The following is a 47,647-nucleotide window of genomic DNA, read 5'->3' as shown; positions in this document are numbered from 1 at the left end:
GATGATGAGACATGCAGGCTCGAACCACTCCAAAACCCCTTCGGGCCAAAAGTGTTACCCATGTCTCCGATATAAACCGTAACCTATGTGTCCGGAATGGACCCATCGGTAAGTGGCGCACCCGACAGGATTCGAACCTGTGACCTCTGCCTTCGGAGGGCAGCGCTCTATCCAGCTGAGCTACGGGTGCCTTCAGGGAACCTGAAAACGAACCAGCCGATAGGCCGGCCAGCCACGGCTTCTTAGCGGAAGCCGGCGCGGGCTTCAACGGGCAATTGGCGTGGCGATATTTTCGAAGCCGCCTTGCGCGGCCTGGCAAGTTCGCGTCCGCCCTGCAGCCTCAGCCCGGGACTCACCCCGCCACCTCCACCTTCGCCACCCGCCTGCGCACCCTGCGCGGCGCCCGCTTCGCCTTCTTCGCGCCGGTCAGTTCATGCATCGCGTCCAGCTGCATCTGCTGCATTTCGGCCAGCCGCGTCCATTGGCGCGAGATCAGATAGTCGAGCTTTTCGTGCAAATGGCGCACTTCCAGCTCGGCTTTCAGGTTCACCCGGTAGTCGTTGAACGAGCGCAGGCGGTCCTTGGCCTCCGTCCGTCTCTGGCTCATCATGATGATCGGCGCCTGGATGGCGGCGATACAGGAGAGCAGCAGGTTGAGCAGGATGAAGGGGTAGGGGTCGAAGGCGCTGCTCACGCCCGCGATCAAATTGATGCCGATCCACACCGCAAGCACGCTGCCGAACGAGATCAGGAACCACCAGCTGCCGCCGAAAGCCGCCATGTTGTCGGAGACGCGGTCGGCGAACGAGCGGTGCTCCTCGAACTCCTCTTCCGAGTTTTCCGAAATCGTGTCCTGCCTGGCGATCGATTCGACCACCTGGCGGTCGAGCTCGGAGAATTCGCCATGCTCCTGCTGCAGCAGCTCCTCCATGTAGCGCATGCGGTAGCGGCCGAGCTCCTCGCGGCTGATGCGGGCGCCGCGCGGCAGGTCCGGATGATCGGAGCGGATGCGGTCGGCCAGGCTTGGCCGCAGGTCGTCGATGCGCACCAGGTCGCGCTTGCGGAATTTGCGGCCCGATATCGCCGACGGCTTTCGCTTCGGCTTCAGGCGGCCATGGGGTTCGGAGTCCGGCACATCGGGCGCTTCCAGCGCCTCGTCGGCAACCAGCTCGGCGTCGTGGTCGGTCGGCGCCTCGAAATACTCGCCGCCGCTGTCGTTTTCATTGGCGGCCTGTTCGGATGGTTTTGGGCTCATGATGCCGGCTCCTGCTGTCGCGCCCACGATACGCCAAGCCGGCACGCCATAGCCACTGTGGCGGTGAAGATTGGGGGCTTGTGCAAGCGCTTGTGATGAATGCCTGCTGCAATTGCCTGTGGCGGCGCAGCCCCCCGGGGCCTCGCTCGCCTGCTGCTCGGCAACCAGACCGCCGAAGTGCTGTTGCGCCTGCTGCAGAGTTAAGATGAGGCAGCGATCCTTCACGACCCCCCCTCTGTCCTGCCGGACATCTCCCCCTCAAGGGGGGAGATCAGATGTCGCCATGGCTTCGCCAAACACGAAAAAGAGGCGAGACGCCGAAGCTGCTAATCTCCCCACTTGAGGGGGAGATGGCCGGCAGGCCAGAGGGGGGTGCTGTCCCGCCGGCGTTTCAGAGTTCCTCCACCCAAAGACGGGTTCTATTGCGGCGGTAAACCAGGCAACTGCGACCCCTGCGCCGGCAAACCAGGCGGCGGCAGGCCGGGCGACGCGGCCGGCTGATCTCCCGCAAACATCAGCCGCGTCTTCGTATCGGCCAGCGTCGGCGAAAGACTGCGCTGGATCAGCGCTTCGACATGGTCGTTGCGCTGGCGTGCGCTGTCGGCGCCCATCACCACGACGATCAGATGCCGGCCGTCGGCATTGTAGGACGTGACGATATTGTAGCCGGATGCCCTGATATAGCCGGTCTTAATGCCGTCGACGCCGCGCACCCGGCCGAGCATGTCGTTGTGGCCGCGCACCAGCCGACCGCGGAACATGAAGTCGCTTTCGGAGAAATAGTGGAACTGCTGCGGGAAGCGGGCGCGCAGCGCCATCCCCAGCGTCGCCATGTCGCGCGCCGATGTGTGCTGGCCATCGTCGGGCAGGCCGGAGGCATTGCGGAAGACGGTGCTGCTCATGCCGATCTGGCGCGCCTTCGAGGTCATCATGGCGGCGAACTGGTCCTCCGAGCCGCCGAGATATTCGCCCACCGCCACCGCCACGTCATTGGCCGACTTGACCACGATCGCTCGGATCGCCGAATCGACATCGATGCTCTCGCCGCGCTTGAAGCGCAATTTGGTCGGCGGCTGCCGGGCGGCATTGTCGGAGACCGGGATCTGCGTTTCCTTCGAGACGCGGCCGGACTCCAGCGCCTCGAACAGCAGGTACAGCGTCATCATCTTGGTCAGCGACGCCGGATAGCGTTGCGCCCTCGAACTGACTTCGAACAGCGTCTTGCCACTGCCGGCATCGATTACGATGGCGGCATATTTCTCCTGCGGCGCCGGCACCGCCAGCACGCTGTCGGGCGGTGCGGTGGTGCTGCAGCCGGCCACGAAGACGAGCAGCAGGAGGGCTGCGAGAAATTTTTGGACGAGGGAGGGGAAATGGAAGTTTGGCAAGGCAAGTCCGGCGTTGCTGAGAGGGCCGGAACCTAGCCTAACCCATTGTGTTCGTCCATTTGGTTAACGGCGGAGCTGCCGATGACGCTGCCAATCTCCCCCGCAAGGGGGGAGATCAGATGTCGCTTCGGCTTCGCCAATCATCGGCGCTGAAACGGCAACCTCGACATCCGCCCACCCGCCCGAAATCGCCTGCTTCCTGTCCTGTTTTGCCTGCGGGGTCGCGGTGCTGCTATAGAGGCGGCAATTGCTTGGGGGACTTGACAATGACCGGTGACATCGGCGCGGCTGCGCCATCTCTTATCAGGGCTTCGCTCAGCCGCACCGGCAAATGGGCCGGCAGCGTCGCTTTCATCGGCGGCGCTGCTTCCGACATCCTCAATCCGCTGGCGCCATTCGCCGCCTATATCGCGCTGGTCGCTTCGGTTGCCGCCGCCATCATCGCCATTGCCATCGTTCTGCGGCTGGTGCTGGCCGCCAAGGCGCTGCCGGCGCTGATCTTTGCCACCAGCGCTGCCGCCGTCGCCGGCGGCGTCTATGGCCTGCAGCAGCAGACCAATTCGCAGAACGGTGTGATCGCCGGCCTGGTACCGGCCATCGCCCAGTTGCAGCAGCAGATGGGCATCGTCTCGGCCAGGGTGGCCAGGATCGAGCAAACGGTAACCGAGACGAAGCTGACGGTCGACCAGGTCAAGCAATCGACCGACGCGGTGGCGAAGAAGACCGAGGAAATTGCGTCGACCCAGCAGCAGCAGGCTGAGCAGGGCGCGCAGACGCAAAAGTCGGTAGAGGCGGTCAAGCAGACGACCGAAACGCTTGCTGCCGGCCAGCAGAAACAGGCCGAGCAGGCGGATAAGCTTCAGGCGACCACCGAGCAGATCGCCGCCTCGATCGACACCATCGCCAAGGGCTTTGCCGCATTGGCCGCGCAGGGCGGGGCGATCGCCGAGCCGAAGCGGCCGGATGAATTCTACCACAATGCCCGCGTCTACGAGCTTTCCGGCGACATGCTGAATGCGCGGCGCTCCTATCTCGCTTTCGCCGGTTTCGACGTCGACGCCGTCGATCCCTACACACGCTTCGCCACCCTGCTGCGCGTGCAGGACGGCAAGGCCGGCGCCCGCGAAGTGTTCGGCGCCCTGGCCGACAAGGCCAAGGCGCTGTCGATCAAGCTGGTCCATATCCTGCAGTTCGACGATGCCCAGCGTCTCGACAAGCTCAACGCCTTCATCGCCGCCAATCCGGATTTCGCACCGGCCTATTACCTGCTCGCGCAGGAGTTTTCCGAGGATCGCCTCGGCGTCCAGTCGCTGTCCGACAAGCGCAGCGAGGCCGAGGCGCTGACCAGGTTCGTCTCCTATGAAAAGGAAGGCGGGCTGCTCAAATATTTCGTCGACCAGACGCAGCTCGCCGACTGGCTCGACCGCAGCCGTACCCGCCTGACGGCGCTTGGCGACGTGCTCGACCCGCAGCGCTTTGCCCCGACGCTGACGCCGATGCGCTCCAATGCCGGCTGGACGATCTCCATCTCGCTGCCCGAGGCCGCGACCGGCATTTCCTGGCGCATGGGTGTGTCAGGTCCGTTCACCGACACCGGGCTGATGGCGATGAACGACCAGCGCACCGGCAAGCCGATGCCCAATCCGAGCTTCGAATTGCCCGACAGCACCACGGCCACCACCATCGGGGTCAAGTATCTCGATCTCAGGGGCCGCGAGACCGGGCCGTTCAACATAAGTTTCGATCCGGACGCAGCGCTGCAACAGGGCAACAAACAGATCCTCGACCAGTTCTGGACGTCGTGGATCGCCTTCGACGCCAGCGGCAATCATGGCCTGGTCTATTTCTCCCAGATGCTGTCGTTCCGCTGCGGCATCAAGGAGGTGCGCTACAGCCTGAACGGCACGGCGCTCGACAGGGAGATCAAGCTGCCGCCTTGCGACAAGAAGGACCCGTACGCCATTCCTTATGACTACCAGCCTTACTTCAAGGTCGCCGACAACGTGACGTCGATGGCGGTGCAGGTCACCTACACCGACGGCACCAAGTCGCCGGTGCGCGAGTATAAGCGGCAGTAGGCGCCCACCCTCCCCCATGTGGGGAGGGTCGATCCGCGTAGCGGATCGGGGTGGGGGTCCTCGTAGGGCGCTACCCCCACCCCGTCGATCGATCTCCGCTTCGCTCCGATCGCTCGCCGACCCTCCCCACAAGGGGGAGGGTAAAAATCGCCCTGATGCAAAATGCCGGTCGCTGTGCTTGCGCATCCCTCGCGGAGCGGGTTTGTTCGCTGCCATCAGAATCAGCAGGTGCGCGGATGGATACGGTCACGATCAAGGCAAAGGGCATTTCGGTCATGCTCGATCTCACTGTCGGCCATATCGCCGACATAACGGTCGACAGCGATGGCCGCCAGCTGAAGCCGCTGCACCGCGCGCCCTGGATCGATGCCGGCGAGACGCTGCCGCCGGACCTGCCTGAAGGCACGGTGCGGCTGTCGGGCGATTTCCTATGCGCACCGTTTTCGGCCAGCGACATCGAGGCCGCACCGCTGCATGGCTGGCCGGCCAACAGCCCCTGGGATGTCACCGTCAGCGAAGCGACATCCGACGGCTGGCGGGCCGTCTTCCGGTTGCGCCGCACGGTGATGGGCGCGACGGTCGACAAGATCTTCACGCTCCGCAACAGTCATCCCTTTCTCTATCAGGAGCATGTCTTTTCCGGCGGTTCCGGAGCGGTCTCCGCCGCCCACCATCCGATGGCGGCGATGCGCGATGGCGGCCGGCTGGCCTTTTCGCCGAAGCGCTTTGCCGGGACACTGGACGCACCGCTGGAGCCCGATCCGGCCCGCGGCCGCTTCAAGCTTTCCTATCCCGCCCGCTCGACCGATCTGACGCGCTTTCCAGCCACTGGCGGCGGCACGCTCGATCTCACCGACTACCGCATGGAGGATGAGCGCGAGGATTTCATCACCCTGGTCGAAGCCGATCATGACGGTCCGGGCTGGACGGCGCTGGCGCGCCGGGCCGAACAGGATCTGGTGCTGGTGCTGAAGAACCCGGCGGAGCTTCCGGTCACCATGCTGTGGTTCAGCAATGGCGGCCGCGACTACGCGCCGTGGAGCAGCCGCCATCGCGGCGTGCTCGGCATCGAGGACGGCCGCGCCGCCATCGGCCATGCCGCATCGATCGACGACAATTGGCTGAAGCGCGAAGGGGTCGCGACCGCTTTTACCCTCGGCGGCGAAGTCTCCTTCCGCCATGTCATCGGCACGCTGCCGCTGGCGAGCGGCGAGCCGCCGCGCGCTATCGGGACAGCCTCAGGTCACATGCATCTCACCGGAGCCGATGGTTCGACCCGCGATGTCGCATTCGACAGCGATTTCCTGCGGATCGGCCAGCCCGGCTGATTTTCGAACGCTGGCCCTGCCCCTCACCTGCCTGCCGGCATCCTCGACACACGGCACATGGAGCTTGTCCGCCGCACCGCCGCGCCAACCAATCTGCTTGGCGCTGCGGCGGACGCATAGGGGGAGAAGTGTTACCCATCTATCGGCTGCACACCGGCAGGGCGACGAGGGGCAGCGCTGACGTGGCGGATGTCGTGAGATTGCCCAAATCGCGGTTTGAAATTTCCTCAAACTGCCGACAAGATGCAAAGCATAACTGGAAGCGCCCAATGTCCGAAATCGCCCATCTCGCCGCCACCATCTTCAAGCGCGCCGGCAAGGCGAAACGCTTCATCGTCGCCATTGCCGGCCCGCCCGGCGCCGGCAAGTCGACGCTCTCGGCCGGCCTGCATGATCTGTTGCCGGAGGGCGCGGCTGAAGTCGTGCCGATGGACGGCTTCCACTATGATGACATCGTGCTCGACCAGCGCGGCCTGCGGTCAAGAAAGGGCGCGCCGGAGACTTTCGACTTCGCCGGCTTCGAGACGCTGTTGAAGCGCATCCGTTCGGGCGAGCCAGACATCGCCATTCCGGTGTTCGACCGCAGCATGGAATTGTCGCGCGCCGCCGCCTCCATCGTTGCCGCCGAGACCAAGTTCATCCTGGTCGAAGGCAATTACCTCCTGCTGGACGAGGAGCCGTGGTCGCGGCTGGCGCCGCTGTTCGACTTCACCATCTTTGTCGATGTGCCGCGTGCCGAACTCGAGCGCCGCCTTCTGGTGCGCTGGCACGAGCATGGCCGCTCCGACGAAGACGCCCGCGCTTGGATCGCTTCCAACGACATGCCCAACATCGATCGCGTGCTCGGCCGTCGCAGGTCCGCCGACCTGGTTGTTGGCGATCCCGCATAGTTCGCTGGACTTCGGAACGGGAACCTTAAGACTTTCAGGTCGTTATCTCTCATCGGCAATCGTGCCGCCGTGAGGGAACCGTCAGATGGCAACCAAGGCAAAAACACCCGCCAAGAGCAAGACCGCTCAACCCAAAGCCAGGCAGGCAAAGGCCACGCAGGCGAAGGCAGGCGCCGGCCCGGCGATCGCCGAGCGGTCCAAGGACGCAAAGCCGGCTTTCGGCAAAGCGGCGCCAAAGAAGGTAGAACCGGTGGCGACGGCAAAGGTGACGGCGAAAACCGCCAAACCCAAGAAGCCGGCAAGCAGCGGCTCGGTGGCCGGCGGCGCGATGCGCACCGTCAAGGCGACCGCCAATGTCGCCGCTGGTGCGGTGGCGGCGACAGCCAGGGGCGCTGCGTCGCTCGCTGCGTCCGTCATCGGCAAGGGCGGCTCGAAAAGCAAGGCCAAGGCGAAATAGACCCGGCTGCTTCGGCTGGCCGAGGTCAATTCCTGGCGGGAATGGTCAGGCCGCGCTGCACCGCGGGCCGCGCCAGCCCGCGCTCCAGCCATGCCGCGACGGTGGGGAAGTCGTCGAAGCCGACGAGTTCGCGCGCCTCGTAGAAGCCGATCAGATTGCGCACCCAGCCCAGCATCGAAATGTCGGCGATGGTATAGTCGTCGTCCATGATCCAGGTTCGACCCTTCAGCCGCGTCTCCAGCACCCCGATCAGCCGCCGCGATTCATTGCGGTAGCGATCCAGCGGCCGCTTGTCGGCGATCTCGCGTCCGGCGAATTTGTTGAAAAACCCGACCTGTCCGAAAATCGGCCCGATCGCCGCCATCTGGAAGAACACCCATTGGATGGTCTCGTAGCGCCGCGCCGGATCGGCAGGGATCAGCTTGCCGGTCTTGTCGGTGAGGTAGAGCAGGATGGCGCCGGATTCGAACAGGCCGAATGGCCTGCCGCCCGGCCCGTCGGGGTCGATGATCGCAGGTATCTTGCCGTTCGGGTTCAGCGACAGGAATTCCGGCGTCCAGCTCTGGTCCTTGCCGATATCCACCAGATGCGCCTCGTAGGGGAGGCCGAGTTCTTCCAGCGCGATCGAGACTTTCACCCCATTCGGCGTCGTCGCGGAATAGAGCTGCAGGCGGTCGGGGTGGCTGGCCGGCCAGCGCTTGGTGATCGGAAAGGCGGACAGGTCGGTCATCGAAAGCTCCGGTCGGGAATTTGGCGCGGTATCGCGCCGTCTGGCGAGTTGCGAAGGATTATCCTCGGCTTCTTTGCCGATCAACCGGTCGAAGGTGCACACACCGTCTTCGCAGTCATTCAGGGCCAGTCGCTCAGGCCAGTCGCTTGCCGTCAGACCGCCTTGAACGCCACCACGGCATTGGTGCCGCCGAAGGCAAAACCGTTGCTGATCGCCGCGCGCACCTTGCGCTCGCGCGCCACATTCGGCGTGATGTCGAGATCGCAGTCGGGGTCGGCCTGCCGGAAATTGGCCGTCGGCGGCACGATGCCTTCGCGGATCGCCATCACGCAGGCGATCATTTCCAGGCCGCCCGAGGCGCCGAGGCAATGGGCATGCATCGACTTGGTCGACGACACCGACAGCTTATAGGCATGGTCGCCGAAGACGCGCTTGATTGCCGCCGTCTCGATCTGGTCGTTGGCCTTGGTGCCGGTGCCGTGGGCGTTGAGATAGTCGACGTCCTCGGGATTGAGCCCGGCGTCCGCCAGGCAGGCGCGCATCGCCGCCGTCGGTCCCTCGACAGTCGGCGCGACGATATCGGAAGCGTCGGCGGAAAGGCCGGCTCCGGCAAATTCGGCCAGAATGGTCGCGCCGCGCGCCATGGCGTGTTCATACGTTTCCAGCACCGCCATTCCAGCACCTTCGCCGAGCGACAGGCCTTGGCGATCGGCCGAGAACGGCCGGCAGGTATCGGGCGCCAGCACCCGCAGGGCCTCCCAGCCCTTCAGGATGCCCCAAAGCAGCGGCGCGTCGGTGCCGCCGGCGACCATGACATCGGCGCGGCCGAGCCGGATCTGGTCGACCGCCGAGGCAAAGGCGTGATTGGACGAGGAGCAGGCCGAAGTGACGCCGAACACCGGCCCGCGCAGGCCGAGATTCATGCTGACATGGCCGGATGCCGCACTCGGCATCACTTTCGGCACGGTGAAGATGCCGGCCCGGTTCTTGCCGTCGACCAGGATGGCGCGATAGTTCTCCTCGATCGCCTCCCAGCCGCAGACGCCGACGCCGACAACCGCGCCCATCCGGTAGGTGGTTGCTTCAGTCGATGTCAGGCCGGCATGCTGCATGGCTTCGCGCGCGGCAATCGTCGCCAAAAGGCTGAAGCGGTCCATCGACACGGTCTGCTTGTGGCTGATGCCATGGTCGGGCAGCGTCTTGATTTCGCAGCCGACCTTGACCTTCAAATCATGCAAACCGGGATTGCTGATTTGACCGATGGCCGATCGGCCGGCCCGCATTTCGTTCCAGATTGCAGGCGCATTGGCGCCGAGCCCGCATATGCCGCCGATGCCGGTAATGACGACGCGCTTTTGCATTCAGCTCAGGCTTTTTTCGCAATCAGCGCGCGAACAGCCTCAACCATATCGCCGACATTCTTGAGATTGCTCCAGGCATCGACCGTGTTCATCTCGATCTCGATGCCGTACTGCTCCTCGAGATCGAAGATGATCTCGGTCAGTTCCAGGGAATGGATGCCAAGCGCGGTCAATTCCGTATTGGTGGTGATCTCTTCGCCACCGGGCTCCGCATGTGCCCTGATCTTGGCGATGATTTCCGTTGCCAGCTCGTCAGCCATTCGATTCCTTCCCCAATTTTATAACGTCGCGGTGCCGATTGGTTGGCGCCCCTGTTGCCTGGACTGAAATCGCCGTCGCCTTCAAAAACCCGCCAGGCGCAGCATGACCGTTCCAAAGAGGCTCCCTCTATAGAAACGGAAACGCTGTCAAGCAACAAGCTATATCAACAAGCACCATATCGACAAAGCGCCGGGAGTGCTTAACGTTAGCGCCGTGGATACGTTGCAGCATGTCTTGATCCCAGCTCTTCCGGCCCAGCGCGCGGCCGGGGCGGCCCGGCTTGCGTGCGGCGTCAGGGATGGACGCACCCGGCTTTTGCGCCTCTATCAGGACGGCTCGGCCAAAATCCGCATGCCGGCCGTTGCGGCCGATCCGCTCGAAGCCGTGCTCATCAACACCGCCGGCGGTCTGACCGGCGGCGATCGGCTCGGCTGGGAAATCGATGTCGGGCCAGGTGCCTCCGCCTCGATAACCACCCAGGCCTGCGAAAAGATCTATCGTGCCGCTAGCGACCGCGCCGAAGTTCGGGTGAAGCTCAGCGTCGGCGCGGGCGGGCGTATCGCCTGGCTGCCCCAGGAAACCATCGTCTTCGACCGCTCGGCCTTTGCCCGCACGCTCGAGGTCGAGCTTGCCGCAGGCGCCGAGGCATTGCTGCTTGAAGCCACCATATTCGGCCGCCTCGCCATGGGCGAAGAGGCCGCGCACGGCCATTTCCACGACCGTTGGCGTGTCCGCCAGGATGGTGCGCTCGTTCATGCCGAGGATTTCCGCATCGGGCCGGCTATCGCGGCGGCACTTGGCCGCCCGGCGGTCGCCGGCGGCGCCATTGCCGCTGCGACGCTGCTGATGGTCTCGCCGCAGGCCGAAGCCTTGCTCGATCCCGCCCGCGACATCGTCGGCGCCGACGGCGATGCCAGCGCCTGGAGCGTCAAAAAATCTGGCAAGCTTCTTGCGAGGCTGTTTGCCGAGGACGGCTATCAGCTGCGCAAGCGGCTGGTTCCGCTAGTCGAACTGCTCAACGGGCGGGCGGGTCTGCCCAAATTATGGTCACTCTGAGCCAAATACAGGCCAAATCCAGGAAAGCGCATGAACCTGACGCCGCGTGAAAAGGACAAGCTGCTCATCGCCATGGCGGCGATCGTGGCGCGCAAGCGGCTGGAACGCGGCGTCAAGCTCAATCACCCCGAAGCGATCGCGCTGATCACCGATTTCGTCGTCGAGGGCGCCCGCGACGGCCGCCCGGTCGCCGAACTGATGGAGGCCGGCGCCCATGTCATCACCCGCGGGCAGGTGATGGAAGGCATCGCCGAGATGATCCACGACGTGCAGGTCGAGGCGACCTTTCCCGACGGCACCAAGCTGGTGACCGTTCACGAACCGATCAGGTGAGGAGAAAACGATGCTGGAGCTGCGACCGAATTGCGAATGCTGCGACAAGGACCTGCCGCCGGAAGCGGCGGACGCGCTGATCTGCACCTTTGAATGCACCTTCTGCGCTGACTGCGCTGAACATGTGCTGGGCGGCGTCTGCCCGAACTGCGGCGGCAATTTTTCCGCACGCCCGATCCGCCCAGTGGAGAAACTGGTGAAATATCCGGCCTCGACCCAACGCGTGCTCAAGGCCGAGGGCTGCGGCCCGCGCAAGGCTGCGTGATTGTTTTCGTGACTTCGAAGGGAAGACCGATGATCTCTGCTTCAACCAAACGCACCACGCTTGCAGCGATCCTGCTGCTGGCGGCGGCGATGCCCGCCTATGCCCATGTCGGCATCGGCACGACCTCGTCCTTCGCGGCGGGCTTCGCGCATCCGCTGTCCGGCCTCGACCATATGACCGTCATGGTAGCCGTCGGCCTGTGGGCGGCGCTCAAGGGCGGCAAGGCAATCTGGGCCTGGCCGCTGGCCTTTGTCGGCGTCATGCTGGTCGGCGGCGCGCTCGGCATGCTCCACGTGCCGGTGCCTTTCGTCGAACCGGGCATCCTTGCCTCCGTCGTCGCGCTTGGCTTGCTGGTGGCGTTGGCGGTCGATCTGCCGGTCTCGGCCGGAGTCGCCATCATCGGCCTGTTCGCGCTGTTCCATGGCCATGCCCACGGCACCGAAGTGCCGGAAAATGCCGGTGGACTTGACTATATGGCCGGCTTTGCCGTTGCCACCGCACTTCTCCATGCCATGGGCATCGCTGCCGGCCTTGGCCTCGGCATGCGCTTTCGCGGGCTTGCCCGCGCCGCTGGCGCCGCTTGTGCTGCAGTCGCCGTCGGCCTGGTCTTCGGCGTTTTGTGAGGCTAACGATGATTCCCGGCGAAATCATCACGGCAAGCGGCGACATCGAGCTCAACAAGGGGCTGCCGACGGTGACGCTGAAGGTGGCCAACAGCGGCGACCGGCCGATCCAGGTCGGCAGCCACTACCATTTCTTCGAGACCAATGAGGGGTTGAAATTCGATCGCGACAAAGCGCGCGGCATGCGTCTGGACATTGCCGCCGGCACCGCGATGCGCTTCGAACCGGGACAAGAGCGGGACGTCACGCTGGTGCCGTTCGGAGGAAAACGCGAGGTCTACGGTTTTCAGCAGAAGATCATGGGCAGGCTGTGAGATCGACGGGGTCGGGCGCCCTGAGGTCAGTTCGACGGCCTGGCCGCCGCGTAGATGACGATTCTTGCCGAGCCGTCGAATTCCACCGCAAGGACGTCTTCCGTAAGCACGCGCCGCGAATCGATGGCGTTGAACAGCAAGGCGTTGGCGTCGATCTCCTTGCGCAGTTCCGCAATGTCATCCTGATGCTGTTCGACCTTGCTCTCGACCGCCGGCGGCGGGCCGCCTTCGCTGCGCGCCGCGTCGGTGAGGAAGACGATATCCACAGTATCGAGCTTGGACGTCTTGCGCACGGCGCCGATGTTCTCACGCGTCCGCTCGATCGCGGTGATGATCTTGTTGGTCTGTGGTTCCGTCCGCGCCTCCTCCTGCCGGACATCGGAGCCGACGATCCTGTTGACGGTGTCGGCCCGGTTGACGGCGTCAGCGCTTTCAAGACCTTGCGCGGCTTGCGGGCCGAAAGCTGCGAGAAATGTGCAGGCAGCAAGGCTCTGGAGCCATCTGGTGTCGGCAAAGACAGGCATTGCTCGCTCCTGGTGGACTTTTCTGTGCAACGCCGTTCGGCGCCAAAGGAACGAAACGCCTCCTGTCGGGCGAAGGTTCCCTGTGGGCTGGCGGGCCGGGTGCCGGCCCGCCAAGCGCTTCTTTCAGCTTGCCTTCTTGGTGACAAGGGTCAGCGCGCCATCGGTGGTCATGCTGGCGGCGACCACCTGTGCCGAGGTGAGCCCCTTGGCTTCGAGCGCCGACTTGATCTGCGGCGTCGCGTCGATCGAAGAGCGCAGTTTCTGCAGCCCGGCATCGCCACGCTGGGCGATCACCTGATTGACCTGCGTCTGGGTGGCCTTGGGCAATTCGCTGATATCGACGATGTTGACCTTCTGGATCGCCGGCGCCGCCGGCTGAGCGCTGGGCGCCGCCGGCTTCGGTTGCGGCGTGGGCTGCTGCTGGGCGCCGGCTACGGTTGCGGAGGCCAGCGTGGCGGCGGCTGCAAGAACGATGATTTTGCGCATGTATTTTCCTTTCATCGATTTGGCCAAGGGTTTGGCAAACGGGCGGTTTGGGGTGGCACGGCCACCTCAACGGCCAAATGGGATCAGAAGGTGTCGCCGAGCGGGTCATTGCATGACCATTGGATGGCGACGATGTGGAGTTCGGCTGCGGCCGGACTCTCGTTTGGGGAGCATTGACTGATGGCTAGAATTACCCGCGCCGCCTACGCGCAGATGTATGGCCCGACGGTCGGCGACAGAGTGCGCCTGGCCGATACCGAGCTGTTTATCGAGGTCGAAAAGGACCTCACCGTCCATGGCGAGGAGGTGAAATTCGGCGGCGGCAAGGTCATCCGCGACGGCATGGGCCAGAGCCAGGTGTCGCGCGCCGGCGGCGCGGTCGACACGGTCATCACCAACGCGCTGGTGGTCGATGCCACGGCCGGCATCTTCAAGGCCGATATAGGTCTCAGGGACGGCCGCATCGCGGCGATCGGCAAGGCCGGCAATCCCGACACGCAGGACGGCGTCACCATCATCATCGGCCCCGGTACAGAGATCATCGCCGGCGAGGGCAAGATCCTCACCGCCGGCGGCTTCGACGCGCACATCCACTTCATCTGTCCGCAGCAGATCGACGAAGCGCTGATGTCGGGCATCACCACCATGCTCGGCGGCGGCACCGGCCCGGCGCATGGCACGCTGGCCACCACCTGCACGCCCGGACCCTGGCACATGGCGCGCATGATCCAGTCCTTCGACGCTTTCCCGATGAACATCGGCCTGTCCGGAAAGGGCAACGCCTCGCTGCCGGCAGCGCTGGAGGAAATGGTGCTGGGCGGGGCCTGCTCGCTGAAGCTGCACGAGGACTGGGGGACGACGCCGGCGGCCATCGATTGCTGCCTGTCGGTTGCCGACGATTACGACGTGCAGGTGATGATCCACACCGACACGCTGAACGAATCCGGCTTTGTGGAGAACACCGTCGCCGCCATCAAGGGCCGCACCATCCACGCCTTCCACACCGAAGGCGCCGGCGGCGGCCATGCGCCCGATATCATCAAGGTCTGCGGCCTGCCCAACGTCATTCCGTCTTCGACCAACCCGACGCGGCCCTACACCGTCAACACGCTGGCCGAGCATCTCGACATGCTGATGGTCTGCCACCATTTGTCGCCGTCGATCCCTGAAGACATCGCCTTTGCCGAAAGCCGTATCCGCAAGGAGACCATCGCGGCGGAAGACATTCTGCACGATATCGGCGCCTTCTCGATCATCTCGTCGGACTCGCAGGCCATGGGCCGTGTCGGCGAGGTGGCGATCCGCACCTGGCAGACCGCCGACAAGATGAAGCGCCAGCGCGGGTCATTGCCGCAGGAGACCGGCAACAACGACAATTTCCGCGTCCGCCGCTACATCGCCAAATACACCATCAACCCGGCCATCGCGCATGGGCTGTCCAGGGACATCGGGTCGATCGCGGTCGGCAAGCGCGCCGATCTGGTGCTGTGGAACCCAGCCTTCTTCGGCGTCAAACCGGACATGGTGCTGATCGGCGGCATGATAGCCGCAGCCCCGATGGGCGACCCCAACGCCTCTATCCCGACCCCCCAGCCCATGCACTACCGCCCGATGTTCGGCGCCTATGGCAAGGCCAGGACCAACTCGTCGGTGACCTTCGTTTCGAAGGCGGCGCTGGAGTCCGGCCTGCATGGCAGGCTCGGCGTCGACAAGCAGTTCGTCGCGGTCGAAAATACCCGTGGCGGCATCGGCAAGCACTCGATGATCCTCAACGACGCCACGCCGCATATCGAGGTCGATCCCGAAACCTATGAGGTTCGCGCCGATGGCGAACTCTTGACTTGCGAGCCGGCAACCGTGCTGCCGATGGCGCAGCGGTATTTCCTGTTTTGAGGCGAGTGGCGATTTGATCGACCCGGCAAATTCCATTGCGAGCCGGTCGGTGCCGCCGCAATATGCGGCTCAAAGAAACCGCGTAGCAGGTCATGGCCACCGAAATAGCCTCCGCCCACGACATCTTCCCGCATATCCGCATCGTCATGGGCATGGTGATCGGACTTGGCGTCGCTCGCCTGCTGTCGGGGGTGGCGCGCATCGTCCAGCATCCCGGCCAGTACAGGCTCTATCCCGTGCACCTCGGCTGGGTCGCCTCCATGCTGTTGCTGCTGGTGCATTTCTGGTGGTGGGAGTTCGGCCTCTACACCATAGAGGTCTGGACTTTCGGCAAGTACCTGTTCCTGATCTTCTACGCCATCACGCTGTTCCTGCTGTGCGCGCTGCTGTTTCCGGATTCGATGCTCGACTACACCAGCTACGAGGATTTCTTCTATTCGCGCCGCGGCTGGTTCTTCGGCCTGCTGGCGACCACCTATCTGCTCGATGTCGTCGACACGCTGCTGAAAGGTCCCGAGCATTTCGCCCGCTACGGCAATGAATATCTGTTCCGAACGCCGGTTTTCGTGGTGTTGTGCATAGCCGCCATACTGGTGCGCGACCGCCGTTTTCACATTGCCTTCGTCGTCGGCACGCTGATCTATCAGATATCGTTCATCCTGCGGCTCTTCGACACCATCGTCTGAACAGTGGCTATGGTTTAGGGTCGCAGGAAAGAGGGTTCGACCATGTACAAGGTTATCGGATCGCGTGGCTCCCGCGTCAGCCGCGTTCTGTGGATGCTTGAGGAACTCGGGCAGCCCTATGAATTCGTCGAGGTCAAATTGCGCTCGCCGGAAGCCTATGCGCTCAACCCGTCGGGCAAGGTGCCGATCCTGATCGATGGCGAACTGACGGTGACGGATTCGGCGGCGATCTGCGTCTATCTCGCTGACAAACACGCCGACAAGGGTTTGGGCGCCAATCACGGCCTCGCTGGCCGCGCCGAGATGGATTCCTGGATGCATTTTGCCCAGTCCGAGTTCGAAGCGCCGCTGTGGAACAAGCTGCGCCACCGCTTCCTGTTGCCGAAGGACGTGCGGGTCGATGTCGGCCCCGCCGCCGCCTACGATTTCGCCTCGGAGGCCAAGGCGCTCGACGGCCGGCTGGGGGATCGGGAGTTTGCGCTGGGCGACCGGTTTTCCGCCGTCGACGTGCTGTTGGGCGACATGGGCGGCTGGGCCCGCGCCGGAAAATTTCCGATCGAATCCGAGCGCGTCAACGCGTATTTCGACCGCGTCCTGGCGGGGCCTGCCCGTGCGAGAGCCCAGGCTAACGGTGGAGCCATGCGATGAAACTCAACCTGAACACCGACTTCACCAAGTTCCCGCGCGCCGTCTCGGTGGTGCCTGCCGGCACTGCCGGAACCACGGCCCCATCCGGCCGTGCCGTCCTGCCCCATGACGAGCGTCATTTGCGCCGCCGCGCCATCGAGCTTGCCGACGGCAGCAAGGTGCTGGTCGACCTGCCGAAACCCGTGACCTTGAACGATGGCGACCGGCTGGTGTTGGAGGATGGCGCACATATCGAGATCACTGCCGCACCCGAAGAGGTCTACGACATCCGCGCCCGCCACGCCGTGCATCTGACCGAACTCGCCTGGCATATCGGCAACCGGCATCTGGCGGCTGCGATCGAGCCCAGCCGCATCCTGATTTTGCGCGACCATGTCATCAAGGCTATGCTGGAAGGGCTGGGCGCCACGGTGCGCGAAGTCTCCGAACCGTTCAAGCCGGTGCGCGGCGCCTATTCCGCCCAAGGTGCGCATGGTCACGAGCACGGCCATGCGCATGCGCACGCCGAAGCGCATTCCCATGATGGACGTTCCCACGCACACAGCGAGTCGCATTCGCACAGCCATTCCCATGACGGGCATCATCACGATCATGACTGACCAGCCATCCGGCATCGCTTTGCTGCGGCTCATGGCGTGGCTGTCGCCGGCCTTTCCCGTTGGCGGCTTTGCCTACAGCCATGGACTCGAGCCTGCCGTGCAAGACGGGCTGGTTGCCGATACCGCCAGCCTCGCCTTCTGGCTGGAGACGCTGGTCGAGATGGGCTCGGGCTGGAACGACGCCGTGCTCTTCGCGGAAAGCTGGCGCCGCGCCCGCGACGGCGGCGACCTCCATGAAGGCGACCTCCATGAAATTGCCGATCTCGCCGAAGCGCTGGCCGGCTCGCGTGAGCGCCACACCGAAACCATGCTGCAAGGCGCCGCCTTCCTGAAAGCGGCAGCGGCGTGGGCGAATCCGGTATTGGGCCGCCTGCCGGCCGAATGCGCCTACTGTGTCGCCGTCGGCGCCGTTGCCGGCGGCAACGGCATCGCGCTTCAGGACGCGATGTCGGCCTTCCTGCAGGCCTTCTTCTCCAACCTCGTTCAGGCGGCGATCCGACTCGGAATCGTCGGCCAGACGGACGCCATGGCCTTGCTCGCCGGCTTCGAGCCGTTGGCGCTGTCGACGGCCGCGCGCGCCGCCGGCTCGACATTGGACGATCTCGGCGGCTGCGCCTTCATCTCCGACATCATGGCGATGAAGCACGAGACGCAGTATTCCAGGCTGTTCCGCTCATGATCGTCCTCGCCTTCGCCCTCTCGGCCGTCCTGCTGCTGATCACCGCGCTGCATGTCTATTGGGGCCTTGGCGGCATCTGGCCGGGCAGGGACGGCGTCTCCTGCGCCCACGCCGTCGTCGGCTTTCGCGGCGTCGACGAGATGCCGACGCCGTTTGCCTGTTTCGCCGTTGCCGCGTGCCTGTGCCTGGCGACACTGTGGCCGCTGGCGCTGACAGGGGTCTTCGCCACCCCCTTTCCAAGGGAAGGCCTTTCCGCCACAGCGCTGCTCATAGGGCTGGTCTTCCTCGGCCGCGGCATTGCCGGCTTCACGCCGTGGTGGCGCCGTGTGGCGCCGGAACAGCCTTTTGCGCGGCTCGATATCAGCTTCTATTCGCCGCTCTGCCTGTTGATCGGGCTCAGCTTCGCCATCCTCGCCATCACGGAGTTTTCGGCATGACGGAGTTTTCGGTATGACTCAGGCAAACGGTCCCCTGCGTATCGGCATCGGCGGTCCCGTCGGCTCCGGCAAGACGACGCTCACCGAAAAGCTCTGCAAGGCGCTGCGCGACGATTTCTCCATCGCCGTCGTCACCAACGACATCTACACCAAGGAAGACGCCATGATGCTGGCCCGCCTGCAGGCGCTGCCTGAGGACCGCATCGTCGGCGTGGAGACCGGCGGCTGCCCGCACACCGCCATCCGTGAGGACGCCTCGATCAATTTGCAGGCGATCGCCGGGCTGAACAGGAAATTCCCCGATCTCGACATCGTCTTCATCGAATCCGGCGGCGACAATCTTGCCGCCACCTTCTCGCCGGACCTTGCCGACCTGACCCTCTATGTCATCTCGGTTTGCCAGGGCGAGGAAATCCCCAGGAAGGGCGGGCCGGCGATCACCCGTTCCGATTTCCTGGTCATCAACAAGAGCGATCTGGCGCCCTATGTGAACGTCAACCTCGATGTCATGGAGAGCGACGCCGCCCGAATGCGGGGCAAGCGCCCGTTCGGCTTCACCGACCTGTCGCGCGGCAAGGGACTGCAGGAAGTCATCGAATTCATCGTCGAACATGGCGGGCTGCAGTCGGCTCGCTCGGCGGCCTGACCCAGTACTTACCGGTTGCTGGTCGGCATTGGGCGCGGCATTCTCGGGGAAATGGAGGATTTTTTGATGAGCATCGCCCGTTTGCAGAAAGAGCCGCTGACCAACCTGCCCTATTATGAGGAGCGCGTCGACCTTGCCGCCGCCTTCCGCTGGACGGCGCGGCTCAACATGCATGAAGCCGTGGCCAACCACTTCTCGCTGTCGGTCAACGAGGCCGGCAGCAAATTCCTGATGAACCCCAACCAGGTGCATTTCTCGCGCATCAAGGCGAGCGACCTTTTGCTGATCGACGCCAACGATCCCGAGACATTGTCCGGCCCGAATGCGCCCGACCCGACCGCCTGGGGTCTGCACGGCGCCATTCACCGCAACGTGCCGCATGCGCGCTGCGCCATGCATGTGCATTCCATTCATGCCACTGTGCTTGCGTCGCTGGCCGACTCGACTCTGCCGCCGATCGACCAGAACTCGGCCATGTTCTTCAACCGCCACGTCGTCGATGCCCACTATGGCGGGCTGGCCTTCGAGGAGGAAGGCGAGCGCTGCTCGCAACTGCTCACCGACCCTAAGGTCAAGGTGATGGTGATGGGCAATCACGGCGTCATGGTCATCGGCGACACCGTTGCCGACGCCTTCAACCGCATGTTCTATTTCGAGCGCGCCGCAGAGACCTACATCAAGGCGCTGTGGACCGGCCGGCCTCTGCGCACGCTCTCCGACGCCATTGCCGAAAAGGCCGCCAGCGAGATGGACGACTATCCCGGCCAGGCGGAGCGTCATCTCGCCGAGCTGAAGGCGATCCTCGACGAGGAGGAGCCGGTGTACCGGAGCTAAGCGACCATCCGTGCTTCTCCCGTTTACGCTACGCACTCACCTTCTGTGATTTGTTATGACTGATCGGCGTAAGGCTTGGTTGCCAGGTGGTTCCCCCAATCCGTCGCTGCTTCGCAGCGCCACCTTTCCCTCCTCCGGAGGGAAAGGAAGGGAGCTTTCTGGACGAGCGTTTGACGGCAAAAAGCTTGGCTCGGCGAAGCCGAGACGGAGTGGGGGTCGACCAGCGCAACATTAGACAATGCATGGCCAAGCTGAAGGGAGGATGAGGGGCAGCGCCGACGTTCATAGGCTCACTCAGAGTCCCAACTGAGCCCGCAACTCTTCCGCACTGTTGATCACGACAGCGCCCTTCGGTCCTGCCATCGGCGCTTCCGGCCAGAAGATCGTCCGCATCCCCGCGGCCAGGCCTGATGTGGCGCCGGTAACGCTGTCGTCGACGGCCACCGCGTCTGAAGGATCGACGCCGGCCAGCCATGCGGCGCGCAGGAACGGTTCGGGATGCGGCTTGCCTTCGCGCACGTCGTTTCGGCTGATCGTGCGCATGCCGGGATAGATCAGGCCGACGGCGCTCAGATTTGCATCGACGATCACCCGGTCGGAATTGGACACCACCGCCTGCTGCACGCCGAGCGCGCGCAACTCGTTGAACACTTCGATCGCGCCGGGGCGCGGCTTCAGCGTCTCGGCCATCGGCATGTAGTGATCGTATTTGCGCACGATCCAGTCGTCGAAGGGCAGGTCGAGGCCGAACTCGCTGCGCAGCATCTCGTAGACCGGTGCGGCGGCGACGCCCAGCACCCGCTCATGCAGGTCGGCCGGCGGCGTGATACCGACGCTGCGCAGCGCCGCCACCAAGGCCGCCTCGTGCAGCGGCTCGCTGTCGACCAGCGTGCCGTCCATATCCCAGAAAACCGCTTTCGGCGTCATGCGAGGCTCCTTTGCCGATCCCCTTAAAGCGTTTGTATCAGGAGATAAACCGCCGAGCCCGTCCGCTGGCGATTTTCGCTGGGTTGGTTGCCGCGCGGCGGCCGGATCGAAGCAGCAAGCAATTGTCCTCCCGATTGAACAATTGCGCGCCGACACATTCCCTGCAAGACTATGACGCTTCGCCCAAGGGCGCGCAAAGGGGCAGGGCTGGAGGCACATTTTGAATTCGCGGCAAGATGGCGGCAGCAGCAGGCTGGACGAGGCAGCGCGCGCCGGCTGGCTTTATTATGTTGCCGGCAACACCCAGGACCAGATCGCCGCCACGCTCGGCATTTCCCGGCAGACGGCGCAGCGGCTGGTGTCGCTGGCGGTGTCGGAGGGGCTGATCAAGGTTCGCGTCGATCACCCGATCGCCAATTGCCTTGATCTCGCAGCTAGACTGAAGTCACGCTTCGCGCTCGACCTCGTCGAAGTGGTGCCGAGCGATCCAACCTCATCCTCGACCACGATCGGCATTGCCGAGGCGGCTGCGGCCGAGATCGAGCGGCGGCTGCGGTCACCGACGCCCATCGTCTTGGCCATCGGCACCGGCCGCACGCTGAAGGCGGCGATCGAGCAATTGCCGCCGATGGAATGCTCGCAGCACAAGGTTGTGTCCTTGACCGGCAACATCTCGCCCGACGGTTCGGCCGCCTTCTACAACGTCATCTTCACCATGGCCGACCGGGTCAAGGCGCGCTCGTTCCCGATGCCGCTGCCGGTCATCGCCTCGTCGCCGGAAGAGCGCGAGATGCTGCTTGCCCAGCCGATGATCCAACCGACGCTGGCGCTGGCCGCGGAAGCCGACGTGACCTTTGTCGGCATCGGCGATCTCGGCCCGAAGGCGCCGCTCTACGAGGACGGTTTTATCTCGGAAAGCGAGTTGAAGGCGTTGCAAAAGGCTGGCGGCGTCGCCGAGATCGTCGGCTGGGTGTTCGATCGGGAAGGCCGCATGATCGAGGGCATCACCAACGACCGGGTATCGTCGGCAGCCTTGCCGTCACGCGAAAAGTCGCTGGTCATTGCGCTCGCCATGGGCGAGCGCAAATTGCCGGGCATCCTGGCCGCGGTGAACCGCCGGCTGGTCAATGGCCTCATCACCGACGAGCGGACCGCTGCCGCCCTGCTCGACGGTGCCTGATCTGGTGATAAAATCGGCACTGCTATTTGTGCCGTCCGCAAACATCATTTCCATCGAGGAAACCCATGTCGCGCTGCAGATGCGGCGACAATTCCCTGACGTCGACATAGCTGCGGCGGCGGCGTACCAGCAGGGAAAATTCATGCACCAGCAGGGAAAACCAGCTCTGCGCCGGGGTCGAATGGAGCTTTTGCTGTACCGTGGTCATGATCTTCAGCCTCCGCTATGCTTGAACTTGATTGATCGTTGACACCAGATATCGGCCTGATTGGCTCTTCCCGCCAATCAAACGTCGATCACGACCCATAAGGAGGGCTTATGCCCGATCTCAAGACACCACAGCTCGCCCAGTTGCCGCCGCTGCAGGCCATCAGGGTGTTCGAAGCCGTCGCGCGGCATCTCTCCTTCACCAAGGCCGCGCAGGAACTCGGCATGACGCAGGCCGCCGCCAGCTATCAGATCAAGCTTCTGGAAGAGCGCATCGGTTCGCCGCTGTTCCTGCGCCAGCCGCGCCAGATCGTGCTGACCGAACCCGGCCAGCGCCTGGCGCCCGCCGTCAGCGAGGCGTTCAGCCTGCTCTCAAGCGCCTATTCCGCCGCGCGTGGGGGCGCCGATGGTGTGCTGTGCGTCTCGACGCTGCTGACCTTTGCCTCGAACTGGCTGGCGCAGCACCTCGGCTCCTTCCAGGTCGCGCATCCGTCGCTGGCGGTGCGCGTCGATACCTCGAACAGGGTGATCGATTTTGCCCGCGAGGACATGGACATCGCTATCCGCTCCGGCAGCGGCAAGTGGCCTGGAGTGGAGACCCATCTTTTGTTCAAGGCCGATTTCACCCCGGTGCTGAGCCCGGCACTCGCTGCCACCATAGGTGGCGTCCACGAACCCGCCGACCTGTTCAAGCTGCCCATTCTCGATCCCGGCGACATCTGGTGGCGGGAATGGTTCGCCCTTGCCGGCGTCCCGGCGGACGAACTTGCCAGGCGCACCGGCACCAGCATGGGCGCGCAGGCCTATGAGGCGAACGCGGCCATCGCCGGCCATGGTGTGGCAATCCTGACCACCGCATTGTTCAAGACCGAGCTCGCCGCCGGCCGCCTGATCCAGCCCTTCGACCTGGTCGGCGACGACGGCCACGCCTATTGGCTGGTCTACCCGACGGCGCGTCGCAACGTGCCGAAGATAAAAGCCTTCCGGGACTGGATCCTGGCCGAGATCGCCTGCGCCTGAGGGCGAGCGATTCGCGGATTGATTTCCGAGATGCAAAGCGAGCCATGGATCCGCGACGAATGCTCGCTTTCGCGGACAAACAGCTGCGATCGGGCCACCCGGTTAACCAAGCTTGACAAAAACGCTGTCGATATCACTCGCCCGGCATAGGCTTGTGCTTGTGACGACCCAATTGAGCAGGATCAATCGTCTGCAGATTGAAACAGGGTCGATCAGCCGGCTGATGAAAGTCTATCGCGTCGAAGAAATCGAAAACAACACCGTGCGCACGACGCAGGTGATCGAAGCATTTACGCCGTTTCAAGCTGCCGTGAAGGCAATCGGCCGGGAAGTTAGGCTGCGCAAGGACGAGCCCAGCTGGATCCAGGTGACGGAAGTGCTGACCAGAGCCAAGCAAACACGCGACGGCAGGGTTTTCGAATATTCCGTCGGAAGCTACCCGTCCCACGGCTGACGGGCTGGGCCCTATCGCTCCCTTGGCGCCATGATTGGGTTGCGATGGGTCGGCATCAACCCGCTCTCACATCCCCGTGCAAACAGCTTCCCAAATCCATTCAATATCCTCTACGCGCGCAACGTCGCGCACCTGCCCCGTGTGCTGCGCTGCAGCATCGAATCCGGCTTGACATAATTAACGCCAAGTGAGTAATTGCCCATTACCAAGGCAAATGCTCATCTTGGTTCATGGGAGGAATTTGATGAAACTGCGCACGCTCACTTTGGGCCTGTTGTCGGCCAGCGCCTTCGCTTTCGCCGCGCATGCCGAATCCATCACCATCGCCACCGTCAACAATGGCGACATGGTCCGCATGCAGAAGCTGACCGACGACTTCACCAAGGCTAACCCCGACGTCACGCTCAACTGGGTCACGCTCGAAGAGAACGTGCTGCGCGAGCGCGTCACCACCGACATTGCCACCAAGGGCGGCCAGTATGACGTTATGACCATCGGCACCTACGAGGTTCCGATCTGGGCCAAGCAGAACTGGCTGTTGCCGCTCGACAAGCTCGGCGACGACTATGACGCCAAGGACATCATCCCGGCCATCGCCGGCGGCCTGTCGGTCGACGGCAAGCTCTATGCCGCGCCCTTCTACGGCGAAAGCTCCTTCGTCATGTACCGCAAGGACTTGATCGAGAAGGCCGGGCTGAAGATGCCCGACGCCCCGACCTGGGACTTCATCAAGCAGGCCGCCGACAAGATGACCGACCGCGCCAATGGCGTGAACGGCGTTTGCCTGCGCGGCAAGGCCGGCTGGGGCGAGAACATGGCCTTCCTCACCGCCATGTCGAACTCCTTCGGCGCCCGCTGGTTCGACGAGAACTGGAAGCCGCAATTCGACCAGCCGGAATGGAAGAACACGCTGCAGTTCTATGTCGACCTGATGAAGGCCGACGGTCCCGAGGGCGCCTCGTCCAACGGCTTCAACGAAAACCTGGCGCTGTTCCAGCAGGGCAAGTGCGGCATGTGGATCGACGCCACCGTCGCCGCCTCCTTCGTCTCCGACCCGAAGAACTCGACCGTCGCGGACAAGGTCGGCTACGCACTGGCCCCCGACAATGGTCTGGGCAAGCGCGGCAACTGGCTGTGGGCCTGGTCGCTGGCCATCCCGGCCGGCACGCAGAAGGGAGACGCCGCACAGAAGTTCGTCTCCTGGGCGACCAGCAAGCACTACGCAGAACTGGTTGCTTCGAAGGAAGGCTGGGCCAACGTTCCTCCGGGCACGCGCTCCTCGCTCTACGCCAATGCCGAGTATCAGAAGGCGGCTCCGTTCGCCAAGATGACGCTGGACTCGATCAATGCCGCCGACCCGACGCATCCGACCGTCAAGCCGGTGCCCTATGTCGGTGTGCAGTTCGTCGCCATTCCTGAGTTCCAGGGCCTCGGCACAACCGTTGGCCAGCTGTTCTCGGCGGCGCTCGCCGGCCAGACCAGCGTAGACGACGCGCTCAAGCAGGCGCAGGACGCCGCCACCGCGACCATGACCGAAGGCGGTTATATCAAGTAAGGCTCCTCCCGGTGCCGAATGCCGGCCGCCTCCTTGGCCGGCAACGGCCGCCCGAATCCCAGTTCGGGCGGCCCCTTTCACACACCTGAAAATTTGGCTGACCTTGAAGGGTGACCGTCATGGCTACTCAGCAGACCCGTTCGCTTGCCCGCTTTATGTTGGCGCCATCCGTGGTGCTGCTGTTCGTCTGGATGATCGTGCCGCTGGCACTCACGATCTGGTTCTCCTTCCAGCAGTACAATCCGCTCAATCCGATCCGCGACGGGTTTGTCTGGTTCTCGAATTACTCGCTGTTCTATTCCAACCCGGCATTCCTGCAGTCGATCCTCAACACGCTGGTCCTGGTGGGCAGCGTGCTGCTGATCACCGTCATCGGAGGCATCATGCTGGCGCTGTTGATCGATCAGCCGATGTGGGGACAGGGGATCGTCCGCATCCTCGTCATCTCTCCGTTCTTCGTCATGCCGCCGGTGGCTGCACTTGTCTGGAAGAACATGATCATGCACCCGCAATACGGCGTCTTTGCCGACATTGCGCGCTTCTTCGAGGCTCAACCGATCGACTGGTTCGGGCAGCATCCGATGCTGGCCATCATCATCATCGTCGCCTGGCAATGGCTTCCCTTCGCCACGCTGATCCTGCTGACCGCATTGCAGTCGCTCGACGGCGAGCAGAAGGAAGCCGCCGAGATGGACGGCGCCGGCTTCGTCAGCCGCTTCATCTATCTGACGCTGCCGCACATGTCGCGCGCCATCACCGTCGTCATCCTGATCCAGACCATCTTCCTGCTGTCGGTCTATGCCGAGATCCTGGTCACCACCAATGGCGGACCCGGCTATGCCTCCACCAACCTGCCCTTCCTCGTCTACCAGAAGGCATTGCTGGAGTTCAAAATCGGCCAGGCATCGGCCGGCGGTGTCATCGCCGTCATTCTCGCCAACATCGTCGCCTACTTCGCCATGCGCGCGGTGGGCAAGAACCTGGACAAGTAAGGGAGGATACGATGGCACGTGCAGTCACCACCCAACACAAGGTCATTGCGACAGGCGCCGCCTGGATCGTCGCGCTGCTGATCTTCTTCCCGATCCTCTACACGATCATCACCTCGTTCAAGTCGGAGCAGGAGGCCATCCAGGGCTTCGCGCTGATCCCGTCGGGGACGTTCGAGAGCTATACCGAGGTCCAGGCGCAGAGCGGCTACTTCAAGTTCTTCTTCAACTCGGTGCTGCTCTCGGTCGGCTCGACCATCCTGGCCCTGATCGTCGCGGTTCCGGCCGCCTGGTCGATGGCCTTCTCGCCGGGCAAGTGGACCAAGGACATCCTGATGTGGATGCTCTCGACCAAGATGATGCCGGCGGTTGCCGTGCTGTTCCCGATCTACCTCATCTTCCGCGATGCCGGACTCCTCGACAGCCGCATCGGCCTGATGATCATGCTGATGCTGATCAACCTGCCGATCGTGATCTGGATGCTCTACACCTACTTCCGCGAAATCCCCGGCGAAATCCTGGAGGCGGCACGCATGGACGGCGCCACCCTGTGGGGTGAGATCGTCTATGTGCTGACCCCCATGGCCGTGCCGGGCATCGCATCGACCATGCTGCTCAACATCATCCTGGCGTGGAACGAAGCGTTCTGGACCATCCGCCTGACCACCACCGAGGCGGCGCCGCTGACGGCCTTCATCAGTTCGTTCTCAAGCCCGCAAGGCCTGTTCTGGGCCAAGCTTTCGGCGGCCTCGACGCTGGCCATCGCCCCCATCCTGATCATGGGCTGGTTCAGCCAGAAGCAGCTGGTGCGCGGCCTGACATTCGGCGCGGTAAAATAACGGACGTTGCCTGAAGCAATCCGGCCAAATAACCCCTCGGGGAGGAAACCATGGGAAACATCACGCTCAAGAACGTCTCCAAGCATTTCGGATCGACGGTCATCATTCCAGGCCTCGACCTGGTCATCGAGAATGGCGAGTTCGTTGTCTTCGTCGGGCCGTCGGGTTGCGGCAAGTCCACGTTGCTGCGCCTCATCGCCGGGCTCGAGGACACCAGCGGGGGCACCATCAACATCGATGACCGTGACGTCACCGGCGAGGCGCCGGCCAAGCGCAAGCTGGCCATGGTATTCCAGTCTTATGCGCTCTATCCGCATATGACGGTGGCCAAGAACATCGGCTTCCCGCTGAAGATGGCGGGCGAGGATGTGGCGACGATCGACAAGAAGGTGAAGGACGCAGCCCGGGTCCTCAACCTCACCAACTATCTCGAACGCCGGCCCGGCCAGCTCTCCGGCGGCCAGCGGCAACGCGTCGCCATCGGCCGCGCCATCGTGCGCCAGCCCTCGGCATTCCTATTCGACGAGCCGCTGTCCAACCTCGATGCCGCACTGCGCGGCACCATGCGGCTCGAAATCAGCGAGCTGCACCATCAGCTCAAGACGACGATGGTCTACGTCACCCACGACCAGATCGAAGCCATGACCATGGCCGACAAAATCGTCGTGCTCAACGCCGGCAACATCGAACAGGTCGGCTCGCCGATGGAACTCTACAAGTCGCCGAAGAACCTGTTCGTGGCGGGCTTCATCGGTTCGCCGAAAATGAACCTGATCGAAGGTGCGCCGGCGGCCAAATACAACGCCAAGACCATCGGCATTCGTCCTGAGCATATGGGGATATCGACCACCGCGGGTGACTGGAAAGCCCTTGTCGGCGTCGCCGAGCATCTGGGCTCCGACACCTTCCTGCATGTCCAGGCCGACGGCGTCGGTCCGCTGACGGTACGCGCCGATGGCGAACTGGCCGTACGCCACGGCGACACCATCTATTTGACGCCGGACAAGGTCCGCATGCATCGCTTCGGCCCCGACGGAAAGGCGCTGACGCAGTGAGACTGAAAGGCAAATCGGCGCTGATCACCGGATCCGCGCGCGGCATCGGCAGGGCTTTTGCCGAAGCCTATACGCGCGAGGGTGCCACGGTGGCCATTGCCGACATCAATCTGGCGGCTGCCGAAAACACGGCCGCCGAGATTGGCGCCAACGCCTATCCGGTCAGGCTCGACGTCAGCGACCTTGCTTCGATCCAGGCGTCGGTCAAGGCGGTCGAAACAAAGACCGGCGGCCTCGACATACTGATCAACAATGCTGCCTTGTTCGACCTGGCGCCGATCGTCGAGATCACCGAAGCGAGCTATGACAAATTGTTCTCCGTCAACGTCGCCGGCACTTTGTTCATGCTGCAGGCAGCGGCGCGTTCGATGATCGCAAGGGGCAAGGGCGGCAAGATCATCAACATCGCCAGCCAGGCAGGACGGCGCGGCGAGCCGCTGGTCGCCGTCTATTGCGCCACCAAGGCCGCGGTGATTTCGCTGACCCAGTCCGCCGGGCTCGACCTGATCAAGCACCGCATCAACGTCAATGGCATCGCGCCCGGCGTCGTCGACAGCGATATGTGGGATGAGGTCGATGCGCTGTTTGCCAAATATGAGAACCGGCCGAAGGGCGAGAAGAAGCGGCTGGTCGGCGAGGGCGTGCCCTATGGCCGCATGGGCAAGCCGGAGGACCTGACCGGCATGGCGGTCTTCCTGGCCAGCGACGACGCCGAATACATCGTCGCCCAGACCTACAATGTCGATGGCGGCCAATGGATGAGTTGATGGGCCGGGATCACGAAGGCCGCAGCCCGGCCAAAAGGGTAGAAAAATGACCGTGAAACTCTCCTCCTCGATCCTCTCGGAACTCCCCGCCAAGGTCGCCGGTCCCAGATATGATCGCTCCAGGCTCAAACCCGGTATCGTCCATTTCGGCGTCGGCAATTTCCATCGGTCGCATCAGGCGGTCTACCTCGACGATCTCTTCAATGCAGGCATCGGCCATGACTGGGCGCTGGTCGGCGCCGGGGTCTTCGAGGGCGAAAAAATCGGTCGTTCCAAGCTGCAGGAGCAGGACTGGCTGACCACCGTGGTCGAGCAGGATTCCGACCATATGAGCGCCCGCGTCACCGGCGTCATGATCGATTTCCTGACGCCCGGCGATGCGGATGCGATCATCGACCAGCTCGCCGATCCGGCGATCAAGATCGTCTCGCTGACCATCACCGAAGGCGGGTATTTCATCGATCCGGCCTCGGGAAAGTTCAACCCGACCCATCCTGATATCGTTGCCGACGCGCAGGCAGGTACGACGCCGAAGACGGTGTTCGGCCTCATCCTGGCCGGGCTGATGCGCCGCCGGGCCGACGGCATCGTGCCGTTCACCGTCATGTCCTGCGACAACATCCCTCACAATGGCCATGTCACCTCGGATGGCGTCATCGGCCTCGCCCGGCTGATCGACGAGGATCTGGCAAACTGGGTCAGCGACAATGTCGCCTTTCCCAACGGCATGGTCGACCGCATCACCCCCGCCACCTCCGACCGCGAGCGCGGCATTCTCGCCACCGAGTTCGGCCTCGAGGACAACTGGCCGGTGTTCTGCGAGCCGTTCAAGCAATGGGTGCTGGAAGACCGTTTCACCGGCGGCCGCCCGCCGCTGGAAAAGGTCGGTGTGCAATTCGTGAGGGATGTCGCGCCCTATGAGCTGATGAAGATCCGCATCCTCAATGGCGGTCATGCCACGATCGCTTATCCCGCAGGGTTGATGGACATCCATTTCGTCCATGAGGCGATGCAGGAGCCGCTGGTGCGCGGCTTCCTCGCCAAGCTCGAGCATGACGAGATCATCCCGACCGTGCCGCCGGTGCCGGACACCGTGCTGGAGGATTATTACCAGCTCATCGAGCACCGCTTTTCCAACCCGAAGATCGGCGACACCATCCGCCGGCTTTGCCTCGACGGTTCCAACCGGCAGCCGAAATTCATCATCCCGACCATCGCCGACCGGCTGAAAGCCGGGAAGAGCGTTGCGGGTCTCGCGCTGGAATCGGCGCTGTGGTGCCGCTATTGCTTCGGCACCACCGACAGCGGCGCCGACATCGAAGCCAACGATCCCAGCTGGGACCGGCTGCAGGCAACCGCCAAGGCGGCGAAGGATGCGCCCGGCGCCTGGCTTGCGATGGAGGACATCTATGGCGATGTCGGCCGCTCGGCGGCGTTCGCCGAGGCCTTTGCCCATGCGCTCAACGTCTTGTGGGCGAATGGCACGCGCGCGACGCTGACGCGCTACATCTCCGGCAAGCTCTGACGCCAGCCGCAATGACGCCCGAACTGGTCATCTTCGACTGTGACGGCGTGCTGGTCGACAGCGAGGCGCTGTCGGTTTCGGCTCTGCTCGGCATGATCTCTGCCGCCGGGGGCTCGGTCAGCGAGGATGCGGCCTACGAGCATTTCCTCGGCAAGAGCATGAAGAGCGTGCGCGAGATACTTCTTCGCGATTTCACCATCGACATCACCGACGTGCACCTGACCGATATGCGCGTCGAGCTGATGCGCAAATTCCGCGAGGAGCTGAAGCCGATTCCCGGCATCAGCGACATCCTGCCGAGGCTGGGCGTGCCCTGCTGCGTCGCTTCCTCCGGCACGCTCGACCGCATTCGCTATGCGCTCGACGTTACCGGCCTGCTCGGCCTGCTCGAGCCCCATCTGTTCAGCGCTGCCATGGTCGCGCGCGGCAAGCCGGCGCCGGATCTTTTTCTCCATGCCGCCGCTGCTATGCGCGCGCATCCCGGTAATTGCATCGTAATCGAGGACAGCCCTGCCGGCATCGCGGCGGCGCGTGCGGCCGGTATGCGCGTCTTTGCTTTCACCGGCGGTTCGCACGCCGGCAACCCGGCCTTGAAAGCGCGGCTTGCGTCGAGTGAACCGGACTTTATATTCGCGGACATGCTGCAATTGCCCGATCTGATTGCAGGCTAGAGCATGATGCCGAAAAGTGTGAAGCGGTTTTCGGACGACATCATGCTCTACTTCTTTGATTTAGAGACGGATTCAGATTTCAGGTCGAACAGACCTGAAATCATCCGGCTCTAGGGAGCGAGAGTAAAAGCATCTTGACGAAAAGCTTCGTTTGCGCGGTCGATGTCGGCACCGGGAGCGCCCGCGCGGGCATTCTCGACACGTCAGGCACCTTGCTCGGCCGCGCCGAGCATCCGATCGTCATGAACCAGCCGCAGGCCGATCACGCCGAGCACAATTCGCAGGATATCTGGTCGGCTGTGTGCATCGCGGTGCGTGCCGCGCGCGAAAAGGCCGGTGTGTCAGCCGACGATATTGTCGGCATGTCGTTCGACGCCACCTGCTCGCTGGTGGTGCTGGACAGGAATGCCGGCCAGCTCAGCGTCTCGGTGACGGGCGAACGGCGCTGGGACACCATCGTCTGGCTCGACCATCGCGCCATCGCCGAGGCAGATGAATGCACCGATAGCGGCCACGCCGTACTCGACTATATCGGTGGCGTCATGTCGCCGGAAATGGCGACGCCGAAGCTGATGTGGCTGAAGCGCAATCTGCCGGGGACTTGGCATGAAGCCGGCTACCTATTCGACCTCACCGATTTCCTGACCTGGAAGGCGACCGGGTCGCTGGCGCGCTCGCAATGCACGCTGACCGCCAAATGGACCTATCTGGCGCATGAGGAAACCGGCTGGCGCCGTGACTTCTTCGACAGGGTCGGGCTTGGCGATCTGTTCGAACACGGCAGCCTGCCGGAGAAGGCAAGTGCTGTCGGCGCAGACATCGGCACGCTCACCCCTGAAGCGGCGGCGGAGTTGGGCTTGAGCGAAAACTGTCGGGTCGGCGCCGGCGTCATCGATGCCTATGCCGGCGCGCTTGGCGTGCTCGGCGGCTTTGCTGGCGACGAGCAGAATATCGGCCGCCATCTGGCATTGATCGCCGGCACCTCGTCCTGCGTCATGGCGATGTCGCCCGACCCGCAGCCTTTCGCCGGCGTCTGGGGTCCATACTATGGCGCCGCACTGCCAAAACTCTGGCTGTCGGAAGGCGGCCAGTCGGCGACCGGTGCGCTGCTCGACCATATCATCCGCTGGCACGGCGCCGGCGGCGAGCCGGACGCGGCCATGCATGCAAAAATCGCCAGGCGCGTCGCCGAACTGCGCAGCACCGAAGGTGACAAGCTGGCGGCAAGGCTGCATGTGCTGCCGGATTTCCATGGCAACCGCTCGCCGCTTGCCGATCCGCATGCGGTCGGTGTGGTCAGCGGGCTGACGCTGGATTCCTCCTTCGACAGTCTGTGCAAGCTGTATTGGCGCACCGCCGTCGGCATCGCGCTCGGCGTGCGCCATGTGCTGGAGGCGCTGAACGAGAACGGCTATCTCATAGACACGCTGCATGTCACCGGCGGCCACACCAAGAACCCGTTGCTGATGGAGCTCTATGCCGACGCCACCGGCTGCGCGGTGATCGAGCCGCTGGCCGACGAAGCCGTTCTGCTCGGCACCGGCATGGTCGCCGCCACTGCCGCTGGCCTGTTCCCGGACCTGAATGCCGCCTGCGTCGCCATGCAGCAAGGCGGCAGGGCGCGCACCTCGAACCCGACCGCGTCAGGCCGCTTCGACCGCGACTACAGGATCTTCCTCGAAATGCACCGCCAGCGGCAGGCGCTCGACGCCATCAACTAGAGCAATTCCAGGAAAAGCGTGAAACGGTTTTCCGTCCGGAATTGCGTACCAAATCTAGGCCTCCTCTCGCCGCCGCAAGGATGCGCCGGTCGCCGCGTCGAACAGATGCACGCTCTCCTCCTCGAATGTGTAGCGCACAGGCGCGCGCAACGCCGGGCATTCGCGGGCCGATACCAACGCGCCGACCTCCTTGCCGCCGCAGGCGAACGTCACCAGCGCGTCATTGCCGTGGAACTCGATGAGGTCGGCGGTGCCTTGCAGAAGATTGATGCTCTGAGCACCGGCGGTCTTCAGGTCCGGCGGTCGGATTCCAAGCACGGCGCGATGGACGCCGCGCAGATCGAAGCCCAGGCCTTCTATGAAGAAGGTCGAGCCGCCGCCTGTCAGCGTCCAGCGTTCGTCCTTCCGCCCGACGGCCACGTCGATGAAATTCATGTTCGGCGTACCGATGAAGCCGGCGACGAACAGATTGCCCGGCTGGCGATAGATCTCGGCCGGCGAGCCGATCTGTTCGATGACGCCATCCCTGAGCAGCACTATCCGGTCGGCCAGCGTCATCGCTTCGAGCTGGTCGTGGGTGACATAGACGGTAGTGGTCTTCAGCGACTGGTGCAGGCGGGCGATTTCGACCCGCATATGGTTGCGAAGTTTGGCGTCGAGATTCGACAGCGGCTCGTCGAACAGGAACACTTTCGGCGTCTTGATCATGGCGCGCGCAATCGCCACGCGCTGCTGCTGGCCGCCGGAAAGTTCGGTCGGCTTGCGGGCGAGGTAAGGTTCGAGGCCGAGCGTCGTTGCCACCGCCTCGACCCGCTTCCGGATCTCGGCCGGGGGCACTTTCTGTCGCTTGAGCCCAAAGGCGATATTGTCGAAGATCGTCATATGCGGGTAGAGCGCATAGTTCTGGAAAACCATGGCAATGCCGCGCTCGCCGGGCTCGAGATCGTTGACCACTTTGCCGCCGATCGACACTTCCCCGCCGCTGATATCCTCCAGTCCGGCCAGCATCCTGAGCAAGGTCGACTTGCCGCAGCCGGACGGGCCGAGGAATACGACGAATTCGTGCTCCTCGATCGAGAGATTGAGGTCTCGGATGACGGTAGTGGCGCCGTAAGCCTTGTCGACATGGGAGCAAACGATCGCGGACATGGTCAGCCCTTCTCGCCGGTAAGAAGGATTTGCAGCTTGACGTCTTGCGGCTTGCCTTGCGCCGCCCGCTCGAAGGCCTCGATGCTGTCCGAGAAATCATAAGTGCCGGTGATCAGCGGCTTGAGGTCGACCTTCCCCGAGGCGATCAGCTGCAGCGCGCGGTCGAAGATGTTGGCGTAACGGAACACCGTCTCGATGCGCACTTCCTTGGAGATCGCCGCCGGAACGTTGAGGCTGACCGGTTCGACCGGCAGTCCGACCAGCACCACCGCGCCGCCCGGCCGCACGACATCGAACAGGTCGGAGAATGCCTTCGGGCTGCCGCTCGCCTCGAACACGATATCCGCGCCCCAATTGTCGGTCGCGGCGGAGACTGCGTCGACCAGCGATTGCTCACCTATATTGACCGGCACGATGCCGGGATATTGCGCGGCAATCTTGAGCTTGGGTGCGGAAAAATCGGAGATCAGCACCTTCGAGCAGCCGCCGGCCAGCGCCGCCAGCGCGATCATGATGCCGATCGGGCCGCAGCCGACGACGACGGCGACGTCGCCAGGCACGATGCGGGCGCGGCGCGCCGCCTGCATGCCGATGGCAAAGGGTTCGACCATCGCGCCTTCGGCGAAGGTGACATTGTCCGGCAGTCTGTAGGTGAAGGCGGCCGGGTGCACGGCATAGGGCGCCAGCACGCCATGCACAGGCGGCGTCGCCCAGAAGGAGACGTCAGGGTCGACATTGTAGATGCCGAGCCTGGTCGCGCGCGACGACAGGTTCGGCACGCCCGGCTCCATGCAGACGCGGTCGCCGACCTTCAGCGTGCCGACATTGGCGCCGATCTCGACGATCGTTCCCGCGGCTTCGTGGCCGAGCACCATCGGGGCCCGCACGACATAGCTGCCGATGGCGCCATGGGTGTAATAGTGCACGTCGCTGCCGCAGACGCCGACCGTGTGGATGGCGATCTTGACATCGCCCGGTCCGACGTCGAGCGGCAGCGCGATCTCGCGCAGCGACAGTTCGCCTTTTTTCTCAAGCACCAGTGCCCGCATAGGTAAGTCCTCGCATCAAGTCTTTTTTTGCCGGAAAACGGAATTCAGGAAGCCGCTGAGCACGCCGAGGAACAGCAGCGGCGGTAGCGACAACAGCACGACCGAGGCGTTGAGGATTCCCCACGGCACGTTCATGCCTTGCTGTGAAAGTTCGGAAGCGACGATCGGCAATGTCTTGGCGTTGGAACTGGACAGCATCAGCGCGATCAGGAATTCGTTCCACACCAGCACGAAGCTGAAGGCGACGGCGCCGATCAGCGAGCGCGCCGCTACCGGCAGCGCAATGCGCCAGAACACCGAGTAAGCGCCGTAGCCGTCGACGAAAGCGGCTTCCTCGATTTCCTTCGGCACGGCCTGGAAGGCGGGAATGGCGAGCCACATGATCACCGAGATGGTGAGCAGCGAATAGGTGACGATCAGCGCCGGCAAGGTGTCGTAGAGCCCGATCTGCAGCCAGATCACCATCAGCGGAATGGCGACCGCCACCGGGGGCAGGAAGCGCAGCGACAACACGAAGAACTGGATGTCGCCAGCGAAGCGATTGGGATAGCGCGCCACCGCATAGGCTGCCGGAAGGCCGAGCATGACGCCGATCAGCACGGCGACGCCGCAGGAAATGACCGAGTTATAGAGACCGGTCATGACGCTGTCGCGGCCGATGATGTAGCTGATATTGTCGAAGGTCGGGGTAAACACCAGGCGCGGCACGCGGGTGATGATGTCGACATTGTTCTTCAGCGAATTGACCGCCGTCCAGGCGAGCGGAAACACCGCCATGAAGCCGGCGAAGGCTAGGATGATCTTGCCGATGAGGCGGCCCGGTCTCATGCGATACGGCCTCATGCCTGCACCCGCTTCCACAGCATGGTGAAGGTGATGACAGTCGCGATCATCATCAGCACCGCCATGGCCGAGGCATAGGACACCTTGCCGGATTCGATGAAGCCTTGCGAGAAGGCGTACATGTCGAGCGTCTCGGTCGCCACGCCCGGCCCGCCGCGCGTCATCACATAAATCAGGTCGAAGGAGCGCAGCGATTCGATCATCTTGACGAACATCAGGCTGATCAGCGGCGCCTTCAGCATAGGCAAGGTCACATAGGCATGGATCTGCCAGCGTTTGGCGTGGTCGAGCCGCGCCGCTTCGATCGGCTGCGGCGGCAAGGTCTCCAGAAGCTTCAGCACGATGACCGCGAAGAACAGTCCCCACTGCCAGACATCGACCGAGGCGACGGCAAACAGGGCAATCGACGGCTTCGACAGCGGGTCGAAGATCAGCCCGCCGGTGATCAGCCGGTAGGGGTAGGTGGCGATGCCGTAGAGCGGATGATAGGCGAACTTCCACACGAAAGCCGCCGACACGCGCGGCAACAGCACCGGGATGATGAACAGCAGGCAGTAGATGTTGCGCAGCCGCGGCGACGCCACTTCGAACATCAGCACGCCGAGCCCGATCGCCACCATCATCGTCGCCACCACGGTGACGATTTCCCACTTCACCGAAACCCAGACCGCGTTGAGGAAACGCCGGTCGGCGAACAGGTCGATGAAGTTCGACAGCCAGACCCAGGAATAGTCCGACGAGCTCAGCTCGCGGTTCTGCAGCGCAATGACGATGGCGTACAGCGTCGGCACCATCGACAGCACCAGAAGAATGGCGAGCGTCGGAACCAGAAACGTCACGGGCAGGGAAGAGCGTCGGCGCATGGCCTATCCTCGGGCTGTGCCTTTTTGGAGAGACCCGCGGCGCACAGGTCCCGGCATCCGGTCGAATGCCGTGGACCGCGCGCCGCGGGCGGGAGGATTACTTCTTCTTCACCAGCTCGTTGGCGTAGGCCTCGAGTTCGTCGAGGCCGCCCTTGACGTCGGTGCGCGTGCCGGTGACCAGCTCTTCCAGGATGATGCCCCAGCGGTCGCCGAGATCCGGCCAGCGCGGATCCTGCCAGAAGTTCACCGCCGTCGCCTTGCCGGTATCGGCAAGCGCCTGGCCGAGATCGGCGCCATAGATGTCGGCGAACTCCTTGCTGGACAGCACGCTGGTGCGGTTGAGCTCGCCGAACTGGTGCGCGTCGAGCCGGCGCTTCTCGTTCTCCTTCGACGTCGCCCAGGCGATGAACAGGCCGGCGCATTGCTTCGCGGCGTCATCGGCATTGGCCTTGGCGGCGATGGCGAGGCCGTGGCCGTAGCCGCCGCCGGTCAGTGGCGAGGGCGGCGGCAGGAAGCCGATCTTGCCGACCACTTGCGAGGTCTTCGGGTCGACCGCCATGCCCGACAGCGGCGTCGATTCGACCAAGATGGCAACCTGGCCCGACAGGAAGGCGCCGGTCGATTCATCCCAGCTGCCGGTCTGCGTGCCGGGCGCTGAATCCTTGAACAGTTTAAGATAGGTCTCGGTCGCTTTGACCGCGGCCTCGGAGTTGAAAGCCGGCTTGTCACCGTCGAACCATTTTCCGCCATAGGCCTTGAAGAACGGCATCCAGCGCCAGACATTGGCGCCCGAGCCACGCGCGCCGCGCAGCGCGATGCCGTACATGCCCTTGTCGGGATCGGTCAGCTTCGGCACGTCGGCGATCAACTCGTCCAGCGTCTTCGGCGGCTGGATGCCGGCGGCTTCCAGAATGTCCTTGCGGTAGACCATCAGGTCGCCGCCGCCGGTCAGCGGCGCGAACCACACCTTGCCGTCATAGGTGGCGACCTTCTGCCGGCCCGGGTCGAAATCGGCGTAGTCGTAGTCAGCCGGGTAATAGTCGGTGAGCGGCACGATCCATTTCGACGAGGCGAACAGCGCGACATTGGCTTCGTCGACATAGTAGACGTTGTAGTTGCCGACCGTGGACGCATCGGCGCGCGACTTTGCCCGGCGGTCGTTCTCGTTGAGATAGTCGATCTGGAAGCTGGCGCCGGCCAGTTTCTGGAACTCGTCCTTGGACGCTTCCAGCAGCGTCAGCCCGTCACGCGGTTGCGCCAGCACCTTGACCGGCGCCGAGCAGACCGGCGCCGCCAGCGCCATGGTCGAGAGGGTCGTGGTAAGCATGAAAGCTGCGCTTATGTTCGCAGCGAGCCGAATTGGTTTCATTGATTTACTCCTCCAGGAACAGTCGCAGGAAGCGGAAGTCTTCGGTTGCGCGATCCTCGCCATCGCCCGAGCGACAAGCCACCCATCGCCAAAATGAGGAGTTGCTAAAGGCCGCGCTAGAAGCCCCGTTGCAGCAGACCTGTACTTTTATGCATTGTGCGCTGCAAAATCAGGCCCGCCTGCACGGCCTCTGTCGCATGAGTACCGATGGAGTGAGGAAGGCCGGTTTTCAGGCGCGCATCGTCATCCGCTGCTTCGACAGCTTGCGGTAGGATGACGGCGTCATCCGGTGCTTGCGCAGGAAGGCGCGGTTGAAGTTGGAGATGTTCATGTAGCCGACCTGGAAGCAGATGTCGGTGATCGGAATATCGGTGTCCGCCAGCAGCTTGCAGGCTTGCCAGAGCCGGAGCTTGGCGATGTGGTCGCTGAAACTGTTGCCGGTGTTTTTCTGGAAGAAGCGCGAAAACGTGCTTTCGCTCATCCCCGCCAGCTCCGCCGCCTCCGGCAGCTTCAGGTCCTCGGCGAAGTGCTGGAAGAGATAGGTCAGCGTGCGCTGGATGATGTCCAGCGAGGTTGCGTCGAGCGCGGGTGAGAAATCCGGCGAGGACAAAAGCTCGTATTCGTCTGTCCTGGCCAGCAGATCGACCAGTTCGAGGAAGAGGCAAAACCGGGCGAGCCCGTGCACGGTGCCCATCCGTTCCATCAGCGCAGCGCCGTCGAGCGCGGCGCGGCCATGGAAGACGATGCCGCGCAGCGATCGCTCCAGGAACGGTTCTAGTTCGCGCAGCTCAGGCAGCAGTCCCGCCGAGCCGCGCAGCCGCTGCGGATCGAATTGCAGCACGATGTCGCGTCCTTCGATCAGCTCGCCGGGTTGCACCGATGTCACCCAGTCATGCGGCAGCCCGCCGCCGACGATGCTCAGGTAGCCCGGCCCGAATTCGCCGATGTGATCGCCGACCAGCGCGACCCCGGAAGACTTCCTCAGGAGATGGATCTCGTATTCCGGATGAAAATTCCAGACATTGCGCTCCCAGGGATAGTCGTCGAGCCGCCACAGGAAACTGTCGCTCGCCTCGGTGACGATGTGCTCGAAAGCGGGCACCGTGCGCGGGATCGCGGCCGTGTTCTTTCTGCGCCTGAATGCCATCGTCTGTTCTCCGGGGCGAATGAGGAAGCGGACCGGTTTCGGGTAATCCGTAGCAGTCTGTCGCCGGCAAGTGAACGATGTCTGCCTCAGCGAGTTCAACGCCGGCTCTCGATGATCTCGATGAAGCGGGCGAACAGCCCGGCCTGGGATTTGATGCCGAGTTTGCGATGGATGTTGCGGCGATGGACCTTCACCGTTCCCGGCACGATGCGCATGGCTCTTGCGATCGACTCGGTGGAATGCCCCTGCAGCACCAGATCGACGACATGCTTTTCGCGCGGGGTCAGCGACAGGCTTTCCCAAATGTGGGCGCGGTCGAACTCGTTGACGGCGGCGATCGTCTCGCCCTGCTCCGCTTCGTCCTGCTCCTCGGCCGAAAGTGCGGGCCAGCGCAACCGGGCGAAGTTGATGACCGCCGGCGCCATGTCGCGCAGCAGCCTGGCATCGGCGGTGCCGAAGGGACCCGAGGCGTGCAATCGCATCAGCGACAGCACCAGGGCATCCTTGCCGGGCAGCGGCACGAAGAAGCCGACCTCCTCGGCCAGCCTTGTCTGGCTATAGTAGGTGCGAAAATACTCGCTGGCATAGAAGCGGTCGGGCGCCAGTTCGCGCATGCGCCAGAACCCCTCCTTGCGCTCCACCGCCGCGTGATGAAATGGGTCGAGAAGATAAGGTCCTTCCTGATAGAGCGTGACGAAGACATGGCTCTCGGCCGGCGAGAAGGTTTCGAACAGCAGCGGCGGTCGCGAGGCGCCGCGGTAACCGAAGATCACGCAGTGGTCGAAGCCGACATGCTGGCTCAACCAGCCGACCATTGCCTTGCCGAACAGGTCGCCGCTCGTCTCCCGTGTCGCCGCGACAAGGGCTGCGAGCCGGCTGTATTCGTCGCTGCGGGACGCACTCAATCTATACCCCCTTAAACGAGAAAATAGATCAGATATACCACCAGCGAGGTATATACTAGACGCCATTGGCTCTGGTAGCGTCCTGGAATAGCCCTGTTGCTGGAGCCAGCACTTTGACCGCAGTGCCCGACATCGAGTTTCGCGGCGTCACCAAGCGCTATGGCGCTGTGACCGCCGTCAGCGGCATCGATCTCGCTGTGCCGCCCTCCGCCTTTGTCGCCCTTCTCGGACCGTCCGGCTGCGGCAAGACCACATGCCTGCGCATGATCGGCGGCTTCGAGCAGCCGAGCGAAGGCCAGGTGTTCATCCGTGGCCGGGACATGGCCGGAACGCCGCCCTATCGCCGGCCGGTCAACATGGTGTTCCAGCAATACGCGCTGTTTCCGCATCTCGATGTCGAAGCCAATGTGTCCTACGGGCTGCGCCAGGCACGGCCGCGCCTGTCGTCGCAGGAAATCGGCCGGCGCGCCGGCGAGGCGCTCGAAATGGTGCGGCTCGCCGGCTATGGCCGCCGCAAGATCCACGAACTTTCCGGCGGCCAGCAGCAGCGCGTCGCGCTGGCGCGCGCACTGGTCAACAAGCCGGCCGTGCTGTTGCTCGACGAGCCGCTGGCGGCCCTCGACAAGAAACTGCGCACCGACATGCAGATCGAGTTGCAGAACCTGCAGCGCGAGATCGGCATCACCTTCGTGCTGGTCACCCACGACCAGGAGGAGGCGCTGTCGATGAGCGACTTCGTCTGCGTCATGAATGGCGGCCGCATCGTACAGCTCGGGCAACCAAGCGAGATCTATGACGAGCCGGCCGACCTGTTCGTCGCCGACTTCGTCGGCAAGACCAATCTGTTGAGCGGCAAGGTTGCCGGGCATACAGGCGATCTTGTCAATGTGGCGCTGGCGGACGGAACCGTCATTGCCGCGCGCAAACGAACCGCCTTGCAGCAGGGCGAGACCGTTTCTGTTAGCCTGCGTCCTGAATCGCTAAGCCTCGGCGCCACCAAAGGCAGCCCTTTCAAGGGCATCGTACGCAACCGGATCTTCTTGGGCTCGACGGCGGAATACGCCATCGAGGTGCAGGGCATCGGAACGCTGCTGGCCAAGGCCGACCATGTGATCGGCCATGGCAACCTCTTCAAGCCGGGTGAACCCGTCGCCATCGGCTTTGCCTCAGGGACGCCGCTGGCGTTTCCGGAGACCAAGAACAACGGGACCAACCAGAGGGTAGCAAAAAATGTCGAAATCATATCGTGACGGACTGCCGATTAGCCCTGAGAACTTCGTCGACCAGCTGATGCGCCTGAAGCGCGGCTCGATCGGCCGCCGCGATTTCCTCGGCCTCACCGGCCTGGGCATCGCAACCGCGGTGATGGCGCGCGAGATCGGCATCATGCCGACGCCGGCCTTAGCCGCCGAGGACCTCGGCGACCGCATGTCGATCGCCACCTGGCCGAACTATCACGACCCGCAGACCTTCGAGAATTTCAAGAAGGACACCGGCGTCGCCGTCGAGGTCAACGTGTTCGGCTCCAATGAGGAGATGCTGGCCAAGCTGCAGGCCGGCGCTTCCGGCTGGAGCCTGTTCGTGCCGACCAACTACACGATCTCGACCTACAAGAAGCTCGGCATCATCGATCCGCTCGATATGGCCAAGCTGCCGAATTTCGACGGCTCCCAGGAGGACCCGCGCTTCACCTCGGAAGGCACGATCGACGGCACGACCTACGCGGTGCCGAAGAACTGGGGCACGACCGGTTTTGCGGTCAACACCAAGAAGCTGACGAAACCGATGACCAGCTGGAAGGAGTTCTGGGACGTCGCCATGGCCGAGGGCGATGGCCGCACCATGGTGCACGACTATCAGCTGACCACCATCGGCAACGCGCTGAAATATTATGGCTATTCCTTCAACTCGCTGAAGCAGGACGAACTTGCCAAGGCCGAGGAACTGCTGCTCAAGGTCAAGCCGCATCTGTTCGCGGTCTCTTCGGACTACCAGCCGGGCATGCGGGCGGGCGACGCCTGGATGACCATGTGCTGGACGAATGACGGCGCACAGCTGCATCGCGATATTCCAGAGATCGCCTATGTCTTGGGCAAGGAGGGCGGCGAGATCTGGACCGATTTCTACGCCATCCCGAAGGACGCGCCGAACAAGCCGGCCGGCTATGCCTTGCTCAATTATCTGATGACCCCCGACGTCGCGGTGAAGGAGCATCTCGCCAACGGCGCGCCCTCGACCGACGCACGCGTCAACAAGCTGCTGCCCAAGGAAGTGCTCGACAATCCGATCCTTTACCCGGCGGCCGACCTGTTGACACCGCTGGAGTTTGGTGCGGCGGCGACGCTGACCGACCCCGGCCGCGCCGAACTGATGGCGCGCTTCAAGTCGGCTTGAGGCTGGCCTGACGCAAACGGAAAACCGGCGGGCCTATGTCCGCCGGCATCGGGGCGGTTTCCATGCACGGCAACAGATTTCGGTATAACATCCTGACAGCGCTGCTGCTCGCTCCGGCTACAGCGTGGCTGGTGGTGTTTTTGGTGTTGCCGTTCATCGCCATTGCCGTGTTCAGCGTCGGCGAGCGGGCGCCGGAGGGCGGCTATCAGGCCGCCTTCACGCTGGCGCAATACGCCAATCTCCCGGCAAGGGCGACCGCCTTCTGGAACACGATGATGCTGGCGCCGGTGGGCGCGCTTGCCTGCCTGCTCGTCGCCTACCCGGTTGCCTACTATCTCGCCCTGAAGGCGCCGCAACGCTGGCGACTGATCCTGCTTGCGCTCGTCGTCATTCCCTTTTGGACCAGCCTTTTGATGCGCACCTATGCCTGGATGTACATTCTGGGCGGACGCGGCATTCCCGCACTGCTGGCCTTTGTCGGCATCGAGGATGTCAGGTTGATCAACACGCCGGGCGCCGTGCTGCTCGGTATCGTCTATGGCTATTTGCCCCTCATGATCCTGCCGATCTATGTCAGTCTCGAGCGGCTCGACCGAAGGCTGCTGGAAGCCTCCGCCGATCTCGGCGCGACCCCGCTCTCAACCTTTCTGGGGGTGACGCTGAAGCTGTCGCTGCCGGGCGTGATGACCGGCTTCTCACTGGTCATGATCCTGCTGCTTGGCGAATACCTCATCCCGACGCTGCTTGGCGGCGGCAAGGTGTTCTTCATCGGCAACGCGCTGGTCGACCTGTTCCTGCAGTCGCGCAACTGGCCGTTCGGATCGGCCATCGCCATCACTCTGGTGGCAGTTTCGGTGGTGGTGCTGATCGCGGCAAACCGCATTTCGACACGGGTGTCGGGCGCCCGCAGGGTGGATCTGATCTGATGCGCGCCTTCGTCGCAGCCGTCTTCGCCTTCCTCTATCTGCCGATCGCGTTGGTCGTGCTGTTTTCCTTCAACGCCGGCCGCCATGCCAGCGAGTTCACCGGCTTTTCGGTGCAGTGGTACGGCACGGCGCTGTCGAACCCGTTCCTGGTCGAGGCGTTGAAGAACAGCCTGTTCATCGCCACCACCAGCGCCCTTCTGGCGGCGGTGTGCGGCACGGCGGCGGCACTCGGCCTGGCGCGGGTCGGGCTCAGAACCCGCGCCGTCTTCGACGCGCTGATGGGTGCCGCGATCGTCGTTCCCGGCGTCGTCATCGGCATCTCGACGCTTGTCGCGCTGGTCCAGCTGTTTGGCGTGCTCAACCCGTTCCTCGCCTCGATCTGGCCAAACGACCAGCCGCCGCGCCTGTCGCTCGGCTATGGATCGATCATCGCCGCCCACGGCCTGTTTTCGATGGCGTTGGTGACGATAATCGTCGGCACGCGTCTCGCCAGCCTCGACCGCAACCTGGTCGAGGCCTCGAGCGATCTCTACGCCACGCCGCTGACGACGTTTCGCTCGATCGTGCTGCCGCAGATCATGCCGGCGGTGATCGCCGGCTTCCTGCTCGCCTTCACCTTCTCCTTCGACGATTTCATCGTCGCCTTCTTCGTCGCCGGCGCGCAGACGACGCTGCCGATCTATGTCTTCGCCTCGATCCGGCGCGGCGTGACGCCGGAAATCAACGCCATCGCCACCATCGTGCTCGTCGCCTCGGTTCTTCTGGTGGTGCTTGCCCAATGGCAGCTGCGCCAGCGCCAGCCGTCAAACTGAACAAGCCATCCAGCTGAAAGACAAATTCATGATCCTTAGAGACCGCATCGCCGTGGTGACGGGCGCCGGTTCCGGCATCGGCCGCGCCGGCGCCATGATCATGGCCAGGGAAGGCGCTGTGGTGGTCATCGCCGACCGGGATAAGACCAGCGGCGAGACGACAGCGGCGGACATCCGGGCAGTGGGCGGGCAGGCCGAGGCCGTTGTCACCGACGTCTCTGACGACGCCGCGGTCGGGCAGCTCATCACCGGCACGCTCGGCAAGTATGGCCGCATCGACATTCTGCACAATCACGCCGGCATCCAGGTCGGCGGCACGCTGACCGAGGTCGAGGTCGATGGTATGGATGCGTCATGGCGCATCAATGTACGGGCGCAGTTTCTGGCCGCGCGGCTGGTCATGCCGGCGATGGTCGCGCAAGGCGGCGGCGTCATCCTCAACACGGCTTCGAATTCGGGCGTCTTCTACGACCGCGAGATGATCGCCTATGCCACGTCCAAACATGCCGTGGTGGCGATGACCAGACAGATGTCGCTCGACTATGCCCGCCACAATGTGCGCGTCAACGCGCTCTGCCCGGGCTGGGTCGACACGCCTTTCAACGAGCCGTTCATCGCCCAGATGGGCGGACGCGAGGCGATCGAGACCTATGTCCGCACCAAGATCCCGATGGGGCGCTGGGCGAGCGCCGAAGAGATCGCCGAAGCGATCCTGTTCCTCGTCTCCGACCGCTCATCCTTCATGACCGGCCAGGCGCTGGTGATCGACGGCGGCGAAAGCATCGGTTGATCCAAGGGCAGCCGGATAGGAGGGTTCCCGCTTCTGGCTCAATCGCCGGCTGCCCGTCCTCCCTTGCCTTCATGCCGCATTTCGTCCAATAGAACGACGCAAACGCTGCGAAACCGAAGGTTTTGCCGTTTGGAAGTGCGGCTTCCGGCCTCGTTGCCGACGCGCCGCAATCGGAAAGAGCAGGACAATGTCTGCGATCGAAGCCGGCGCTCGTGCGCCGGAAAATCTTTGGCGTCAGGAAATCAGGGCGACGCTGGCGCTGGCCTGGCCGATGGTGCTCACCAATCTCGGCCAGACCGCGATGACCGCCACCGACGTCATGATGATGGGGCGTCTGGGCGCGGACACGCTGGCCAGCGGCGCGCTCGGCGCCAACCTCTATTTCATGCCGCTGATCTTCGGCCTCGGCCTGATGCTGGCGACCTCGCCGATGATCGCCACCGAGCTTGGCCGCCGCCGCTATTCGGTGCGCGATTTGCGCCGCACCGTGCGGCAAGGGCTGTGGCTGGCGATCCTGATCTCGATCCCGATCTGGATGGTGCTGTGGCATGGCGAGGCCATTCTGCTGGCCATGGGCCAGGAGCCGGCGCTCGCCCACCAGGCCGGCATCTATCTGCGCTGGCTGGAATGGGCGGTGCTGCCGTTCTACGGCTATATCGTGCTGCGTTCCTTCATCTCGGCGCTGGAGCGGCCGGGCTGGGCGTTGGTCATCGTTTTCGTCGCCGTCGCCTGCAACGCCTTTTTCAACTGGGTGTTCATGTTCGGCAATCTCGGCGTCACCTCGATGGGCATTGCCGGTTCGGGGCTGGCGACCACGCTGTCGAGCACGCTGATGTTCTGCGGCCTGGCAGCCGTGGTGATGCTGGAGAAGAAGTTCCGCCGCTACCGCCTGTTCGGCCGCTTCTGGCGCTCCGACTGGCCGCGCTTCAAGGGTCTGGTGCGGCTCGGCATGCCGATCGCCGGCATCCTCGCCTTCGAGGTGACGATCTTCAACGCCGCAGCCCTGCTGATGGGCCTGATCGATGCGGATTCGCTCGCCGCGCACGCCATCGCCATCCAGATCGCCTCGATCTCCTTCATGGTGCCGCTCGGCCTCAACCAGGCGGTCACCGTGCGTGTCGGGCTGGCGCATGGCGCCGGCAATCCGGCAGGCGTTTCGCGCGCCGGCTGGACCGCCTTCGTCATCGGCGTCTCGTCCATGGCGCTGATGGCGCTGGTGATGGTGCTGTGGCCGCATCTGTTGATCGGCGCCTTCATCGACATGACCGATCCGGCCAATGCCAGGGTGATCGCGCTGGCCGTGTCGTTCCTTGCCTTTGCGGCGCTGTTCCAGATCTTCGACGGCGCGCAGGCCGTTGCCGCCGGCATGCTGCGCGGCCTGCACGACACCAAGGTGCCGATGATCTATGCCGCCATCGGCTATTGGGGCATCGGCCTGCCGCTCGGCGTGCTGCTCGCCTTCCATTTCGGCCTGCACGGCGTCGGCATCTGGATCGGCCTGGCGTCAGGTCTGGCCGTGGTGGCGGTGCTGCTCCTCGCGCGCTGGCTGCGGCGCGACCGCATAGCACCGCCGCTTGTCTTTGGGCATTGACGGCGAACCAAGCGGTCCGCCAACTGCCCGAAGCAGTCACTGCAGAGCAGATGTCTGGTATCGCTTTGGGCCGAAAGCTGCCGGTCGGCTTGCGACGCGCAGGTTAAATAGCGGACCATGCGAAAACGCCCCTGGCAGAGTACTTCAACGGCGGAACTCCTGAAATTGCGTCAGTCGCAATCGAGGTCTTCCCATTGTTGGAAATGGAGACCAAGGTGGCCACATGGAGCACTTAAATACGCAAACATTTGTGCTCGTGTCGACATTGATCATGGTCGGCCAAAACCTCGATCACCCGGCATTCGCCGACTCTACCATGGCGGCAGCCTTCAACCATCAGCTCGAGCTCGGCCTGCAAGGCTTTCAGGCTGCGGATACGCTGCGCAACGTCGGCGAGCCGTGCTTGGGCAATGGCGTCAGCAGTTGCACAAGGCTGTAAAGGGTTATCCTGCAAATCAAGTAGAGTGCGGATCGCTTCGATATCGAAGCCCAGTTCGCGGGAATGGCGAATAAACGCTAACCGGCGCAAGTCGCCACCTTCATATTGACGGCGGTTGCCGTCACTTCGCGCTGGCGCGGCAAGCAACCCTATCTGCTCGTAATAGCGAATGGTCGGTACTTTCACGCCGCTTTGGCGGGCGGCTTCGCCAATGGTCACTCCATTCAGCATATTTCGCTTGCTCCTCTAGTCGCTAGAGGATGTAGCGTCGCAGTCAAACGATACAAGAGGAATGTTATGACCGCGCTTCAAGCACAAACCCGTTATCGCGTCGAAGGCATGGATTGTGCCGGTTGCGCCACCAAAATCGATAAGGCGGTACGTCGCATCCCTGGCGTCGAAGATGTCAGCGTGTCCGTCACCGCCGGCACCATGACGGTCAGGCACACGCCCGAGAGTGACCTCGCCGAACTTGAAAAGAAGGTGACTGGCCTCGGCTACACGGTTGCCGAACTCAAGGTAAAGGGAAAGGTCGGGCTGGACGGGGCAGAGCACCATCACAATGACCACGACGATGCGGGCGACTACCATGCGGGCCATGCTCACGCCAGCCACGATCAGGTCAGCGAAAGTCAAGATGACCGCGAGGAGGGAATAGAGGGCCTTCACGGGCACGACCGCGCGCCAAC

Annotated in this window: 52 protein-coding genes and 1 tRNA gene (1 of these 53 cut by a window edge); 35 read left to right on the top strand and 18 right to left on the bottom strand. The window is 63.6% G+C overall.

All coding sequences use genetic code 11. From position 1 onward, the window contains the following. Positions 1-113: 113 nt before the first annotated feature. From NKI64_RS26970 to NKI64_RS26960, 3 genes are all read right to left on the bottom strand, one after another. Positions 114-190, bottom strand: a tRNA-Arg gene (locus tag NKI64_RS26970). Positions 191-352: 162 nt separating this feature from the next. Continuing rightward, a complete protein-coding gene (locus tag NKI64_RS26965) occupies positions 353-1,255 on the bottom strand; it encodes a DUF1003 domain-containing protein (RefSeq protein WP_023745876.1) in 903 nt (300 codons plus the stop codon). A 419-nt stretch (positions 1,256-1,674) separates the two neighbouring features. Beyond that, entirely contained in the window at positions 1,675-2,643 is a 969-nt protein-coding gene (locus NKI64_RS26960; RefSeq protein ID WP_023683608.1) for a D-alanyl-D-alanine carboxypeptidase family protein, read from the bottom strand. A gap of 266 nt (positions 2,644-2,909) precedes the next feature. Between NKI64_RS26960 and NKI64_RS26955 the strand changes: the two genes are divergently transcribed. The 4 genes from NKI64_RS26955 to NKI64_RS26940 all read left to right on the top strand — a co-directional run bounded on the left by NKI64_RS26955 (position 2,910) and on the right by NKI64_RS26940 (position 7,396). Continuing rightward, positions 2,910-4,721 carry a methyl-accepting chemotaxis protein gene (locus tag NKI64_RS26955; RefSeq protein ID WP_352671064.1) on the top strand — a complete coding sequence of 604 codons (1,812 nt, stop codon included), beginning with the start codon at positions 2,910-2,912 and terminating at the stop codon, positions 4,719-4,721. A 236-nt stretch (positions 4,722-4,957) separates the two neighbouring features. Then, a complete protein-coding gene (locus NKI64_RS26950) occupies positions 4,958-6,049 on the top strand; it encodes a hypothetical protein (protein WP_352671062.1) in 1,092 nt (363 codons plus the stop codon). 269 nt (positions 6,050-6,318) lie between these two features. Further along, positions 6,319-6,939 (top strand): nucleoside triphosphate hydrolase, encoded by a 621-nt coding sequence (locus NKI64_RS26945; RefSeq protein ID WP_023671222.1) that lies wholly within the window; start codon positions 6,319-6,321, stop codon positions 6,937-6,939. Between the two features lie 85 nt (positions 6,940-7,024). Further along, positions 7,025-7,396, top strand: a complete 372-nt coding sequence (locus NKI64_RS26940) for a hypothetical protein (RefSeq protein ID WP_023683605.1) — start codon at positions 7,025-7,027, stop codon at positions 7,394-7,396. 25 nt (positions 7,397-7,421) lie between these two features. Here NKI64_RS26940 and NKI64_RS26935 read toward each other — a convergent pair whose 3' ends face one another. From NKI64_RS26935 to NKI64_RS26925, 3 genes are all read right to left on the bottom strand, one after another. Next, positions 7,422-8,126 (bottom strand): glutathione S-transferase family protein, encoded by a 705-nt coding sequence (locus NKI64_RS26935; protein WP_023671224.1) that lies wholly within the window; start codon positions 8,124-8,126, stop codon positions 7,422-7,424. Between the two features lie 152 nt (positions 8,127-8,278). Then, the gene (locus NKI64_RS26930; protein ID WP_023671225.1) at positions 8,279-9,487 is read right to left on the bottom strand and encodes a beta-ketoacyl-[acyl-carrier-protein] synthase family protein; all 1,209 of its coding nucleotides are present in this window, start codon (positions 9,485-9,487) and stop codon (positions 8,279-8,281) included. A 5-nt stretch (positions 9,488-9,492) separates the two neighbouring features. After that, positions 9,493-9,747 carry an acyl carrier protein gene (locus NKI64_RS26925; RefSeq protein WP_023671226.1) on the bottom strand — a complete coding sequence of 85 codons (255 nt, stop codon included), beginning with the start codon at positions 9,745-9,747 and terminating at the stop codon, positions 9,493-9,495. 235 nt (positions 9,748-9,982) lie between these two features. On the opposite strand from NKI64_RS26925, the gene NKI64_RS26920 reads away from it, so the two are divergent. The 5 genes from NKI64_RS26920 to NKI64_RS26900 are packed head-to-tail and all read left to right on the top strand — an operon-like array spanning position 9,983 to position 12,339. Further along, positions 9,983-10,804, top strand: a complete 822-nt coding sequence (locus NKI64_RS26920) for an urease accessory protein UreD (protein WP_081726189.1) — start codon at positions 9,983-9,985, stop codon at positions 10,802-10,804. A gap of 30 nt (positions 10,805-10,834) precedes the next feature. Next, complete coding sequence (locus NKI64_RS26915; protein ID WP_023689153.1) at positions 10,835-11,137, top strand: urease subunit gamma; 303 nt, start codon at positions 10,835-10,837, stop codon at positions 11,135-11,137. Positions 11,138-11,147: 10 nt separating this feature from the next. Next, positions 11,148-11,402: a DUF1272 domain-containing protein gene (locus tag NKI64_RS26910; protein ID WP_023671229.1), complete on the top strand. Its 255-nt coding sequence runs from the start codon at positions 11,148-11,150 to the stop codon at positions 11,400-11,402. A gap of 29 nt (positions 11,403-11,431) precedes the next feature. Next, the gene (locus NKI64_RS26905) at positions 11,432-12,025 is read left to right on the top strand and encodes a HupE/UreJ family protein (RefSeq protein ID WP_023689154.1); all 594 of its coding nucleotides are present in this window, start codon (positions 11,432-11,434) and stop codon (positions 12,023-12,025) included. 8 nt (positions 12,026-12,033) lie between these two features. Continuing rightward, positions 12,034-12,339 carry an urease subunit beta gene (locus NKI64_RS26900; protein ID WP_023671231.1) on the top strand — a complete coding sequence of 102 codons (306 nt, stop codon included), beginning with the start codon at positions 12,034-12,036 and terminating at the stop codon, positions 12,337-12,339. Between the two features lie 26 nt (positions 12,340-12,365). On the opposite strand, the gene NKI64_RS26895 is transcribed toward NKI64_RS26900, so the two are convergent. Together NKI64_RS26895 and NKI64_RS26890 are read right to left on the bottom strand one after the other, a co-directional pair. Next, positions 12,366-12,863 carry a hypothetical protein gene (locus tag NKI64_RS26895; protein ID WP_023689155.1) on the bottom strand — a complete coding sequence of 166 codons (498 nt, stop codon included), beginning with the start codon at positions 12,861-12,863 and terminating at the stop codon, positions 12,366-12,368. A gap of 123 nt (positions 12,864-12,986) precedes the next feature. Beyond that, complete coding sequence (locus NKI64_RS26890; protein WP_023671233.1) at positions 12,987-13,349, bottom strand: hypothetical protein; 363 nt, start codon at positions 13,347-13,349, stop codon at positions 12,987-12,989. 180 nt (positions 13,350-13,529) lie between these two features. Between NKI64_RS26890 and ureC the strand changes: the two genes are divergently transcribed. From ureC to NKI64_RS26850, 8 genes are all read left to right on the top strand, one after another. Next, positions 13,530-15,242: an urease subunit alpha gene (gene ureC / locus NKI64_RS26885; RefSeq protein ID WP_031195771.1), complete on the top strand. Its 1,713-nt coding sequence runs from the start codon at positions 13,530-13,532 to the stop codon at positions 15,240-15,242. A gap of 92 nt (positions 15,243-15,334) precedes the next feature. Then, positions 15,335-15,928: a hypothetical protein gene (locus NKI64_RS26880; RefSeq protein ID WP_023732688.1), complete on the top strand. Its 594-nt coding sequence runs from the start codon at positions 15,335-15,337 to the stop codon at positions 15,926-15,928. Between the two features lie 42 nt (positions 15,929-15,970). Continuing rightward, complete coding sequence (locus NKI64_RS26875; protein WP_352652475.1) at positions 15,971-16,576, top strand: glutathione S-transferase family protein; 606 nt, start codon at positions 15,971-15,973, stop codon at positions 16,574-16,576. Continuing rightward, on the top strand, positions 16,573-17,175 hold the full coding sequence (gene ureE / locus NKI64_RS26870; protein WP_352595085.1) for an urease accessory protein UreE: 603 nt from the start codon (positions 16,573-16,575) through the stop codon (positions 17,173-17,175). The genes NKI64_RS26875 and ureE overlap by 4 nt, the downstream gene beginning before the upstream one ends. Beyond that, a complete protein-coding gene (locus tag NKI64_RS26865) occupies positions 17,168-17,854 on the top strand; it encodes an urease accessory protein UreF (protein WP_352595275.1) in 687 nt (228 codons plus the stop codon). The genes ureE and NKI64_RS26865 overlap by 8 nt, the downstream gene beginning before the upstream one ends. After that, on the top strand, positions 17,851-18,291 hold the full coding sequence (locus NKI64_RS26860) for a DUF3995 domain-containing protein (protein WP_023725997.1): 441 nt from the start codon (positions 17,851-17,853) through the stop codon (positions 18,289-18,291). The genes NKI64_RS26865 and NKI64_RS26860 overlap by 4 nt, the downstream gene beginning before the upstream one ends. A 13-nt stretch (positions 18,292-18,304) precedes the next feature. Then, positions 18,305-18,937: an urease accessory protein UreG gene (gene ureG / locus NKI64_RS26855; protein WP_352595082.1), complete on the top strand. Its 633-nt coding sequence runs from the start codon at positions 18,305-18,307 to the stop codon at positions 18,935-18,937. A 66-nt stretch (positions 18,938-19,003) separates the two neighbouring features. After that, positions 19,004-19,771, top strand: coding sequence for a class II aldolase and adducin N-terminal domain-containing protein (locus tag NKI64_RS26850; RefSeq protein WP_352519360.1), 768 nt, complete (start codon positions 19,004-19,006; stop codon positions 19,769-19,771). A gap of 294 nt (positions 19,772-20,065) precedes the next feature. Here NKI64_RS26850 and NKI64_RS26845 read toward each other — a convergent pair whose 3' ends face one another. Next, positions 20,066-20,698 carry an HAD family hydrolase gene (locus tag NKI64_RS26845; RefSeq protein ID WP_023671242.1) on the bottom strand — a complete coding sequence of 211 codons (633 nt, stop codon included), beginning with the start codon at positions 20,696-20,698 and terminating at the stop codon, positions 20,066-20,068. A 220-nt stretch (positions 20,699-20,918) separates the two neighbouring features. Between NKI64_RS26845 and NKI64_RS26840 the strand changes: the two genes are divergently transcribed. Then, entirely contained in the window at positions 20,919-21,878 is a 960-nt protein-coding gene (locus NKI64_RS26840; protein ID WP_023711370.1) for a sugar-binding transcriptional regulator, read from the top strand. A gap of 22 nt (positions 21,879-21,900) precedes the next feature. Here NKI64_RS26840 and NKI64_RS26835 read toward each other — a convergent pair whose 3' ends face one another. Then, positions 21,901-22,086, bottom strand: a complete 186-nt coding sequence (locus NKI64_RS26835) for a hypothetical protein (RefSeq protein ID WP_023711369.1) — start codon at positions 22,084-22,086, stop codon at positions 21,901-21,903. A 110-nt stretch (positions 22,087-22,196) separates the two neighbouring features. Here NKI64_RS26835 and NKI64_RS26830 point away from each other — a divergent pair, with 110 nt between their 5' ends. The 10 genes from NKI64_RS26830 to NKI64_RS26785 all read left to right on the top strand — a co-directional run bounded on the left by NKI64_RS26830 (position 22,197) and on the right by NKI64_RS26785 (position 32,681). Next, on the top strand, positions 22,197-23,105 hold the full coding sequence (locus NKI64_RS26830; protein WP_352671056.1) for a LysR substrate-binding domain-containing protein: 909 nt from the start codon (positions 22,197-22,199) through the stop codon (positions 23,103-23,105). 112 nt (positions 23,106-23,217) lie between these two features. Next, positions 23,218-23,559: a hypothetical protein gene (locus tag NKI64_RS26825; RefSeq protein WP_155923262.1), complete on the top strand. Its 342-nt coding sequence runs from the start codon at positions 23,218-23,220 to the stop codon at positions 23,557-23,559. Between the two features lie 244 nt (positions 23,560-23,803). Continuing rightward, complete coding sequence (locus NKI64_RS26820) at positions 23,804-25,114, top strand: ABC transporter substrate-binding protein (RefSeq protein WP_023671248.1); 1,311 nt, start codon at positions 23,804-23,806, stop codon at positions 25,112-25,114. Between the two features lie 119 nt (positions 25,115-25,233). Continuing rightward, positions 25,234-26,106 (top strand): carbohydrate ABC transporter permease, encoded by an 873-nt coding sequence (locus NKI64_RS26815; protein ID WP_352671054.1) that lies wholly within the window; start codon positions 25,234-25,236, stop codon positions 26,104-26,106. A gap of 11 nt (positions 26,107-26,117) precedes the next feature. Next, complete coding sequence (locus tag NKI64_RS26810; protein ID WP_023671250.1) at positions 26,118-26,942, top strand: carbohydrate ABC transporter permease; 825 nt, start codon at positions 26,118-26,120, stop codon at positions 26,940-26,942. Between the two features lie 50 nt (positions 26,943-26,992). Continuing rightward, the gene (locus NKI64_RS26805) at positions 26,993-27,997 is read left to right on the top strand and encodes an ABC transporter ATP-binding protein (RefSeq protein WP_023683591.1); all 1,005 of its coding nucleotides are present in this window, start codon (positions 26,993-26,995) and stop codon (positions 27,995-27,997) included. Continuing rightward, the gene (locus tag NKI64_RS26800) at positions 27,994-28,764 is read left to right on the top strand and encodes an L-iditol 2-dehydrogenase (RefSeq protein WP_023683590.1); all 771 of its coding nucleotides are present in this window, start codon (positions 27,994-27,996) and stop codon (positions 28,762-28,764) included. The genes NKI64_RS26805 and NKI64_RS26800 overlap by 4 nt, the downstream gene beginning before the upstream one ends. A gap of 46 nt (positions 28,765-28,810) precedes the next feature. Then, positions 28,811-30,289, top strand: a complete 1,479-nt coding sequence (locus tag NKI64_RS26795) for a mannitol dehydrogenase family protein (protein ID WP_023683589.1) — start codon at positions 28,811-28,813, stop codon at positions 30,287-30,289. A gap of 11 nt (positions 30,290-30,300) precedes the next feature. Further along, a complete protein-coding gene (locus NKI64_RS26790; protein WP_023683588.1) occupies positions 30,301-30,960 on the top strand; it encodes an HAD family hydrolase in 660 nt (219 codons plus the stop codon). 134 nt (positions 30,961-31,094) lie between these two features. Continuing rightward, positions 31,095-32,681 carry an FGGY-family carbohydrate kinase gene (locus tag NKI64_RS26785; protein ID WP_023700458.1) on the top strand — a complete coding sequence of 529 codons (1,587 nt, stop codon included), beginning with the start codon at positions 31,095-31,097 and terminating at the stop codon, positions 32,679-32,681. Between the two features lie 54 nt (positions 32,682-32,735). Here the strand turns inward: NKI64_RS26785 and NKI64_RS26780 are convergent, their stop codons facing one another. From NKI64_RS26780 to NKI64_RS26750, 7 genes are all read right to left on the bottom strand, one after another. Continuing rightward, positions 32,736-33,830, bottom strand: a complete 1,095-nt coding sequence (locus NKI64_RS26780) for an ABC transporter ATP-binding protein (protein ID WP_023700457.1) — start codon at positions 33,828-33,830, stop codon at positions 32,736-32,738. Between the two features lie 2 nt (positions 33,831-33,832). Beyond that, entirely contained in the window at positions 33,833-34,879 is a 1,047-nt protein-coding gene (locus NKI64_RS26775; RefSeq protein WP_023700456.1) for an NAD(P)-dependent alcohol dehydrogenase, read from the bottom strand. A gap of 15 nt (positions 34,880-34,894) precedes the next feature. After that, entirely contained in the window at positions 34,895-35,707 is an 813-nt protein-coding gene (locus NKI64_RS26770; protein WP_023671259.1) for a carbohydrate ABC transporter permease, read from the bottom strand. Between the two features lie 11 nt (positions 35,708-35,718). Then, positions 35,719-36,585, bottom strand: a complete 867-nt coding sequence (locus tag NKI64_RS26765) for a carbohydrate ABC transporter permease (protein WP_023700455.1) — start codon at positions 36,583-36,585, stop codon at positions 35,719-35,721. 97 nt (positions 36,586-36,682) lie between these two features. Beyond that, on the bottom strand, positions 36,683-37,954 hold the full coding sequence (locus tag NKI64_RS26760) for an ABC transporter substrate-binding protein (protein ID WP_502900277.1): 1,272 nt from the start codon (positions 37,952-37,954) through the stop codon (positions 36,683-36,685). Between the two features lie 229 nt (positions 37,955-38,183). Then, positions 38,184-39,101 (bottom strand): AraC family transcriptional regulator, encoded by a 918-nt coding sequence (locus NKI64_RS26755; protein ID WP_023671262.1) that lies wholly within the window; start codon positions 39,099-39,101, stop codon positions 38,184-38,186. A gap of 95 nt (positions 39,102-39,196) precedes the next feature. Continuing rightward, the gene (locus NKI64_RS26750) at positions 39,197-40,006 is read right to left on the bottom strand and encodes a helix-turn-helix transcriptional regulator (protein ID WP_023742274.1); all 810 of its coding nucleotides are present in this window, start codon (positions 40,004-40,006) and stop codon (positions 39,197-39,199) included. A 113-nt stretch (positions 40,007-40,119) separates the two neighbouring features. Here NKI64_RS26750 and NKI64_RS26745 point away from each other — a divergent pair, with 113 nt between their 5' ends. From NKI64_RS26745 to NKI64_RS26720, 6 genes are all read left to right on the top strand, one after another. Further along, positions 40,120-41,256, top strand: a complete 1,137-nt coding sequence (locus NKI64_RS26745) for an ABC transporter ATP-binding protein (RefSeq protein ID WP_023700452.1) — start codon at positions 40,120-40,122, stop codon at positions 41,254-41,256. After that, the gene (locus tag NKI64_RS26740; RefSeq protein WP_352671044.1) at positions 41,237-42,400 is read left to right on the top strand and encodes an ABC transporter substrate-binding protein; all 1,164 of its coding nucleotides are present in this window, start codon (positions 41,237-41,239) and stop codon (positions 42,398-42,400) included. Before NKI64_RS26745 ends, NKI64_RS26740 begins: the two co-directional genes overlap by 20 nt. Positions 42,401-42,462: 62 nt before the next feature. Then, the gene (locus tag NKI64_RS26735; RefSeq protein ID WP_023832549.1) at positions 42,463-43,326 is read left to right on the top strand and encodes an ABC transporter permease; all 864 of its coding nucleotides are present in this window, start codon (positions 42,463-42,465) and stop codon (positions 43,324-43,326) included. Then, positions 43,326-44,138, top strand: coding sequence for an ABC transporter permease (locus NKI64_RS26730; protein WP_352671041.1), 813 nt, complete (start codon positions 43,326-43,328; stop codon positions 44,136-44,138). Before NKI64_RS26735 ends, NKI64_RS26730 begins: the two co-directional genes overlap by 1 nt. 28 nt (positions 44,139-44,166) lie before the next feature. Beyond that, positions 44,167-44,928, top strand: coding sequence for an SDR family NAD(P)-dependent oxidoreductase (locus tag NKI64_RS26725; RefSeq protein WP_352671038.1), 762 nt, complete (start codon positions 44,167-44,169; stop codon positions 44,926-44,928). Between the two features lie 187 nt (positions 44,929-45,115). Beyond that, complete coding sequence (locus tag NKI64_RS26720) at positions 45,116-46,519, top strand: MATE family efflux transporter (protein WP_352671035.1); 1,404 nt, start codon at positions 45,116-45,118, stop codon at positions 46,517-46,519. A 232-nt stretch (positions 46,520-46,751) separates the two neighbouring features. Here the strand turns inward: NKI64_RS26720 and NKI64_RS26715 are convergent, their stop codons facing one another. Continuing rightward, positions 46,752-47,186 (bottom strand): MerR family transcriptional regulator, encoded by a 435-nt coding sequence (locus tag NKI64_RS26715; RefSeq protein ID WP_155921645.1) that lies wholly within the window; start codon positions 47,184-47,186, stop codon positions 46,752-46,754. Between the two features lie 69 nt (positions 47,187-47,255). On the opposite strand from NKI64_RS26715, the gene NKI64_RS26710 reads away from it, so the two are divergent. Further along, a protein-coding gene (locus NKI64_RS26710) for a heavy metal translocating P-type ATPase (protein ID WP_023671271.1) crosses the window boundary here: on the top strand, positions 47,256-47,647 show its 5' portion. The gene runs 1,870 nt beyond the window's last position; 392 of the gene's 2,262 nt are visible here — the first part of the coding sequence; it begins with the start codon at positions 47,256-47,258; its stop codon lies off the right edge, out of view.

This window comes from Mesorhizobium sp. M0478 (assembly GCF_040321305.1).
GTDB lineage: Bacteria > Pseudomonadota > Alphaproteobacteria > Rhizobiales > Rhizobiaceae > Mesorhizobium.
Note: the sequence above shows the minus strand (reverse complement) of the source record. Positions and strands in the feature narration are given on the sequence as shown.

What these genes read in the sequence shown, in the direction of transcription:
- NKI64_RS26935 (WP_023671224.1), bottom strand. Translation starts at nt 8,126, where the DNA reads ATGACCGACCTGTCCGCCTTTCCGATCACCAAGCGCTGGCCGGCCAGC.
- NKI64_RS26725 (WP_352671038.1), top strand. Translation starts at nt 44,167, where the DNA reads ATGATCCTTAGAGACCGCATCGCCGTGGTGACGGGCGCCGGTTCCGGC.
- NKI64_RS26875 (WP_352652475.1), top strand. Translation starts at nt 15,971, where the DNA reads ATGTACAAGGTTATCGGATCGCGTGGCTCCCGCGTCAGCCGCGTTCTG.
- NKI64_RS26910 (WP_023671229.1), top strand. Translation starts at nt 11,148, where the DNA reads ATGCTGGAGCTGCGACCGAATTGCGAATGCTGCGACAAGGACCTGCCG.
- NKI64_RS26795 (WP_023683589.1), top strand. Translation starts at nt 28,811, where the DNA reads ATGACCGTGAAACTCTCCTCCTCGATCCTCTCGGAACTCCCCGCCAAG.
- NKI64_RS26775 (WP_023700456.1), bottom strand. Translation starts at nt 34,879, where the DNA reads ATGCGGGCACTGGTGCTTGAGAAAAAAGGCGAACTGTCGCTGCGCGAG.
- NKI64_RS26720 (WP_352671035.1), top strand. Translation starts at nt 45,116, where the DNA reads ATGTCTGCGATCGAAGCCGGCGCTCGTGCGCCGGAAAATCTTTGGCGT.
- NKI64_RS26820 (WP_023671248.1), top strand. Translation starts at nt 23,804, where the DNA reads ATGAAACTGCGCACGCTCACTTTGGGCCTGTTGTCGGCCAGCGCCTTC.
- NKI64_RS26905 (WP_023689154.1), top strand. Translation starts at nt 11,432, where the DNA reads ATGATCTCTGCTTCAACCAAACGCACCACGCTTGCAGCGATCCTGCTG.
- NKI64_RS26955 (WP_352671064.1), top strand. Translation starts at nt 2,910, where the DNA reads ATGACCGGTGACATCGGCGCGGCTGCGCCATCTCTTATCAGGGCTTCG.
- NKI64_RS26805 (WP_023683591.1), top strand. Translation starts at nt 26,993, where the DNA reads ATGGGAAACATCACGCTCAAGAACGTCTCCAAGCATTTCGGATCGACG.
- NKI64_RS26915 (WP_023689153.1), top strand. Translation starts at nt 10,835, where the DNA reads ATGAACCTGACGCCGCGTGAAAAGGACAAGCTGCTCATCGCCATGGCG.
- NKI64_RS26940 (WP_023683605.1), top strand. Translation starts at nt 7,025, where the DNA reads ATGGCAACCAAGGCAAAAACACCCGCCAAGAGCAAGACCGCTCAACCC.
- NKI64_RS26930 (WP_023671225.1), bottom strand. Translation starts at nt 9,487, where the DNA reads ATGCAAAAGCGCGTCGTCATTACCGGCATCGGCGGCATATGCGGGCTC.
- NKI64_RS26850 (WP_352519360.1), top strand. Translation starts at nt 19,004, where the DNA reads ATGAGCATCGCCCGTTTGCAGAAAGAGCCGCTGACCAACCTGCCCTAT.
- NKI64_RS26740 (WP_352671044.1), top strand. Translation starts at nt 41,237, where the DNA reads ATGTCGAAATCATATCGTGACGGACTGCCGATTAGCCCTGAGAACTTC.
- NKI64_RS26925 (WP_023671226.1), bottom strand. Translation starts at nt 9,747, where the DNA reads ATGGCTGACGAGCTGGCAACGGAAATCATCGCCAAGATCAGGGCACAT.
- NKI64_RS26765 (WP_023700455.1), bottom strand. Translation starts at nt 36,585, where the DNA reads ATGCGCCGACGCTCTTCCCTGCCCGTGACGTTTCTGGTTCCGACGCTC.
- NKI64_RS26815 (WP_352671054.1), top strand. Translation starts at nt 25,234, where the DNA reads ATGGCTACTCAGCAGACCCGTTCGCTTGCCCGCTTTATGTTGGCGCCA.
- NKI64_RS26770 (WP_023671259.1), bottom strand. Translation starts at nt 35,707, where the DNA reads ATGAGACCGGGCCGCCTCATCGGCAAGATCATCCTAGCCTTCGCCGGC.
- NKI64_RS26860 (WP_023725997.1), top strand. Translation starts at nt 17,851, where the DNA reads ATGATCGTCCTCGCCTTCGCCCTCTCGGCCGTCCTGCTGCTGATCACC.
- NKI64_RS26950 (WP_352671062.1), top strand. Translation starts at nt 4,958, where the DNA reads ATGGATACGGTCACGATCAAGGCAAAGGGCATTTCGGTCATGCTCGAT.
- NKI64_RS26835 (WP_023711369.1), bottom strand. Translation starts at nt 22,086, where the DNA reads ATGACCACGGTACAGCAAAAGCTCCATTCGACCCCGGCGCAGAGCTGG.
- NKI64_RS26865 (WP_352595275.1), top strand. Translation starts at nt 17,168, where the DNA reads ATGACTGACCAGCCATCCGGCATCGCTTTGCTGCGGCTCATGGCGTGG.
- NKI64_RS26845 (WP_023671242.1), bottom strand. Translation starts at nt 20,698, where the DNA reads ATGACGCCGAAAGCGGTTTTCTGGGATATGGACGGCACGCTGGTCGAC.
- ureE (WP_352595085.1), top strand. Translation starts at nt 16,573, where the DNA reads ATGAAACTCAACCTGAACACCGACTTCACCAAGTTCCCGCGCGCCGTC.
- ureG (WP_352595082.1), top strand. Translation starts at nt 18,305, where the DNA reads ATGACTCAGGCAAACGGTCCCCTGCGTATCGGCATCGGCGGTCCCGTC.
- NKI64_RS26735 (WP_023832549.1), top strand. Translation starts at nt 42,463, where the DNA reads ATGCACGGCAACAGATTTCGGTATAACATCCTGACAGCGCTGCTGCTC.
- NKI64_RS26890 (WP_023671233.1), bottom strand. Translation starts at nt 13,349, where the DNA reads ATGCGCAAAATCATCGTTCTTGCAGCCGCCGCCACGCTGGCCTCCGCA.
- NKI64_RS26880 (WP_023732688.1), top strand. Translation starts at nt 15,335, where the DNA reads ATGGCCACCGAAATAGCCTCCGCCCACGACATCTTCCCGCATATCCGC.
- NKI64_RS26895 (WP_023689155.1), bottom strand. Translation starts at nt 12,863, where the DNA reads ATGCCTGTCTTTGCCGACACCAGATGGCTCCAGAGCCTTGCTGCCTGC.
- NKI64_RS26760 (WP_502900277.1), bottom strand. Translation starts at nt 37,954, where the DNA reads ATGAAACCAATTCGGCTCGCTGCGAACATAAGCGCAGCTTTCATGCTT.
- NKI64_RS26965 (WP_023745876.1), bottom strand. Translation starts at nt 1,255, where the DNA reads ATGAGCCCAAAACCATCCGAACAGGCCGCCAATGAAAACGACAGCGGC.
- ureC (WP_031195771.1), top strand. Translation starts at nt 13,530, where the DNA reads ATGGCTAGAATTACCCGCGCCGCCTACGCGCAGATGTATGGCCCGACG.
- NKI64_RS26790 (WP_023683588.1), top strand. Translation starts at nt 30,301, where the DNA reads ATGACGCCCGAACTGGTCATCTTCGACTGTGACGGCGTGCTGGTCGAC.
- NKI64_RS26900 (WP_023671231.1), top strand. Translation starts at nt 12,034, where the DNA reads ATGATTCCCGGCGAAATCATCACGGCAAGCGGCGACATCGAGCTCAAC.
- NKI64_RS26780 (WP_023700457.1), bottom strand. Translation starts at nt 33,830, where the DNA reads ATGTCCGCGATCGTTTGCTCCCATGTCGACAAGGCTTACGGCGCCACT.
- NKI64_RS26830 (WP_352671056.1), top strand. Translation starts at nt 22,197, where the DNA reads ATGCCCGATCTCAAGACACCACAGCTCGCCCAGTTGCCGCCGCTGCAG.
- NKI64_RS26730 (WP_352671041.1), top strand. Translation starts at nt 43,326, where the DNA reads ATGCGCGCCTTCGTCGCAGCCGTCTTCGCCTTCCTCTATCTGCCGATC.
- NKI64_RS26945 (WP_023671222.1), top strand. Translation starts at nt 6,319, where the DNA reads ATGTCCGAAATCGCCCATCTCGCCGCCACCATCTTCAAGCGCGCCGGC.
- NKI64_RS26755 (WP_023671262.1), bottom strand. Translation starts at nt 39,101, where the DNA reads ATGGCATTCAGGCGCAGAAAGAACACGGCCGCGATCCCGCGCACGGTG.
- NKI64_RS26810 (WP_023671250.1), top strand. Translation starts at nt 26,118, where the DNA reads ATGGCACGTGCAGTCACCACCCAACACAAGGTCATTGCGACAGGCGCC.